General features: G+C 34.0%; 64 protein-coding genes and 1 tRNA gene (2 of these 65 cut by a window edge). 36 read left to right on the top strand and 29 right to left on the bottom strand.

Translation table 11 applies throughout. The features are described 5' to 3' along the window. Positions 1–666 carry the 3' portion of an A24 family peptidase C-terminal domain-containing protein gene (locus AC3OCB_RS11465; protein WP_498342720.1) on the top strand. The gene continues 6 nt to the left of window position 1, outside the view, so only the last 666 of its 672 coding nucleotides appear in the window; the start codon falls outside the window, past its left edge; its stop codon occupies positions 664–666. On the opposite strand, the gene AC3OCB_RS11460 is transcribed toward AC3OCB_RS11465, so the two are convergent. Next, a complete protein-coding gene (locus AC3OCB_RS11460) occupies positions 661–945 on the bottom strand; it encodes a hypothetical protein (RefSeq protein WP_498342679.1) in 285 nt (94 codons plus the stop codon). The genes AC3OCB_RS11465 and AC3OCB_RS11460 overlap by 6 nt on opposite strands. 229 nt (positions 946–1,174) lie before the next feature. Between AC3OCB_RS11460 and AC3OCB_RS11455 the strand changes: the two genes are divergently transcribed. From AC3OCB_RS11455 to AC3OCB_RS11445, 3 genes are all read left to right on the top strand, one after another. Then, positions 1,175–1,269, top strand: a tRNA-Arg gene (locus tag AC3OCB_RS11455). Between the two features lie 446 nt (positions 1,270–1,715). Continuing rightward, positions 1,716–1,988 carry a hypothetical protein gene (locus AC3OCB_RS11450; RefSeq protein ID WP_498342678.1) on the top strand — a complete coding sequence of 91 codons (273 nt, stop codon included), beginning with the start codon at positions 1,716–1,718 and terminating at the stop codon, positions 1,986–1,988. A gap of 217 nt (positions 1,989–2,205) precedes the next feature. Then, positions 2,206–2,910 (top strand): hypothetical protein, encoded by a 705-nt coding sequence (locus AC3OCB_RS11445; RefSeq protein ID WP_498342677.1) that lies wholly within the window; start codon positions 2,206–2,208, stop codon positions 2,908–2,910. A gap of 399 nt (positions 2,911–3,309) precedes the next feature. Here AC3OCB_RS11445 and AC3OCB_RS11440 read toward each other — a convergent pair whose 3' ends face one another. Genes AC3OCB_RS11440 through AC3OCB_RS11395 form a run of 10 tightly spaced genes read right to left on the bottom strand, consistent with a single transcriptional unit; the run spans position 3,310 to position 9,366 of the window. Beyond that, on the bottom strand, positions 3,310–3,648 hold the full coding sequence (locus tag AC3OCB_RS11440) for a transcription factor S (RefSeq protein ID WP_498342675.1): 339 nt from the start codon (positions 3,646–3,648) through the stop codon (positions 3,310–3,312). Between the two features lie 15 nt (positions 3,649–3,663). Beyond that, complete coding sequence (locus AC3OCB_RS11435; protein WP_498342673.1) at positions 3,664–3,921, bottom strand: hypothetical protein; 258 nt, start codon at positions 3,919–3,921, stop codon at positions 3,664–3,666. Further along, the gene (locus AC3OCB_RS11430; protein ID WP_498342671.1) at positions 3,902–4,189 is read right to left on the bottom strand and encodes a DNA-directed RNA polymerase subunit L; all 288 of its coding nucleotides are present in this window, start codon (positions 4,187–4,189) and stop codon (positions 3,902–3,904) included. Before AC3OCB_RS11430 ends, AC3OCB_RS11435 begins: the two co-directional genes overlap by 20 nt. Next, positions 4,179–4,748: an exosome complex RNA-binding protein Csl4 gene (locus AC3OCB_RS11425; RefSeq protein ID WP_498342669.1), complete on the bottom strand. Its 570-nt coding sequence runs from the start codon at positions 4,746–4,748 to the stop codon at positions 4,179–4,181. The genes AC3OCB_RS11430 and AC3OCB_RS11425 overlap by 11 nt, the downstream gene beginning before the upstream one ends. A gap of 5 nt (positions 4,749–4,753) precedes the next feature. Beyond that, on the bottom strand, positions 4,754–5,752 hold the full coding sequence (gene dph2 / locus AC3OCB_RS11420) for a diphthamide biosynthesis enzyme Dph2 (protein ID WP_498342667.1): 999 nt from the start codon (positions 5,750–5,752) through the stop codon (positions 4,754–4,756). Beyond that, on the bottom strand, positions 5,749–6,279 hold the full coding sequence (locus tag AC3OCB_RS11415) for a 50S ribosomal protein L16 (protein WP_498342666.1): 531 nt from the start codon (positions 6,277–6,279) through the stop codon (positions 5,749–5,751). The genes dph2 and AC3OCB_RS11415 overlap by 4 nt, the downstream gene beginning before the upstream one ends. A gap of 54 nt (positions 6,280–6,333) precedes the next feature. Beyond that, the gene (locus tag AC3OCB_RS11410) at positions 6,334–6,594 is read right to left on the bottom strand and encodes a KEOPS complex subunit Pcc1 (protein ID WP_498342665.1); all 261 of its coding nucleotides are present in this window, start codon (positions 6,592–6,594) and stop codon (positions 6,334–6,336) included. Further along, positions 6,566–7,600, bottom strand: a complete 1,035-nt coding sequence (locus AC3OCB_RS11405) for an SSO0295 family DNA-binding domain-containing protein (RefSeq protein WP_498342664.1) — start codon at positions 7,598–7,600, stop codon at positions 6,566–6,568. Before AC3OCB_RS11405 ends, AC3OCB_RS11410 begins: the two co-directional genes overlap by 29 nt. Continuing rightward, the gene (locus tag AC3OCB_RS11400; RefSeq protein ID WP_498342663.1) at positions 7,585–8,493 is read right to left on the bottom strand and encodes a lysylphosphatidylglycerol synthase domain-containing protein; all 909 of its coding nucleotides are present in this window, start codon (positions 8,491–8,493) and stop codon (positions 7,585–7,587) included. Before AC3OCB_RS11400 ends, AC3OCB_RS11405 begins: the two co-directional genes overlap by 16 nt. A 6-nt stretch (positions 8,494–8,499) precedes the next feature. Next, positions 8,500–9,366 carry a HesA/MoeB/ThiF family protein gene (locus AC3OCB_RS11395; protein ID WP_498342662.1) on the bottom strand — a complete coding sequence of 289 codons (867 nt, stop codon included), beginning with the start codon at positions 9,364–9,366 and terminating at the stop codon, positions 8,500–8,502. 67 nt (positions 9,367–9,433) lie between these two features. On the opposite strand from AC3OCB_RS11395, the gene AC3OCB_RS11390 reads away from it, so the two are divergent. The 10 genes from AC3OCB_RS11390 to AC3OCB_RS11345 are packed head-to-tail and all read left to right on the top strand — an operon-like array spanning position 9,434 to position 18,786. Then, positions 9,434–10,255, top strand: coding sequence for a transketolase (locus tag AC3OCB_RS11390; protein WP_498342661.1), 822 nt, complete (start codon positions 9,434–9,436; stop codon positions 10,253–10,255). Then, complete coding sequence (locus tag AC3OCB_RS11385; protein WP_498342660.1) at positions 10,224–11,165, top strand: transketolase family protein; 942 nt, start codon at positions 10,224–10,226, stop codon at positions 11,163–11,165. The genes AC3OCB_RS11390 and AC3OCB_RS11385 overlap by 32 nt, the downstream gene beginning before the upstream one ends. After that, positions 11,166–12,191 carry a chorismate mutase gene (locus AC3OCB_RS11380; protein ID WP_498342659.1) on the top strand — a complete coding sequence of 342 codons (1,026 nt, stop codon included), beginning with the start codon at positions 11,166–11,168 and terminating at the stop codon, positions 12,189–12,191. It abuts the gene before it with no gap. A 3-nt stretch (positions 12,192–12,194) separates the two neighbouring features. Next, positions 12,195–13,187: a 3-deoxy-7-phosphoheptulonate synthase gene (gene aroF, locus AC3OCB_RS11375; protein ID WP_498342657.1), complete on the top strand. Its 993-nt coding sequence runs from the start codon at positions 12,195–12,197 to the stop codon at positions 13,185–13,187. Then, positions 13,184–14,242, top strand: a complete 1,059-nt coding sequence (gene aroB / locus AC3OCB_RS11370) for a 3-dehydroquinate synthase (RefSeq protein WP_498342656.1) — start codon at positions 13,184–13,186, stop codon at positions 14,240–14,242. The genes aroF and aroB overlap by 4 nt, the downstream gene beginning before the upstream one ends. Continuing rightward, positions 14,230–15,018: a shikimate dehydrogenase family protein gene (locus tag AC3OCB_RS11365; RefSeq protein ID WP_498342655.1), complete on the top strand. Its 789-nt coding sequence runs from the start codon at positions 14,230–14,232 to the stop codon at positions 15,016–15,018. The genes aroB and AC3OCB_RS11365 overlap by 13 nt, the downstream gene beginning before the upstream one ends. Further along, positions 14,996–16,168 (top strand): chorismate synthase, encoded by a 1,173-nt coding sequence (gene aroC / locus AC3OCB_RS11360; RefSeq protein ID WP_498342654.1) that lies wholly within the window; start codon positions 14,996–14,998, stop codon positions 16,166–16,168. Before AC3OCB_RS11365 ends, aroC begins: the two co-directional genes overlap by 23 nt. Then, positions 16,141–16,926: a shikimate kinase gene (locus AC3OCB_RS11355; protein ID WP_498342653.1), complete on the top strand. Its 786-nt coding sequence runs from the start codon at positions 16,141–16,143 to the stop codon at positions 16,924–16,926. Before aroC ends, AC3OCB_RS11355 begins: the two co-directional genes overlap by 28 nt. Beyond that, a complete protein-coding gene (gene aroA / locus AC3OCB_RS11350) occupies positions 16,910–18,139 on the top strand; it encodes a 3-phosphoshikimate 1-carboxyvinyltransferase (RefSeq protein WP_498342651.1) in 1,230 nt (409 codons plus the stop codon). Before AC3OCB_RS11355 ends, aroA begins: the two co-directional genes overlap by 17 nt. Next, positions 18,136–18,786, top strand: coding sequence for a type I 3-dehydroquinate dehydratase (locus AC3OCB_RS11345; protein ID WP_498342650.1), 651 nt, complete (start codon positions 18,136–18,138; stop codon positions 18,784–18,786). Before aroA ends, AC3OCB_RS11345 begins: the two co-directional genes overlap by 4 nt. Here the strand turns inward: AC3OCB_RS11345 and AC3OCB_RS11340 are convergent. Continuing rightward, positions 18,738–19,040, bottom strand: a complete 303-nt coding sequence (locus tag AC3OCB_RS11340) for a Rieske (2Fe-2S) protein (protein ID WP_498342648.1) — start codon at positions 19,038–19,040, stop codon at positions 18,738–18,740. The genes AC3OCB_RS11345 and AC3OCB_RS11340 overlap by 49 nt on opposite strands. 159 nt (positions 19,041–19,199) lie before the next feature. On the opposite strand from AC3OCB_RS11340, the gene AC3OCB_RS11335 reads away from it, so the two are divergent. The 4 genes from AC3OCB_RS11335 to AC3OCB_RS11320 are packed head-to-tail and all read left to right on the top strand — an operon-like array spanning position 19,200 to position 22,179. After that, a complete protein-coding gene (locus AC3OCB_RS11335) occupies positions 19,200–19,487 on the top strand; it encodes a hypothetical protein (RefSeq protein WP_498342647.1) in 288 nt (95 codons plus the stop codon). Positions 19,488–19,490: 3 nt separating this feature from the next. Beyond that, complete coding sequence (locus AC3OCB_RS11330) at positions 19,491–21,137, top strand: helicase C-terminal domain-containing protein (RefSeq protein WP_498342646.1); 1,647 nt, start codon at positions 19,491–19,493, stop codon at positions 21,135–21,137. Continuing rightward, the gene (locus AC3OCB_RS11325; protein WP_498342645.1) at positions 21,134–21,928 is read left to right on the top strand and encodes a thioredoxin family protein; all 795 of its coding nucleotides are present in this window, start codon (positions 21,134–21,136) and stop codon (positions 21,926–21,928) included. Before AC3OCB_RS11330 ends, AC3OCB_RS11325 begins: the two co-directional genes overlap by 4 nt. A 23-nt stretch (positions 21,929–21,951) precedes the next feature. After that, positions 21,952–22,179 (top strand): sulfurtransferase TusA family protein, encoded by a 228-nt coding sequence (locus AC3OCB_RS11320; RefSeq protein WP_498342644.1) that lies wholly within the window; start codon positions 21,952–21,954, stop codon positions 22,177–22,179. On the opposite strand, the gene AC3OCB_RS11315 is transcribed toward AC3OCB_RS11320, so the two are convergent. Continuing rightward, positions 22,171–24,006: a hypothetical protein gene (locus AC3OCB_RS11315; RefSeq protein ID WP_498342643.1), complete on the bottom strand. Its 1,836-nt coding sequence runs from the start codon at positions 24,004–24,006 to the stop codon at positions 22,171–22,173. The two genes, AC3OCB_RS11320 and AC3OCB_RS11315, sit on opposite strands and share 9 nt — an antisense overlap. Positions 24,007–24,129: 123 nt before the next feature. On the opposite strand from AC3OCB_RS11315, the gene AC3OCB_RS11310 reads away from it, so the two are divergent. The 8 genes from AC3OCB_RS11310 (at position 24,130) to AC3OCB_RS11275 (ending at position 31,792) form a co-directional block, all read left to right on the top strand. Beyond that, positions 24,130–24,765, top strand: a complete 636-nt coding sequence (locus AC3OCB_RS11310) for a superoxide dismutase (protein ID WP_498342642.1) — start codon at positions 24,130–24,132, stop codon at positions 24,763–24,765. A gap of 31 nt (positions 24,766–24,796) precedes the next feature. Further along, a complete protein-coding gene (locus AC3OCB_RS11305; RefSeq protein WP_498342641.1) occupies positions 24,797–25,870 on the top strand; it encodes a nucleotidyltransferase family protein in 1,074 nt (357 codons plus the stop codon). Between the two features lie 36 nt (positions 25,871–25,906). Further along, on the top strand, positions 25,907–26,539 hold the full coding sequence (locus AC3OCB_RS11300) for a hypothetical protein (protein ID WP_498342639.1): 633 nt from the start codon (positions 25,907–25,909) through the stop codon (positions 26,537–26,539). Positions 26,540–26,572: 33 nt separating this feature from the next. Next, a complete protein-coding gene (locus AC3OCB_RS11295) occupies positions 26,573–28,456 on the top strand; it encodes a thioredoxin domain-containing protein (protein ID WP_498342638.1) in 1,884 nt (627 codons plus the stop codon). Beyond that, positions 28,453–29,160 (top strand): SDR family NAD(P)-dependent oxidoreductase, encoded by a 708-nt coding sequence (locus tag AC3OCB_RS11290; protein WP_498342636.1) that lies wholly within the window; start codon positions 28,453–28,455, stop codon positions 29,158–29,160. Before AC3OCB_RS11295 ends, AC3OCB_RS11290 begins: the two co-directional genes overlap by 4 nt. A gap of 205 nt (positions 29,161–29,365) precedes the next feature. After that, entirely contained in the window at positions 29,366–29,998 is a 633-nt protein-coding gene (locus AC3OCB_RS11285) for a hypothetical protein (protein ID WP_498342635.1), read from the top strand. 373 nt (positions 29,999–30,371) lie between these two features. Beyond that, the gene (locus AC3OCB_RS11280; RefSeq protein ID WP_498342718.1) at positions 30,372–31,400 is read left to right on the top strand and encodes a glycosyltransferase family 2 protein; all 1,029 of its coding nucleotides are present in this window, start codon (positions 30,372–30,374) and stop codon (positions 31,398–31,400) included. Then, a complete protein-coding gene (locus AC3OCB_RS11275) occupies positions 31,397–31,792 on the top strand; it encodes a hypothetical protein (RefSeq protein ID WP_498342634.1) in 396 nt (131 codons plus the stop codon). The genes AC3OCB_RS11280 and AC3OCB_RS11275 overlap by 4 nt, the downstream gene beginning before the upstream one ends. A 59-nt stretch (positions 31,793–31,851) precedes the next feature. On the opposite strand, the gene AC3OCB_RS11270 is transcribed toward AC3OCB_RS11275, so the two are convergent. The 4 genes from AC3OCB_RS11270 to AC3OCB_RS11255 all read right to left on the bottom strand — a co-directional run bounded on the left by AC3OCB_RS11270 (position 31,852) and on the right by AC3OCB_RS11255 (position 35,391). Beyond that, a complete protein-coding gene (locus AC3OCB_RS11270) occupies positions 31,852–32,274 on the bottom strand; it encodes a hypothetical protein (RefSeq protein WP_498342633.1) in 423 nt (140 codons plus the stop codon). Beyond that, on the bottom strand, positions 32,271–32,936 hold the full coding sequence (locus AC3OCB_RS11265; RefSeq protein ID WP_498342632.1) for a ParA family protein: 666 nt from the start codon (positions 32,934–32,936) through the stop codon (positions 32,271–32,273). Before AC3OCB_RS11265 ends, AC3OCB_RS11270 begins: the two co-directional genes overlap by 4 nt. A gap of 110 nt (positions 32,937–33,046) precedes the next feature. Then, entirely contained in the window at positions 33,047–34,024 is a 978-nt protein-coding gene (locus AC3OCB_RS11260; protein WP_498342717.1) for a (Fe-S)-binding protein, read from the bottom strand. Further along, a complete protein-coding gene (locus tag AC3OCB_RS11255) occupies positions 34,015–35,391 on the bottom strand; it encodes an FAD-binding oxidoreductase (protein ID WP_498342631.1) in 1,377 nt (458 codons plus the stop codon). Before AC3OCB_RS11255 ends, AC3OCB_RS11260 begins: the two co-directional genes overlap by 10 nt. A gap of 28 nt (positions 35,392–35,419) precedes the next feature. Here AC3OCB_RS11255 and AC3OCB_RS11250 point away from each other — a divergent pair, with 28 nt between their 5' ends. Both AC3OCB_RS11250 and AC3OCB_RS11245 read left to right on the top strand, forming a co-directional pair. Beyond that, a complete protein-coding gene (locus AC3OCB_RS11250) occupies positions 35,420–36,412 on the top strand; it encodes an FAD-binding oxidoreductase (protein ID WP_498342630.1) in 993 nt (330 codons plus the stop codon). Beyond that, a complete protein-coding gene (locus AC3OCB_RS11245; RefSeq protein ID WP_498342629.1) occupies positions 36,413–36,895 on the top strand; it encodes a hypothetical protein in 483 nt (160 codons plus the stop codon). 7 nt (positions 36,896–36,902) lie between these two features. Here AC3OCB_RS11245 and AC3OCB_RS11240 read toward each other — a convergent pair whose 3' ends face one another. The 3 genes from AC3OCB_RS11240 to AC3OCB_RS11230 form a co-directional block, all read right to left on the bottom strand. Next, complete coding sequence (locus AC3OCB_RS11240; protein WP_498342628.1) at positions 36,903–37,820, bottom strand: 2-oxoacid:ferredoxin oxidoreductase subunit beta; 918 nt, start codon at positions 37,818–37,820, stop codon at positions 36,903–36,905. Further along, the gene (locus AC3OCB_RS11235) at positions 37,807–39,687 is read right to left on the bottom strand and encodes a 2-oxoacid:ferredoxin oxidoreductase subunit alpha (RefSeq protein WP_498342627.1); all 1,881 of its coding nucleotides are present in this window, start codon (positions 39,685–39,687) and stop codon (positions 37,807–37,809) included. Before AC3OCB_RS11235 ends, AC3OCB_RS11240 begins: the two co-directional genes overlap by 14 nt. A gap of 125 nt (positions 39,688–39,812) precedes the next feature. Then, positions 39,813–40,616 carry a hypothetical protein gene (locus tag AC3OCB_RS11230; RefSeq protein WP_498342626.1) on the bottom strand — a complete coding sequence of 268 codons (804 nt, stop codon included), beginning with the start codon at positions 40,614–40,616 and terminating at the stop codon, positions 39,813–39,815. A 158-nt stretch (positions 40,617–40,774) separates the two neighbouring features. On the opposite strand from AC3OCB_RS11230, the gene AC3OCB_RS11225 reads away from it, so the two are divergent. After that, positions 40,775–41,269, top strand: coding sequence for a hypothetical protein (locus tag AC3OCB_RS11225; RefSeq protein WP_498342625.1), 495 nt, complete (start codon positions 40,775–40,777; stop codon positions 41,267–41,269). A gap of 77 nt (positions 41,270–41,346) precedes the next feature. On the opposite strand, the gene AC3OCB_RS11220 is transcribed toward AC3OCB_RS11225, so the two are convergent. Next, positions 41,347–42,063: a carbon-nitrogen hydrolase family protein gene (locus AC3OCB_RS11220; RefSeq protein ID WP_498342624.1), complete on the bottom strand. Its 717-nt coding sequence runs from the start codon at positions 42,061–42,063 to the stop codon at positions 41,347–41,349. Then, positions 42,060–43,187 (bottom strand): CBS domain-containing protein, encoded by a 1,128-nt coding sequence (locus AC3OCB_RS11215; RefSeq protein ID WP_498342623.1) that lies wholly within the window; start codon positions 43,185–43,187, stop codon positions 42,060–42,062. Before AC3OCB_RS11215 ends, AC3OCB_RS11220 begins: the two co-directional genes overlap by 4 nt. A 54-nt stretch (positions 43,188–43,241) precedes the next feature. Here AC3OCB_RS11215 and AC3OCB_RS11210 point away from each other — a divergent pair, with 54 nt between their 5' ends. After that, positions 43,242–44,300: an acetoin utilization protein AcuC gene (locus AC3OCB_RS11210; RefSeq protein ID WP_498342621.1), complete on the top strand. Its 1,059-nt coding sequence runs from the start codon at positions 43,242–43,244 to the stop codon at positions 44,298–44,300. Here AC3OCB_RS11210 and purT read toward each other — a convergent pair. Together purT and AC3OCB_RS11200 are read right to left on the bottom strand one after the other, a co-directional pair. Beyond that, on the bottom strand, positions 44,289–45,482 hold the full coding sequence (gene purT / locus AC3OCB_RS11205; RefSeq protein ID WP_498342619.1) for a formate-dependent phosphoribosylglycinamide formyltransferase: 1,194 nt from the start codon (positions 45,480–45,482) through the stop codon (positions 44,289–44,291). The genes AC3OCB_RS11210 and purT overlap by 12 nt on opposite strands. A 53-nt stretch (positions 45,483–45,535) precedes the next feature. Then, positions 45,536–46,144, bottom strand: coding sequence for a hypothetical protein (locus AC3OCB_RS11200; protein ID WP_498342618.1), 609 nt, complete (start codon positions 46,142–46,144; stop codon positions 45,536–45,538). A 47-nt stretch (positions 46,145–46,191) separates the two neighbouring features. Between AC3OCB_RS11200 and AC3OCB_RS11195 the strand changes: the two genes are divergently transcribed. Then, entirely contained in the window at positions 46,192–46,842 is a 651-nt protein-coding gene (locus AC3OCB_RS11195; protein ID WP_498342617.1) for a phosphatidate cytidylyltransferase, read from the top strand. Here the strand turns inward: AC3OCB_RS11195 and AC3OCB_RS11190 are convergent. Beyond that, on the bottom strand, positions 46,810–47,445 hold the full coding sequence (locus tag AC3OCB_RS11190) for a hypothetical protein (protein WP_498342616.1): 636 nt from the start codon (positions 47,443–47,445) through the stop codon (positions 46,810–46,812). The genes AC3OCB_RS11195 and AC3OCB_RS11190 overlap by 33 nt on opposite strands. Positions 47,446–47,549: 104 nt before the next feature. On the opposite strand from AC3OCB_RS11190, the gene AC3OCB_RS11185 reads away from it, so the two are divergent. Then, positions 47,550–47,990: a hypothetical protein gene (locus AC3OCB_RS11185; protein ID WP_498342615.1), complete on the top strand. Its 441-nt coding sequence runs from the start codon at positions 47,550–47,552 to the stop codon at positions 47,988–47,990. Here AC3OCB_RS11185 and AC3OCB_RS11180 read toward each other — a convergent pair. Next, the gene (locus tag AC3OCB_RS11180) at positions 47,978–48,958 is read right to left on the bottom strand and encodes an NAD(P)/FAD-dependent oxidoreductase (protein WP_498342614.1); all 981 of its coding nucleotides are present in this window, start codon (positions 48,956–48,958) and stop codon (positions 47,978–47,980) included. The genes AC3OCB_RS11185 and AC3OCB_RS11180 overlap by 13 nt on opposite strands. A gap of 34 nt (positions 48,959–48,992) precedes the next feature. On the opposite strand from AC3OCB_RS11180, the gene AC3OCB_RS11175 reads away from it, so the two are divergent. Together AC3OCB_RS11175 and AC3OCB_RS11170 are read left to right on the top strand one after the other, a co-directional pair. After that, complete coding sequence (locus AC3OCB_RS11175; RefSeq protein WP_498342613.1) at positions 48,993–49,781, top strand: hypothetical protein; 789 nt, start codon at positions 48,993–48,995, stop codon at positions 49,779–49,781. Further along, complete coding sequence (locus AC3OCB_RS11170; RefSeq protein WP_498342612.1) at positions 49,778–50,320, top strand: MogA/MoaB family molybdenum cofactor biosynthesis protein; 543 nt, start codon at positions 49,778–49,780, stop codon at positions 50,318–50,320. Before AC3OCB_RS11175 ends, AC3OCB_RS11170 begins: the two co-directional genes overlap by 4 nt. Positions 50,321–50,323: 3 nt before the next feature. On the opposite strand, the gene AC3OCB_RS11165 is transcribed toward AC3OCB_RS11170, so the two are convergent. Beyond that, positions 50,324–52,201, bottom strand: a complete 1,878-nt coding sequence (locus tag AC3OCB_RS11165) for a 4Fe-4S dicluster domain-containing protein (RefSeq protein ID WP_498342611.1) — start codon at positions 52,199–52,201, stop codon at positions 50,324–50,326. Between the two features lie 43 nt (positions 52,202–52,244). Further along, positions 52,245–54,461: a DEAD/DEAH box helicase gene (locus tag AC3OCB_RS11160; protein ID WP_498342609.1), complete on the bottom strand. Its 2,217-nt coding sequence runs from the start codon at positions 54,459–54,461 to the stop codon at positions 52,245–52,247. A 54-nt stretch (positions 54,462–54,515) separates the two neighbouring features. Here AC3OCB_RS11160 and queC point away from each other — a divergent pair, with 54 nt between their 5' ends. Then, entirely contained in the window at positions 54,516–55,910 is a 1,395-nt protein-coding gene (gene queC / locus AC3OCB_RS11155) for a 7-cyano-7-deazaguanine synthase QueC (RefSeq protein ID WP_498342608.1), read from the top strand. Here queC and sul7s read toward each other — a convergent pair. Then, on the bottom strand, positions 55,898–56,083 hold the full coding sequence (gene sul7s, locus AC3OCB_RS11150) for a winged-helix single-stranded DNA-binding protein Sul7s (RefSeq protein WP_498342607.1): 186 nt from the start codon (positions 56,081–56,083) through the stop codon (positions 55,898–55,900). The two genes, queC and sul7s, sit on opposite strands and share 13 nt — an antisense overlap. 32 nt (positions 56,084–56,115) lie before the next feature. Between sul7s and AC3OCB_RS11145 the strand changes: the two genes are divergently transcribed. Continuing rightward, positions 56,116–56,515: the 5' portion of a hypothetical protein gene (locus tag AC3OCB_RS11145; protein WP_498342605.1), read on the top strand. Its footprint extends 26 nt past the window's final position; 400 of the gene's 426 nt are visible here — the first part of the coding sequence; the start codon lies at positions 56,116–56,118; the stop codon falls past the right edge of the window.

The raw sequence follows: 56,515 nt of genomic DNA, 5'->3' as shown, positions 1-56,515 counted from the left end.
ATCCATGTAACTTATTTAGATTTAAAGACGAGAGAGATAGACCTCAAAATATGGTTATTATATTCCCCCTTAGTACTTCTTTTCTTTTTTCAATACAAGACCTTGAATCTTTTCCTATATCTGTATTCAGTAATTACAGTTAATGTCTTGATACTCGTTTTTTATTATGTCTCTCTGATGGGAGGGGCAGATTTATTTCTTTCATTAATTTTGTCTTTTAGTAATGCATCTGTAAGACCTTTGTTCTTCTCAAGGTTCTCTTTGATAGGGCTTGAACCATTAACGATTTTACTTTATTCATCTTTTTTAATTCTTTTAACAACTATTGGAAACTTCTTGAGAAATTATTCCTATACAAAGGAGTATCCTTTGAAACTAAGACTGATACTAGCTTTTTCGGGGCGAAGGATCAGGGTAAAAGATTTTCTTAGTTCAAAATTCCTTTTCCCACTGACTCAAATTGATGAGTCAACTCGGCAAGTTACATTAAGGACTACTTTCTTAGTTGATGAAGATGACGCAGAATGGAGAAAGAAGTTTTCAGAATATGTACAAAAAGGATTGATAAAGGAAGAAGACTATATATGGGTTACATGGGGAGTTCCAGTAATTCCATTTATAGCTCTAGGATATTTTATTAGTCTGATTGTTGGTTTACCACTATAATCTAATTATGTAATATATTATTATTAAGCCAAGTAAACTTAGAGATGCAATGACCATGGAGGGATAAGCATACATTGGATTATCATAAGAGGACCACATCATAAATGAGGATAATAACATTACTTCTTCTCCTACTAGAATTCCTCCTAAAAGTGTTAAAGCTACGGTAAGCTTTGTCTTACTTATCTTTCTTACTTGAAACAATTCAAAAGCTACTAGGCCAGCTATTAATATAGAAACTGCTGCAATAGCAATGTTTATTGTCCATACGTGTATCATATATTTTGTAACCTTATCCGGACCTTTTAAATTTTTGCCGAAATCAGTTAATAAACTGAAAAGTAAGTATCATAAACCTGAAATAATAACAAAAAACGTGGAAATAGATATATTTCAATTTAATGTCTCATCCTATAAGAGAAGAAGTCAACATGTCGAGCTAATATCTTATTTTAGCACTTTGCTTAAAGCGAAAAATCTTTAAGTTAGAAATGAAGAAGGATAGTATGGACCCGTAGCTCAGCCAGGATAGAGCGCCGGCCTTCTAACCCAGAAGGCCGTGAAGTAAGCCGGTGGTCCCGGGTTCGAATCCCGGCGGGTCCGCTATCCCCGTAAGATAGTGAGATAAAAATTAGAAATTATAGGTTTAGATCGAGAGCTGTCGTAAAAATACTACCTTTAAGGTCTTTATATATCCCATGAAACCATTCAAATTTAGCTCTTCTAATAAGATAGACATAAAGAAGAATGAGTAAAATACTTGGGATCATTGCCTGTTCATTAGGAAAGAGGACGATAAAATACGAGGTTAAAAGAAAAATAAAGAGATATGAAATAAAGTAGAAGATTCCACGAAAGAACGTTTAGGACATTTAACGTTTAATTATTTCCTTTATCACATAAATGATTTCGTGCATTGCTTGAGATCAGTATGTGCTTTTTAAGGATAATTCTATGATCTATCACTCAAGTTACGTTAAAGTTATATGATGTATGAGATGTGTTAAGCTTAAATCTATTCAAGTCCGCTGTACCTTAGTGTTTTACTTATGCCATGGATTCCTATTAGATCTGCGGATAAGCTAGTTTATGGTCAAGTAGTTAAATTGGAAATAGGCAAAAAGATTAGGGTAGAAAGTTTTAAGGGGGATAGGTGGATTGAAATAACAAAAAAGGACAATAGCAGTTTTGAAATCCTAGAACATGGTTTTAGAAATAATACATTAACAGTAGATGAGAAAGGATTAAACAGAATGCTGAAGGAATTATTTGAAATAGAATTCCCTAGAAGTCATCAAGTAAGAGTTTCAACAACTTCTTAACTACTTATGCTCTCAATACTTTTCAGTATCTAATACTTATAGATTGTATAATTTGATATCGAACAATTCTGAATAAGTTTTTATGATACTTAAGTGTAGTGCAACAATAATAAGGCGATTTGAATGTTGTGTAGTAATAAGACATGGCAACATAGAGTGAGAAGTTCTAACTATAAGGTAAACATCATTCTATATATGAGCAGATTTGGTGATTATATTGACTTCTAACAAGCTTATTCTTATTACTGCAATTATCGTTATACTCATCATTTCCGCCAGTCTATTGTATATCTTAAATGAGAAATCTCCTACATCTAGGCATATAGCTGCCAATACTACTAGTAGTAACTTTCAAAATATCAGTACTATGCAATTTGTAAATAATACCAATACTACTATGTCTAAGAATTATAGTTTAGCAGTACAAAACTTTAAGAATATTCTAGGTCAGTCCAGAGAGATCTATTTAAATGCTATTAGAAATAATGAGACCTTGTCTATCTCAATTGATAATTTATCCAAGCTACTTATATTAAATAGTACTATTGTGAATGAAACTACATTATATATGAACAATACAGATTATACATATGTACTTCTACAAGTCTATAATGCAAACAATAATTTCACCTTTTGTCCTCAAAGAATCGAGATCAACACTATATCAGTTGAACTTATACCAAAGAATCCATCGGTGACCTATACTGGCGGAACAGCTTTCAACTATATGATAAACTACGAAAATCATTCATATAATGCAACATTTTATTTTATAGGTTTTATGTTTTCATCCTTCAATCTCATAACTTCTACAAATACAATAGGTAATAATATCTATGCAGTAACTATTGCAGTAAATAACGAATTAGGTAGTCCAGAACACATCAGTTATGCATATCTTATACTGATAGAAAATATGTAACTCAAGAAACAAAAAAGAATGTCCCGTCTTTTTTCTTTTCGTTATCGTCCTTCTCCATGATAACTAAGAATATAGTTATCTATTAAAGGGGGTTGAGTAAAGTAAGCGAAAAAATAGAAGGTCTGTTGCATTTAGTTATGACTATTATACATTAACGATGTACCTAATGGATGCGGTAAGAGAATACTTAGAGAGCTATTTGACTGTATAAAGGTTAACAAGCTATTTAACGGGGATATTATATATTACATATAATATTTTTAGTTAAAGGCACAGCCCTGGTCTCCGAAAAGGAATAGGGATAATGGATGGAAGATCAAACTCGGTATGGAATAAAAAGGATGTACCCCTAAACTTCTCTGCTCTTACAACACCAAGAAACCTTTAGGGCGGAGGATATTATTCATACTCTCTCCATACTTTTCCGCATTTAGTACATTTGTAAAATCTAGTAGGAGGTTCATCCGCAGCTCTTGTCTGTAGCATCCAGAAGTAGGCTTCATCGTTCCCACATTTAGGACAAACTACTCCTTTAATTATCTGTGCTCCTGCTGGTGGTTTTTCATCTTCTAAAACTAGGGTTTTCTCCTTTACTGAGTGTTTAACTACCGTTTTTACTTTCATCGAGCCAGAGGCTTCACTTCCCTCTTCATATCCGCATTTAGGACATTTGTAAACTGTTTTTCCGTTCACTTTTCTAGGTACCATTATTGAATTGCACTTCGGGCAGAACTTCATAAGAATCACCAATAACTATACCTTACGTTCCAATAGTTTATTTAGTTTTCGTTCAATTTTTTCTACCAGAGATTTACAATACTCCTCTTTTTCTCTATCCAAACTAATATCCTTAACTTCATCATATACACTAGAATTTTTAAATTGTTTTTCTATGAAATCCCTACTGCTGTCGAAAAATACTTTTTCTATGAAATCTCCTCTAAAAACGCAAAGAGCATATATTTTTTCTCCTTTTGTAATTACAGCTGTTCTACTTCCCTTCTTTTTCAATAGTTTTCACTTCTTCAATAAACTTATTAGTATCTGCCTTAGCTAGTTCAATAGCCTTTAGTAGTGCGTCTTTTGGCGATATACTTCCATCTGTCATTATTTTGATTACGATGTTATCAACTAATGGATGAGGCTTAGAATAAGAGGCGAATTTTACTCCTTGTACTTGTAATAAATAACCTTTTATTAAATTACCTAATGTGTGTTCCTCTCCTAGTACTTGGAACTCAATGTAATTTTCTCCAGACTTTAATACTTTAATTTCCACCTTTTCTCACCTGAAGTAAAGCTAATTTTCTACTTTCAACATTACCACAGTTTGGACACCTTAAATGTTCTTCGTCTTTCTTCACCATTTTTGTCCCACAAATGGAACATTTAGCATAAACAACTCCTAAATCTTTCTGCTTTAGAGTCAGTGGAAGAGGTAAAGCAAAATTTAATGGCTTTGCCCTAATTATGTCTGAGACTTTAATTGCTTCGTTTATAGTATTAAGGTACTTATTTGCGATTTGTGAAATGTGAAGATAGGCAGTTATTGGTACATTCAATGGTTTATCTTCAATAGAATAGACTGAAACTAAAGCTGAATCTTCTTTTATGCTAGTGACCATTCCTAGCACATATTTAGCTTTTTTTAAAGGTAAGAATCCAGGTTTTTTGAAACCTATTGAGTTGCTTCTTCTATTTATCATATCATAAAACGCTTTTCCTACAACACTAGCATAAACGACTCCTTGAAATTCATAAGTTCCTTCACCGGGAACGAACTCTTCTATAATGCTTAATTCATCACCGGGAAGGATTAATTCTCCTTGTTTTTTCATTCTTATCACCACGGGAATATATATTTATCAAAGCTGTTGGATATTATCATTTTCGCTTCTCCAGGTGTTAAAACTGGCCTATCAAAATCATATAAATCATCTATTGGTAATCTAGGGCATGAAGTCACAAGAAACACTTCAATACTTGGACTTAAATTCCTTAGTGTGTCCTTAGTTAAAACTCTATTAAGAAAGATAAACGTATTATATCCTTTTTCTTTGAGTTTCTTTTCAAAATACTTTACCATTAAAGGTCTATTTTGTCCTACCATTGCTCCTTGTATTAATCCCCAATTTTTCTTGTCAATAGCCTCCAGTATTTTTGCATATCTGATTTTTATTATTTTATAAACATCTCTTGTCAGGTCTTCAACTTTTTGTGTATAAGGATCTATCTTAATCAAAGGTTTGTTGGTAGATAGACCAACACCTAATGCATGAAAAACTCCGCCCGATACATTAATGTACACATCAGCCTCAACATCAGTAGCCGCTTTGTAATCGCACCCTAAGATTTGACCATCCAGCATAAAAGCAGATGACGGTTTACCTATTTTAACTTCGAAATCTTTTCCTATTTTTTCTGCTAATTTAGGTAAAAGTTTTGCATGTTGTATTGTTGCCGTCAATCCTATAGATTTTGCTTCATATTTTTTAGCTAAGTTAATTGCTTCGTCTATTTGTGCTTCTGTTATTTCAAGATTACTCTCTACTGGAATAAACAGAGTTGGAAACTTTGGGTAATACCATGTATAAGGTGTGTGACCAAAATGAACAATCAAGTCTGCGTTCAAGTTTTTTGCTTCGTCTTCTGCTATATCACATGCTCCCCAATTAGGATCAGAAGAAATTATGAAATCTACGTGAGGTAACATTGTTTGAAGTTTCTGAACAATTTGAGTAGAAAAAATTTTTAAACCTTCTGGGAATTGTAATAAAACTTTCTTAGCATTTCTCTTCTTTATTTCCTCAGCTATAAATTCCTCCTTGAAGTCATAACTCACTGTGCGACTGCCTCTTTGCTTAGGGGCACGATATCTATTCTAGTTCTTAAAGGTATTTTTGATGCTGCTGCTTCAAAAGCTTTCTTTGCTATTTCTAAATGTTCTTTCTTGACTCTTGCTATCATTATTGTATCTCCTAATCTCTCAACTCTTACTGCAGTGCCTATTGGTTTTCCGAATGCTAATCTCATTCCATCTTGAAGTCTATCTGCTCCTGCAAATGCCATCATTTTATTTTCTCTAATTACATGGTGAGGATATTTTAGTACTATAAGTGCAAAACCTTGGTCTGATCCAGTCTTATTAGTTAGTTGCTTAAGTGCAAGTACACGTGACGCTTCTAAAGCATTATGTCTAATTTGTCCTTTTTCTAGCGTAACTAGTCTTAACTCATAATCGTAACTTCCGTTAACATTCCCCATGGTGAATTTTGTTATCTTTGGCATTGGCACACCGGGTATATACTCTTTTCTAGTGTATGGTGGACCAGAGAAATGACGATAACATCTTCCAGGTCTTAATGGCATGATATACATTATATCCACATAGCTTTAAATGTTTTGCCATCTTGCTTATCTTCTTCACTGCTTCTGAGATAGCTTTGTTAGGGTTTTTTCTAGTGTTATAATATTTTGTATTATCTCATCTACTGTATTTCTTAATGTTAGAATATTTTTGGTATCTTCTATCTCCATCGAAACATCAATTAAGATTTTGTTTTCATTTTCAACGGACATGTAAATTGACATACCTTTTGGAATATTTACATTGTCTACTTTTATGCTCTCTATTATTTCTTTGGCAAAAGGAGTTTCATATGTTATTCTTACTGAGATTTTCAATCTTGTTCAGCCCTTCTTTTAAGTTATTAACTTGAAACCTACTTGTGTAAATACCATTTTCTGTTTTCAGAAAAACAGGTTTGTTTTTCTTTATTTTTCCAGATTGTAACAAAATTAATTGAACTAAAGTGGGAGACTTGAGATTCGTTTCTACTAGGTAGTAATTATTAGTCTCATTAATATTATTAATATAGAAACCCCTTCCTACTTCCTCTCTGAACTTGGAAATTAAAGTCTCGGCATAATTAGGTGTTATCACAAATTGGAAAATATCTCCTACTCCCTTTAAGTCAAGAAAGTATATCAATGTAAAAGCTAACTCTAATGAATCATATTCAAGGTAAAAAGCTCTATCAGTAATAATATCATCTCTAGTAATTTTGGGATTTATTTTTAAAAGACTAGATATTATTTTATAGACTAAGGAATTCAATTTAGTCTCTTCAATGTCGTCTAGTCTGTCAGTTTCTGTTATATTGATTTCTTTCAAGGCTTTTATTGAATTTTCTCTATTTCCAGAAATATCAGGTATATAAGGATCAAAAGACAGTAATAGTGAGAAGAAGAGGGGAAGGTTTTTATAATTAGGAATTTTTAGATTTCTTTCTAGCGTAACACCAAATTTTGTCAAATCATTTAATATTTCTGTTTCAACATCACTATACTTCCTTCTTTCTAATATTGTGCTACTTGTAATTCCAGCTAAAATAGGTAATGTATCATCTACCGATACTGGGATCATAGAAGTGAAAGAATTAGTCCCTATAAAGTTTTGTTTTCCCTCTATCTCAATAAATTTGCCAGAGGTATTGTTTATTAACTTAATTTCACATTCATCAGAAGTAAATGATACTGTGGTTTGCTTTCCTATTTTAAAAAGTAAAAATGCAAATATTAGATCATCAAGAGTGTACGAGATTTTGATACAAGCCTTATCCATACTTATGAGTTGAGATGCCAACTGTCTAAGCTCTTCCTTATTTAGTGGTTTCAAGAAGTTTTCCATATCTCTTTCACTTCTTTCTTTAATACTTCAAGCTTTATGTCTTTCAAGTAAATGAAACCGAGAGAATATGAAACTAACTCTAAAATTCTAACTTGTATTACAAACAATGGCGGCAATACAGCAGATAATGCGAGTTCAGCAATTCCTGTAGCAGACGGAATAGGGACTAAAGTTGCAACTAAGTATGTTTGATTTATCAAGTAATCAAAGAGCAGATTATCACGTATAAAGTAAAAAGGCAAGGATTGAATAAAATAACCTAAGGCTGTTAATAAGGTGGAAAAAATGAACACTCTTTTATTTTGCATCCTTTCTTTCATGACATTTTTTAGAACAAGGTAACTTTCATTTAATGGCTTAATATATTTTATATTAAATATTTTTTGTTCTAATTTATTTAATTTGCCAGACGTGAAATATGCATACCCAAGTCCACTACTCCATCCTAATATGTTTCCTAGGGATACAAGGATCATAATAGTTTCCAAAGGCGAAAGTTTGACCCAGAATAGTAGAAGATATAAGACTGCTCCTACATTGACATCAAAGAATGATTCATAAAGTGCTAAAGTAAATGCTTTATCTAATTTTACATTCTTGTGTACATAAGAAACTGCTCTACTTAGATCTGGTCCTGCTGCCCCGGGAATTATTAGACTTACTGCATTCCCAAACAATCTAGCTTTTATGCATGTATAATAATCTAGGTTAGTTATTAGTGAATCCCTATAGGAGATAACTAGGATTTGACCTAAATAAGCAAGGAAAAAAGATACAAGGAAGGCTGTGTTTATCTCTAGAATTGCATTGATCAAATTAACATGGAGAATCAATGAGTAGGCGACTATAACAATTAAAGGCAAGCTCAAAGTAGCTAGTAACTTCTTATCCACAATAAATTATCTAGATACTTTCTTAAAACACTTTCCATTTTTATAACAAATAACTAAACTGTTACTATTTTTTTCTATTATATACTCGTTGTTAATTTCTCTTTTTTGCTCTCTCATTAGTCCGCAATTAGGTCTTTTTTCTTCTCCTTTTAAAAACTTATACTCATGTAAACTACATGCTTGACATTTTTCATTTCTTTCAAGTTTTACTTTATCAAACTTCATTTTTCTAAAATCTAAATAATATAGAGAGTCATCAGTATCGCCTCTCAAGTGATTTAGCATTAATTGAACTTGTAAACTGGCTGTTATGGATACTGTTGTGTTCAAGGTACCTATAATTTCGCATATGTTTTCTTCTTCTCCTTCATAATTTAGAAAACAAGATAAACATGCGTTTTTTCCCGGTAATATCAACTTTACTGATGAATATTCACTCATAACTCCTCCATAAATCAATGGTATTGATCTTTTCACGCAAGCATCATTAAGTAATAACCTATAATACAAATTGTCTAAGGCATCGAATACGTAATCACTCCCTTTAATTAGATCCTCAACGTTATTCTCATCTATTATATCTGTTATAGCCTCAATTTTTACTTCACGATTTATTTCTTCTCCTCTTTCCTTACATACTAACGCTTTAGGTTTACCTAAATCTTTTTCTGTAAATAAATGAGTTCTATGTAAGTTACTTAGTTCAACGATGTCAGCATCTACAACTTTTATATTACCTACTCCTAATCTTACTAATAGTTCTACTAAGCTAGATCCTAGAGCTCCGCAACCAACTACTGTAACCTTTAATTCTTTTAATTTCTCTTGTAAGTCAAGTCCTAACACTAGTAATTGCCTTGAATATCTTTCCATATTTTATTCTTCAAAAAGCTTATAATTAAGAATTATTAATTATCCGCGGGGGCTTGGTTTTGTACCAATGGAAGGAGGAGGGCATGATGGAACTCCAATATCAGTAGAAGAACTAAACAAGTTAAAGAATATAGCGGAAAAAGCAAGGAAAAATGTTGTAAGAATGCTGTTCTATGACCAGACAATACATGTAGGCTCTTCACTAAGTAGCATAGAAATCCTAACTACTCTTCTATTTAAATATATAAGAGAAGGAAAAGACCCAATAAATAGAGACTGGTTAATACTAAGTAAAGGTCATGCAGCGCCAGGACTTTATGCCGTACTAGTTGAAAAAGGATACATAAGTGAAGATGAATTATGGAAAATCCAAGACATTTCTGGATTACTTCAGGGTCATCCAGAGACTTTTATACCCGGGATAGACATGTCAACAGGTAGCTTAGGGCAAGGACTAAGTTTTGGAATAGGTGTTGCTCAAGGAATTAAGATGAAAGGAGGAAACGGAAGAGTGTTTGTAATAATGGGCGATGGAGAGCAAGATGAAGGAGAGATATGGGAAGCAATGACACATGCAGTAACGAGGAAATTAGACAATTTAATAGCATTTATCGAAATGAATGGTTTTCAGTTAGATGCAGCTACATCAGAAGTGAAACCAAAAGAATTTCTACCGGATGTATGGAAAGCAGTAGGCTGGAAGGTATTAAGTTGTGATGGTCATGATTTTGTAAGTTTAATAAATACTATTGATGAAGCAATAAAGGCTAAAGCGCCAGTTGTTATATTCGCGAAGACAAGAAGAGGAATGGGATTCAAGGCAATAGAAAACACTGTAAATCAGAGGGCGAGTCCGGATGATGCAAAGAAGTACCTTACCAATGCGTGATACATTCGGAAGATTATTAGTGGAACTAGGGAAGACTAATAAAGATTTAGTAGTAATTACTGCAGATGTAGGAAACTCGACAAGAGCAATGTACTTTAGGGAAGCGTTTCCAGAGAGATACTTTAACGTAGGTATTTCAGAACAAGATATGGTTAACTATGCTGCTGGGCTTGCAGCTGTAGGCTTTAAGCCATTAGTTGTGAACTTTGCGATGTTCCTAATGAGGGCTTGGGAGCAGATTAGGAATTCAATAGCCAGAATGAACCTAGATGTAAAGTTAGCCGTTACACATTCTGGTTATAGTGATAGTGGTGACGGATCAAGTCATCAAACGTTGGAAGATATAGCATTAATGAGAGTATTACCTAATATGAAGATAATAGTGCCCGCTGATTCAGCTGATGTGAAAAGGACATTGCCAGTTGTAGTAAATGAGTTGAGAGGTCCTTTGTATTATAGAATGGGTAGAGACTATACACCGGTAATAACTGAAGGATTAGATTATGATTTTAAACTAGGAAAGGGGTATGTGCTAAAGGACGGGGAAGATTTAACAATAATGGGTGCAGGGGTAGTGTTATATGATGCGTTAAAAGCTGCCGAAGAATTAGAAAAAATGGGAATAAGTACAGCAGTAATAAACTTACTAAGTATAAAGCCGATTGACGAAGATCTAATTGAATATTATGCTAGAAAAACTGGAAGAATAGTAACAGTAGAAGAGCATTCAATATATGGTGGGATAGGTTCTGCTGTATCAGAGGTAGTAGTTAAAAGATATCCAGTTCCAATGAGGTTTATAGGCGCTACTACGTTTGGAAGATCGGCGAGAAGTGAAAGAGACCTACTTGACTTTTACGGTATTAACTCGAAGTCTATTATAAATGCAGCACTCGAGTTAGTGAAATAAATGGATTCAGAACTAGAAGAATACAGAAAAGAAATTGAAAATATAGATAAACAGATACTTCAGTTAATATCAAGAAGGCTGAAAGTAGCTGCAAAGATAGGAGAGATAAAAATAAAGATGGGCAAAGGTCTGACAGATGAGAAACGAGAAGAAAAGGTAAGACAATACTGGTATGAATATGCGAGAAGTTTTGGAATACCAGATTCTTTTGTTGATTCTGTACTACCTATCTTATTTTCTTATACTAAATTAACTGAAATCAATCCGGGTAAAAAGAAAAATATTACAATTGTAGGTTACGGAGGGATGGCCAGATCCCTTGTTTCATTATTCTCTTTGGTTGGCCATAATGTTGTAGTAACCGGAAGAAATAAAGAGAAAGCCGAAAAGTTAGCTTCAGCCTTTAGATCTGTTTATATGGATCTGGATTCTGCGTTAAGTTGGGGGGAATATATAATCTTAGCATTACCCCCTTCTTCTTTAGATTATATTTTTAGCATTTCACCTAAATTATCTGATAAAGTTGTTATGGATATTTTTTCCTCAAAGTTTCATGTTTTTGAGCAGTTGGAAAAAGTATCTGAGTTATATTCTTTTAATTATATTTCTACTCACCCACTTTTTGGCCCCATGGTTTACCCTGTTGGGGAAAGAATAGTAGTGATTCCGTCGAAAACGTCCAAAAATGTCGAAGAGATAGTCAATTTTTGGAGAGAGTCTGGACTAAACGTCTCTATATCGACAGTTGATGAACATGAAAAAGCCATGTCGATTGTACAAGTTTTGGTTCACTTTTACATTTTAGGTCTCTCAAAAGCAGTTGATGAATTAAAGAAGGAGTTGAACGTTGAGAATTTGCAAGATTTTTACACCACGAACTTTAAGGAAATAAGTAAAATCATAGATAAAGTAAATTCACTCCTTCCAGTTATTATGGAAATTCAGAAGTCAAACCCCTACGCTTTTAAAGTTAGAGATATAGGAATAAGAGAGTTGCAAAAGATAAAAGACGAACTGGGTGGTTAGTAGATGTTATTTATTCTAAGGGAAAAAGCTGATTATTCTACTTTAAGGGAAAAATTGCAAAGTTCATCAGCTTCATATAAAATTCTCGATTTGTATTCCAAGAAGGTTGTAGTAGCATGGCCAGATGAGTACGTTGCTAACATAACAGATCCTTCAATAGAGATTGCTGTAAAACCAAAAAAACCTTATCAGTTAGCTAGTAATGAATGGAAAAAAGATCCTACTAAAGTCAGAGTTAAGGATGCTGAGATTGGTAATAACAAGATAGTGGTTGCTGCGGGTCCATGTGCTGTGGAGGATGAAGAGCAAGTATTAACTGTAGCAAAAGCTGTTAAAAGAGCAGGTGCCTCGATCTTAAGAGGTGGTGCTTATAAACCGAGAACCAGTCCCTATTCTTTCCAAGGCTTAGAAGAAAAGGGTCTGCAAATTCTAAAGAGAGCGTCTGAAGAAACAGGATTACCTATAGTGTCTGAGATTATGGATACTAGAGATACAGAGATATTCAAAAAATATGTAGACATGTTACAAATAGGAGCTAGGAATTCTCAAAACTTTGATTTGCTAAAAGAAGCTGGAAAGACAGGTCTTCCAGTTTTGTTAAAGAGAGGAATGGCAAATACTGTTGAAGAATGGTTATTAGCGGCAGAATATGTTCTTCTTGAGGGCAATGGAAATGTAGTTTTATGCGAGAGAGGTATAAGGACTTTTGAAAAGGCCACTAGATTTACATTGGATGTAGGAGGAATGATAGCAGCAAAATTACAAACACATTTACCTATATGTGCAGATCCTAGTCATCCTGCAGGTAAAAGAGAGCTAGTACACTCTTTAGCTTTGGCTGCTGTAGCGGCTGGTGCTGATATGTTGCTTATAGAAGTTCATCCACATCCAGAAAAAGCGCTAAGTGATTCGGAACAGCAACTTACACCAGAATCATTTGAGTTGTTAATGAATAGGATAAAGGCATTGGCTAATGCGCTGGGTAGAACAGCATGAGGATTTTAAATGAATCGATTTGTGATTCCAATATTTCAGTTTATGTCGGTCAAGGTGTTCTTAGAGTTCTTGAAGATCTAGCAGATAAAAAAGTAGCCCTTTTTTATTCCCAAAAACTTGACCCATCTAAAGTAAGGGAGCACTTAAAGAACTATATAGAAGTCCCAATTATTGATGGAGAAGAGGCAAAAGATATAAACTATGCTCTAAAGCTTGTTAAGACCCTTTTTGAAAAAGACTTTGACAGAGGGGACTATGTTATTGCATTAGGTGGAGGGACTGTAACTGATGTTGTAGGCTTTGTAGCCTCAATTTATATGAGAGGGTTGAACCTCATAAATATTCCCACCACATTGCTAGGCATGGTCGATGCTTCAATAGGAGGAAAAACTGGTGTAAATTTTGAAAATGTAAAGAACATAATAGGTACTTTTTATCAACCTAGTATGATAATTTCAGACTTAAATTTTCTTTCAACTTTACCAATAGAAGAAATTAGGAAAGGATTAGCGGAAGTTATAAAATATGGGCTAGTACTAGACAAAGAATTATATGATTTTTTAGCTATGAACAAAGATAAAGTACTATCAAAGGACAATGATGCCCTAGAAGAAATTATTTATAAATCTTCTAAGGATAAGCTTTCAGTTGTAAAAGCAGATGAGAGGGAAACGAAGGCTATAAGGATCGTATTGAATTTTGGTCATACTATTGGTCATGCTATAGAAGCAGGTAGTAAGTTTGAAGTCCCTCACGGTTATGCTATTTCTGTGGGCATGGTATGTGAGGCTAAAATGGCAGAAGAAGTAGGCTATGCAGAAGAAGGAGTGGTAGAGGATGTTATCTGGATGCTCTCTCAGTATGGCTTACCCTTGTCTGTCGATGATTTAAAAGTTAAGGTTGATGTTGAAAAAGCACTTGAGGCTATAACTAAGGATAAAAAAGTTAGAGGAGGATATTTAATGATGCCTTTTCCAACAAGGATAGGTGATTGGAAGAAAGTTGATGTTCCATTGGAGACGTTAAAGGGGTTTGCTGAGCAATGCTTGAAATAAACTATGAAACAAAACTCTTAGGAGTTGTAGGAGAAAATATCTCTTATACACTTTCTCCCGCAATCCATAATTTCTCATTTGAAAAACTAGGAATAAACGCTGTTTACCTTGCATTTGATATAAAAAGAGAAGATTTTGATGTTATATTCAACGGATTACTTAAGTTGGCATATGGACTAAACGTTACAATTCCTTACAAAGAAGAGGCAATAAAGTATGTGAAACCGAATAAGGAAGTTGAAAGGATTGGAGCATTGAATACAATCTTCAAAGGACAAGGATACAATACTGATTATTTGGCAGTCAAGAGTTTAGTTAATGAAAAAGGGATAGAAAAGATAGAGAATTGTACCATCTTTGGAGCTGGCGGTGCCTCAAGGGCAACTGTATTTGCATTGGCAGATTTAGGTTGTTCGATTAATATAATTAACAGAAGTTTAGAAAGAGCAGAGAAATTGGCTTCTGAACTCAAAGAGAAGGGTATTTATGTAAAGATAAACTCCAGTTGTGATAATAGTGATGTTATAGCAAACTCGACTCCAAACTCTGACTTTATTCCGGACGAGTGTATAAAAGGAAAATTAGTGATCGAATTTGTCTATAAGCCAGTTTCAACTTCACTTATTAAAAGAGCAGAATCACGTGGTATTAAAACTATAAATGGGCTTGAGATACTTGTAAGGCAAGCCATGGAGGCAGAAAAAATTTGGTTTGGCAAATCATTAGATGATGGAGAAGTGGTGAAGTATCTTTATGCCAGGGAGCTCGTTTGGTGAATTATTTAGAATAACAACGTTTGGAGAAAGTCACGGACCAATGGTGGGCGTAGTTATTGATGGTGTTCCAGCAGGCTTACCTTTGAAGAAAGAAGATGTTGAGTTTGAACTATCATTCAGACGTCCCGGAAGACAGTTTGTCACTGGTAGAAGAGAAAAAGATGAGCCAGAAATAGTTAGCGGGATATATAACGGTCGCACAACTGGGGCACCTATTGCAATTATAGTAAAAAATACAGATGTAATATCATCCCTTTATGAAGAAGTTCATTTTAAGCCAAGGCCTGGACATGCAGATTTACCTTACATAATGAAATATGGTTTAGAGAATTGGGACTATAGGGGAGGAGGTAGATCTAGTGCCCGTGAGACTGTAAGTAGAGTGGCTGCATCAGCAATAGCTAAGAAATTGTTGATGTTAACTGATACATGGATAGCTGGTCATCTAAAGAGTTTAGGTTATGTAGAACTAAATGAGCCCGTAAGTTTTGAAGAAATCCTTTGCTCAAAATACAGTCCAGTAAGAGCAAGTAAGAAATTATTAGAAGAAAAATATGAGGAACTCGTAAAACAAGCTACTGTAGAAGGGGATAGCTGGGGAGGCATAGCTGAGATAGTAGTCAGAAACCCTCCAATTGGTTTAGGAGAGCCGGTTTTTGATAAATTAAAGGCTGATTTGGCAAAAGCTATTCTCTCAATCCCCGCGGTGATGGGTTTCGAATACGGATTAGGATTCACATCAGCAAAGATGAGAGGAAGTGAAGCAAATGATGAAATAATAAAAAAAGGAAATAAACTTGGCTGGAGGTATAATAACTCTGGAGGTATTTTAGGTGGTTTATCTAACGGTGAAGATATTATTCTTAGATGCGCGTTTAAACCGACAAGTTCTATTAGAAAACCACAAAAGACTGTCGATTTAAGAACTAATGAAGAAACAACTATATCAGTTATAGGTAGACATGATCCAGCAGTTGCGATTAGAGGAGTTTCTGTTGCAGAGGCAATGGTTTCCCTTGTTGTAGTAGACCATGCTATGAGATCAGGTTACATACCTACAGTAAGGCTATCTGATGAACAAATAAAAATAATAGAGGAAAGATGGAATAAATATCTCAGCTCATGCAAACCTTCTCGGGAGTCTCAGTAGTTAACGCACTACCCAGCTGGTATGGCTCATCAATAGCTGTTGATTTAAAAGTTGAAGTTGAAATTGAAGAAATAAGTGAGTGTAGAAAATTCGAAAATGTATTGATAGACACGATACTAGATTTCTTTTATGCGAACTACAAGATACCATGTTTGAAAGTGAAAATTATCTCTCAAATCCCAGAAAAGAGCGGGTTAAAAAGTAGTAGTGCCGTTTCTACTGCGTTAATTGGTGAGATAGCTAAAAAGTATGATATTAAAATTGATGTACCTAAATATTCAGCCATTCTTTCATTAAAAGCTGGAGTTTCATATACCGGAGCTCTTGATGATGCTTCCTCCTCTTATTACGGTGGGGTTGCATTTACTTATAATAAAGACTTTAAGATTTTGGAAATTCAGCACCCACCAGAAGTTTCTGTTATCATACTTCCTAGAGGAAATAGGAAAATAAATGTAGACTTACTTACTATGAGAAAATACAGCCTAATTTTCGAAGAGATATTTAAAATTTCAAGGAAGGACGTTATTACCGGTATGAGATTAAACGGCATACTTGTTGCTCATATATTAGGCTATGATACTAAAGAAATTGAAGAAGCCTTGCAAAAAGGGGCTCTAGCTTCTGGTATTTCTGGTAACGGCCCCTCTGTTTTTGCAGTAACAAAACTCGGTGAAGAAGGTCCAATAGTTGATGTTTGGTCTAAATACGGAAACGTTGTTGTAACTAAGGTGGTAGATTATGTTAGTAGAGATTAAACCATCTAAAATTGAAGGCAAAATAAAAGCTCCGCAGTCAAAGAGTTATGGAATTAGACTTATCTTATATTCCATTTTAAAAGAGAGTAAATTAGATAACTTAATTTACTCAGATGACGTAAGTGTTGCTGTAAATGTTGTGAAGGCATTAGGTGTATCGGTCTCTGGTTCTCTATTTAAGAAAGAAAAAGAGTTAAAACTTCCGTCTTATTTGTATTTTGGTGGCTCTGCAACAACATTAAGGATGACAATTCCGATAATTTCGGTACTTGGAGGCGAAGTATTAATAGATGGTGATCAAAGTTTACGCAAAAGACCCTTAAATGCTATTATAAACGCTTTGAAAGGACAAGTGAATTTTTCGTCAAATTCGTTACCAACAAAGATGAGTGGAAGATTAAAAGAAAATTACGTAAGAATTGATGGTAACGAAAGTAGCCAATACATCTCTGGGTTTATCTATGCATTTTCAATGGTAGGTGGTGGAGAGATTGAAATTATCCCGCCAATTTCTTCGAAAAGTTATATCTATTTGACAGCAAACTTGATCAATAGCCTTGGTGGAGACGTTAAAATTAGAGATAATAAAATATATGTAAATAAGGGCTATTTTAGACCTTATGTTGGTAGAGTACCTGGCGATTATGCTTTAGCCTCATTTTATGCCTCATCTTCAATAGTTAGTGGTGGTAACTTAGTAATTGAGGACGTATATGAAATACCCGATTTTTACGGTGATCATAGTATTGTGAAGTTCTATGAAGAAATGGGTGCAGAGTCTTATGTAAAAGAAGGTAAATGGTTTGTTAAAGCCTCTACCAAATTAAATGGTATTGATGTGGATGTAGATGACTATCCAGATCTGGCTCCTTCAATAGCTTCTATTGCTCCATTTGCAGAATCAAAAACTGTAATAAGAGGAGTTAAGAGGCTTAAAGTTAAAGAGAGCAATAGAATACTTACAATTTCTGATACTTTATCTCGTTTCAACGTTAAAGTAAATTATGATGATGAGAAAATTGTAATATTCCCTTCACCAGAACTAAAAGAGGCTAGTATATATTGTCCTAATGATCATAGAATAGCAATGATGGCTTCTGTGCTTTCCTCCAAGGTAGGTGGGGTAATAGATAATGCTGAGTGTGTAAATAAGAGTAATCCAGCTTTCTGGAAAGATTTAATTTCCTTAGGAGCGAATATAATAATAAAATGACATTGGTTGTAGCATCACTACCAATCAGAAAAGAAGACGATATTCAAAGAATTCCAAGCTTTTACGACGCTGATTTAATAGAAATAAGATTAGACTATTTAGGAAAATTAATTCCAATAGAAAGATTGGAGAAGTTCAAAGAGAAGATTATAATTACGATTAGAGATCCTAGTGAAGGTGGGGTTAATCTCATTAACCCAAAAGATAAGGCTGAATATTTAGGTAAACTTGACGAGAGAGGATTTCTATATGACGTAGAAGCGAGGTTTGCTAAAATGTACAAAGTTTCGACCAAGAATAAAATAGTTTCAGTCCATTACTTTGATAGAGTTCCTTCATTTGAGGAAGTATATGAAATAATTAGAGATTTTATTGAAACATCTTGGCTAGTCAAAGTCGCTGTTATTGGAAAACCCGGTTATAGGTCTCTTTTATCCAAAATTCTTGAACTTGGAAAAGTTACAGTTATGCCCATGGGTGTTGACCCATTAGAGAGAATTGCCTTTTCGATATTAGGCTCTCAATTAATTTATGGGCATACTGGGGAAGAAACTGCTAAGGGACAGATGCATTATAAAATTGCTAGACAAGTCCTTTCTTATTTAACTTCAATTTCTACTTCGTCTCCTTCAATTTTAACAGGGTAAAGAGTTATGGGCTTCTTTGAAGGACCTTTTCTCACTTTTCCATCTTTTAGAGAGAAATGAGAGAAGTGACATTGGCAAACTAACTCTTCTCTAATTACCACACCTACCTTGAATAGATCACAACCTAGATGTGGGCATTCATTATCTAAGGCATAAAAATTATTCCCACCTAGGTAAATAACTAAAATATCTTTCCCATTTATATTAAATTTCTTTTTTTCACCAACTTTGAATTCAGATTTTTTTATTCTCATAACTTCTAAATATAGTTTAAAACCTTTAACTCTAATTCTCTAAATCGTCATAATACCACCTTTAATAATCTGACTATTTATAATATTTCTTCAAGTTTCATATGCAAATAGTTTATAATGTCAAAATCATATAGTATACTAAGATAAGAGGTGAATAAGTTGAGTATAAATGAGGAGAAGCTGTTAAATAAGATTGACTACAGGATAGTAGAGATAAACAATATCTCACCATCTGCCGAAGTAAGAGCTTTAGTTATAACCCAGAAACAGCCTTCTAGTGAAATAGTTAACGATATTTCAACTTTGGCTAAAGTAGAGCTTGTAATGCCATTCCTTTCGACTGTCAAAGTAAAGGCCAAAGCCAAAGATCTACTGGCGCTCGCAGAAAAAGAATATGTAAAATTCATTATGTTAGAAGAAGTTTTAGCTAAGCTTGAAGAATTTTGAAGAGTGGAATTAAGAGATTGGCAAAAACAGCTAAAGGATAAAATAATACAGTCTGTTGAGGAAGGTTTTTTAATAGCTTTAAACTCTCCTACAGGGAGTGGAAAGACATTATTTTCTCTTTTAGTTGGTTTATCAGTTAAAGATAAAGTACTCTTTGTAGTACGCACTCATAATGAATATTTTCCAGTCTACAGAGATTTAAAGAAACTTGATCCTTCTATAAGGTTTTCTTTCGTAGTTGGAAAACCGTCAGCTTGCCCTTTCGCTTCCAAGGACGTTGATTCAGAAGATATCAATTGTAAATATTGTGAGATAAGAAATGCGATAGAAGTCCGTGTAGATAGATATCCGCTAGAGATGTTAGATGAGTTAAAGAGAGAAGCGTTACAAAAAGGTTTTTGTCCTTATTATTCTTTGTTAGAAACATCCAGAGAAGCTGACGTAGTTGCAATAACTTATCCATATTTCTTTGTTGAAAAATATCGAAGTTTGCTAAACATAGATTTCAGTGACTACTTTATAATCATTGATGAAGCCCATAACATAGATCGAGTAAGTGAAATAGAAGAGAGAATGTTAAGCGATTTTACTTTATCTATGGCTATTAAGCAGTCAAGGAGTCAAGAAGTGAAAAACATCTTGGAAAAATTAAGAGAGCAGTTAAAGGATCTTGTATACCCTGATGAAAAGTATATTAAATTAGAAAAAATTCCTAAATTGACTAGTGAAGAGATATCTATACTTGCTGATGAATATGAAGAATTAAAAAAAGAAAACATAAAATTAAAGAAAATCTCCAAAATTTATTTAGGTTCAATATTACGCTTTTACGCCACTTATTCAACCGGTTCCTTTATTCCTTTTTCGTTTTCAAAAAGAATAATCTTAAAAACATTGGATTTATCCCAATACTACTCAATGTTAAATGAGGAAAGTCTTCCTATTCTACTTATGTCAGGCACTTTACCACCTAAAGAGTACCTAGAAAAAGTTTTAGGAATCACAAGGAAGATTCTTTATATCGACGTTGAAAAGGAGATAAAGAAAAAAGTAACTGGAAGTTATCAATGTAGGATTGCAATTGATGTGACTTCTAAATATGATTTAAGGAGTGACCTCATGTGGAAGAAATACTCTTCTTATCTACTTAAGGTATATTATCAAGCAAAACAGCATGTCCTAGCAGTTTTCCCTTCCTATGAGATTATGAGAAAGGTGATGGAGCCTCTAAGTGTAAACAAAATTATTGAAGATGAGAGAACTTCAATAGATGAGATAATAAAAAAAGTTAAGGAAAACAAACAAAAAATAATAATAGCTGGCGTCGGCAGAGGGAAAATAACAGAAGGAGTAGAGCTGACCCATGACGAAAAAAGTCTTATCTCCGACGTAGTATTAGTTGGTGTACCATATCCACCAGAGGATGATTACATGAAAATGCTTTCACAAAGGATTGCAGATAAAATAGGAGGGAAATATAAGGAGTTTCTTATTACAATCCCTGCTCTGATAACAGTAAAACAAGCTATTGGAAGGGCAATAAGAAATGTGAACGATCATGCTGAGGTGTGGCTATTGGATAAAAGATACGATTCTTTATGGTGGAAGAAAAACCTAAATTGTTTTAATTCAACAAAAATTAGACTATGAAAGTAGAAATATTTACTCACAAAAATTGCATTGAGTGTAACTTTTTAATAGAATATCTCGAGAAAAATGGTTATCTAGGAAAAGTTATTATAATAGATACTGAGTTATATCCATTTTTAGCGTTTGAGAGAGGAGTAATTTCTACTCCCTCTATTTTCGTCGATGGCAAGTTAATTTTTGCTGGGGTCGTTGATTATGATGAGCTTTCAAAAATACTTTCTGGAGAAAATATAAACGTCAATATTAACAAAGATGAGCTAGCTGATAAATTAATGTTTGGTGTAATAAACTCATTTGCAGCTACTGCTTGGCTTTATGTCAATAAGGACTTCGATGCTTTAATGGCTCAAAAGGACTTCGTTTTTGCTGTTACTGGATTAGCATTAGCTGATGAAAAAGAAGCAGAGCAATTATATAATTATTTAAGAAATGTTATGATTAAAGAAGGAGAAACATACTTTGAGAAATGGAAAGATAGAATGAAAAGGTCAATTTCATCTAATTTTATCAGGGAACTTTATTGGCTTTATGAGAAGAAGCTTGATAAAGACTACGTAATGAATAAGTACCCATTAGAAGTCTTTGCGCACTGGGCAATGGTGAGAGGAGGCGCCGTTGGTAGAGTAGGTTTAAGAATTCATCCATTAAGTGAGAAAGATGTAATTCTACGTATAAATGAAGCCTATGTCTTTATGTTTGATAATTATGATAATTTGTGGGATAAAGTAATTAAGGAACAAGAAGAAATTCGCAAAATGAACAAAGAACAAATTAGATTTTTAAGTTTTTAAATGAGTGATACTAATATTAATTTATGTCTCAACAATTAAAACTCGATCTGAGAGGAAAAGACTGTAACGAGTTTATTTTAGAGATATCTAAAACGCTAATAGCCATGAAACCTGGTGACATACTTACTGTATTAGCAGACCAAGATAGAATACTTTGTACCCATCAGCTCTTAAGAAATTCGCCAAGATATCTCTTTAAAGGGGATGTAGTAGGAGATCATGCTGAAATTACTATAAGGAGACTAAGGTAATTTTTTAGAATTAGTTTTTACTAGTATTGTATCGCCATTTAATTCAGCTCTGAAACCCTTCTTTTGTATTAACGCTACAATGAAATTGGCATATTTCTCGCTTATGCCTATATCACTTAATTTAATTTCACCAGTTTCTAAAATTTGTGGCATTATTGTGTCTACTAACTCACTTAATTGTAATAATGAATCCTTATTACTAGCTATCTCGACTGCTTCTTTTAATTCCGACATGTAATTATATAACTTAGATATTTTCTCGCAGTAAGGCATCTCGGGGGTCTGCAATGTGTTTAATCCTATATCTACTATATTTAACAGATTTTCTGTTTCTGGTATTTCATAGACTTTTGCTATAGCGTTTATATTGTTATATAATCCGCTTAACTCAACTAGAAGTATACTGTTAATTTTTTCCAATATAGCTCTTGCATTATTTACTTTATTTATGGTTAATTGTTGTAACGTTAAATCTGATAAGTTCTTTACTATATCATATTCTTGTTGTTCTTTAAAGAACTGCAGTATATCAAGGGCTTTACTATTACAGGTATTAATCTTCTTATTTATGGTTTGTACATCCAACTCTCTAAGTCTATTGAGTATTACGTCCATTTTAATTAAGTTGATTTTATCTAATGACAATCCTAGGATCTTCGAGAGATTTTCAATAAGGTTGTTCATAAGATTAGAAGCTAAGATTAACTTAGAGTTTAACATTTCCTTTAATTTTCTATAGAATTCTAAGAAATCTTCTAATTTTATTTCTTCTTTTGGATATTCAATCTCGCCTAAGTTTATTCCAATGGTTTTTAGTTTTCCGGCAAAATCATTATAATTCCTTATTTCATCAAATATTAGATTGTTAATTTCAATTGATAAAATTCTTTTCTGGTTATTAATTTCATTTTCTAGTTCATTTAAACACTCTCGGTTTTTACATTCACTTATTTTATTCTGAATTGTAGTTACAGAATTTATATTTACGTTGATTAAACTCATAAGTTCTTTATTATTTTTATCAATCTCGCCCCTTAATGAATATAAGATAGTCGAAATTTGTTTTATTTCTTCCATTAATCTATTCTTTTCCGATTCATAAGCTTTTCTGTTCTCTCTTCTGTTTTTTATAGTTTCAACAACTCTGTCGATTGAGTTAATAGTTATACTTAACATAACTCCATAATAGATGTATTGAGACGCGAAATATATAGATAAGAAATATGAAGATATAACTATTGGAACGATTCCTGTTATACTATAGAATCCTTTATTATATGAATATATGATTGAGCCCACTATTACTAAAGCAACAGCTATTATCATGTTTTCTGCAAAGTGGTACTCAAATAATAAATACAAGAAAGGTAAAGCCGATAAAATTCCATTAATATAATTTTCATTAAATGATATCCCAGAATAATATAGTATTAAAGAACTAATTGGATTATATGATTGGATTACTAAGCTCCCAGCGGAAATTAATCCCCTCGAATTTCTTGTAACTCCTATTTGTATAAGTGGTATGATGAAAAGGAATACTAAAGGTAAAATTAAGTTTTCAATACTAGTAATATTAGTAAAGGATCCTTCTGTAATTATTTCCTTTAATGTGTTTAGATTCTGTAATAATAACGAAAATATGATTAATAAAGGAGACAATATTTCTCCCACTAAAAAGGAAATACCAAAAATTAAGCCTAAAATTAACTCAGCGAATGCTTGATTAGTAAAGTGTAAGGCTAAATAAAACGCAAGGATGCCATTTATAGACATTAGAAGCAACTTCTTTATAATTTCCTTTATGTCAGTAATCCTGATATCCATAAGTACTCTACTAATGAAATAGAATATCTGATAAATAAATTTTGAGCGGAATACCAATATAAGAGTTATTGTTTGAAAGCTATTCTAAATAAGATATTTAATCTCTTTTACATAATCTCTATTATGTCAAACCAAATACAGTTCAAAAAATACGAACTTCCACCACTACCATACAAAGTAGATGCGTTAGAACCATACATAAGTAAAGATATAATTGATGTACACTATAATGGACATCATAAAGGATATGTAACTGGTTCAAATACATTCTTAGAAAGGTTAGAGAAAGTAATAAGAGGAGAAGTAGGAAGTGGACAATATGATATACAAGGATTATTAAGAGGATTAGTTTTTAATATAAATGGGCATAAACTTCATGCTCTATATTGGCAAAATATGGCTCCTGCAGGAAAAGGTGGAGGAAAGCCTGGTGGAGCGTTAGCTGATCTTATAAACAAACAATACGGCAGTTTTGACAGATTCAAACAATTGTTCACAGAAGCAGCAAACAGTTTACCAGGGACTGGTTGGACAGTGTTATATTATGATACTGAATCTGGTAACTTAGAGATAATGACATTTGAGAACCACTTCCAGAACCATATAGCAGAACTACCAATTGTACTAATATTAGATGAATTTGAGCACGCATACTATTTGCAATATAAAAACAAAAGAGCCGATTATGTTAACAACTGGTGGAATGTAGTAAATTGGGATGATGCAGAAAAGAAGCTACAAAAGTATCTAAATAAGTAATCTTTTTTTATTCTTCATTCAAATTCTTTTTATGGTTTCAGCTATTATATTAGCTGGAGGATATGCTACACGATTAAGACCATTAAGCTTGACTAAACCTAAAGCTCTTTTACCAATTCTTGGAAAACCACTACTGGACTATATACTTGATTCTTTAGATGAAGCTGAGGTTAGTGACTCCTATATTTCATTACGTGTCATGGCAGATAAGATACTAACACACTTAGATGGTAAAACTAAGAAAATTATTCCCGTAATAGAAAAAGAAAGACTTGGTGACGCTGGTCCCCTCAAGCTTATTTCAAGCAGATATAATTTATCAGAAGACGTTCTTGTGGTTTATGGCGATATTTATAACGAGATTGACTATCGATCTTTAATCAATTTCCACGAAAGAAAAGGGTGTGATGCAACAATTGTTGGCAAAGCGGTCGAAGACCCAAGGAGATATGGTGTTTTGGTAACTGAAGGGGATAGACTTATTCAGATAGTTGAAAAACCCAAAAACCCAGTATCAAATTTGATAAATGCAGGAGTTTATATTTTCAAGAAGAAGCTCTTTGAAAAAATTGATGGACGAAGTATTGCAAAAGACTTCCTTCCAAAACTTTTGAAAGATAATGTCTGTATTTCCGTTTATAGATACGATGGTTTATGGATGGATATAGGAGTTCCAGCTGACTATATGAGAATAAATTTAGAGCTTCTTTCTTTAAAACATCCAAGAGGTTATATTTCTAATGACTCAAAGATTAGTGATAAAGCGAACTTAATTCCTCCTTACTACATAGGTAGTGGAGTAAAAGTAGATGAAGATGCTTACATATATAATAGCATTATTGGTAATTTATCTAATATAAATAAAGGGGTTTATATCGAGCAGAGCATATTAATGAACAATGTGAAAGTTAACAACTATAGCTTTATCAGAGATAGTATAGTCAGTGACTATGATGATCTAGGTAAGTGGGTAAGATTAGATTCAGTAATTCTAGGAGATGAAGTAGTTTTATATGATGGAGTCTTCATAAATAAAGATACAATAATTCTTCCGTATAAGGAAGTTAACGAATCGGTGTATGAGCGGGGAAAAATAATATTGTGAGTTTGGTCTCTCTATTAATTTTTACTTACTAAAGTCATGAAAAGGACTTACTTCCTATTTTTTGTGCTAATGGCTATATTATTTTCAATTCCCAGCAATGGGAACTCGTTAAAAGTGCTAATAGAAGGGCCGTCTCAAGTTCTGGTTAACTATCCTAATGGCTCTTTTCTGTTAATAGGTAATTCTTCTACTTTGCAATTCAATGGTAGCATAAGGGTTACTATTTTTTCTACAAATCCAAGCTATTATGTTTTAGTAAATGGAACTAAGTACTTCTCTTCTTATTCGTTTTCAATAAACAATAGCGAAACATTGTACGTAAAAGCCATACCAGAATACGTAAAAATGAGTTTAACCTTAAATGGAAGTGGAAATCTAAAAATAATGATCAATAATGGTTCATCTTTTACAATAAATAAGACTACTTCGTTCTTAGTTCTTAACAATTCTATAGTTTATATTACTTCTGGCAAAACTTTTGAAATTAATGGAGCAATTACTAATTTCTATATAATAGCTCCTTCTAGTAACGTTTCATTAGACATAAATTTTATCAAGAACACCTCTTCTACTTCGTCCCCCAAAATTACATCTCAAGATTTTTTAGGAATCGGTCTTGGTTTGATTGGACTTTCCCTTTATCTTTTCTTTAAGAGAAAGACTAACTAACAAATTTATTTTATGAATCATTAAAGTATGTTAATGAATAAATTAAAAGATAGTAAAAGTGCTTTCTTACTTCAAGCTTCGGATAGCCCTATCGATTGGTATCCGTGGAGCGAGGAAGCTTTTGAAAAAGCTAAGAAAGAGGACAAGCCAATCCTAGTAGATGTCGGTGCAGCTTGGTGTCACTGGTGTCATGTCATGGACGAAGAGACATACAATGACCCAGAAGTTATAAAAATCATAAACGAAAATTTTGTTGCAATAAAAGTTGATAGAGAGGAATTACCAGATCTAGACAGAGAATTACAAAACCTTGTAAGTGCTATTACTGGGGAATCCGGTTGGCCATTAACTGTTTTCATGACCAGTGACAAAAAAGTATTCTTTGGTGGTACATATTTTCCACCAGATGATGCATACGGAAGAATCGGATTTAAGAGGCTCCTTAAGGAAATCCTTAGGATTTGGAGGGAAGATCGAAAGAAAGTTAATGAGATAGCTAATGCGACATCTTCCATTTCTATTTCTTTAAACACTCTTTCACCAGAATGGACAGTTATAGATAATTCTATTTCAGCGATTGTAGCTAACTTTGACCTTGAGAACGGCGGTCTTCAAGGGCAAATGAAATTTCCTCATCCCACTGTAGATGAACTTTTGCTAGCTTATTCGTTCTTTACCGGAGATGACGTGGAGAAAAAGCTCTCTATGTTTACTTTGAAGAAAATGTACTACGGTGGAATTTTTGACCAGGTTGGAGGCGGTTTTCATAGATATACTGTTGATAATGAATGGTACGTGCCACATTTCGAAAAATTGCTTATTGACAACGCAGAACTTCTCTTAGATTATGCTCTTGGTTATGAATACTCTAGAGATGAAGAACTCTTAGATACAATTAGAATGCTTTATAACTTTCTTGTCAGAGATATGAAAATAGAAGGAGGATTTGCTAATAGTCTCGATGCTGATTCTGAGGGCAAAGAAGGCTATTATTATACGTGGACTGAGGAAGAATTCAAGGAGGCAATTAAAAATGAAGATTTTGATTACTGGTCAAAGTTTTTCGATTTAATTTATGGAAAAGAAGTAGAGGGAAGAAAAGTATTACGAAGGACAGTAGAGTATAGAGACTTTATAAAGAGATATTCTCTAGAGAAACTGAACGAAATAAGAATGAAGCTTCTAGAGTATAGAGAGAAGAATAGGGAGAAACCATTTAGAGATAACAATTTATATACTCATCCTAACGCTAGAATAGCGGAAGCATTATTCAACGTCTATCCGTTGCTGAACAAAGGAGTTAATGAAGCTCTTGAAATTGTAAACAAATTAGGAAAGACTATTACTAGAAGGCTTGATGGAGGCAAAGAAGGACTATTAGAGGATTATGCATCCTCAACTTTAGCCTTGATATCTGCTTATGAGGTAACTGGTGAAGATAAGTATAAAGATTTAGCTATAGAACTCTCCAACAATCTAAAAAATGTGGAGGGATATGCTATAGATTCTCCTTCTGAATCTTCAGAATCACTAAGACTTAAAGCTTTGTTAAAGATATCTCAGCTCACGGAGGAAAAAGTAGACGTTAAAGTCTATGATGCTTCTCCAGCCTTTACTGCAGGTGTTTTATATAGTGCAATGAGTTATATAAAAGGCATTGCTCATATAGTAGTCGTTGATGAAAAAGATGGAAAAGCGAATGATTTACATAATACAGCTTTAACAACTTATTATCCTTTCAAAGTTGTTGAAATAATCACTGAGGGCAAGAAAGACTATTTGCCATCTTATATGAGATCCATGATTAACTATAATAAAGGGAACAGTAGGGCGTTTGTTTGCATAGGAAATAAATGCAGTATGCCTATTCTTATACCCGAAAAATTAAAATTATACTTACTAGGGGGAACTAAATGAGGTTAAAAGGTAAACGCGTTTTAATAGTAGGAGTAAGTAAAGGTCTTGGATATGCTCTAGCATATTTTCTGCTTAAAGAAGGGGCTAGTGTTATAATTAATTCTAGAAATGAGGAGAAGTTAAAGGAGATAAAGAAGAGTCTAGAGTCTTTAGGAAATATAAGTTATGTAGTTGGTGATGTATCAAGTTTGGAAAAGGCTAAGGATGTAGTTAATAAAGCCGGAGATTTTACTGACTTAATAATTACTGTTGGAGGATATGTTGAAGATACGGTTGAAGATCTCTCTGGTCTTGAAGATATGATACTGAACCATATAAAAATCCCTCTCTATGTAGTCAATGCTTCTCTCAGTAAACTAAAAGAAGGCTCAACGATACTTTTAGTCTCAGCACTTAGAGGCATTTACACAGCTTACCCTAATCAATTGTCTTATGGTATAGGAAAAGCTGGAATTGCAAAAGAGGTCGAAATACTAGCCTCAGAACTTCTAGATAAGGGTATTAGGGTCGTTGGAATAGCTCCGAGTTGGATAGATGGTGATTTTGTCCCTAATAGGGACTGGAAAAAACTAAGAAAATTAGGTGATGTAAAAGCTCCACCAGAAGATTTTGCTAGAGTTGCAGTATGGCTTTTAACTGATGAAGCAGAATGGGTCGATGGAGTAGTCATACCAGTGGATGGTGGAACTAGATTAAAAATGTGAATTATTTTTTATTACCTAACAACAATAAAATATCTACTCTCTAGACTCTTTACTTATCCGGCTCCCTCTCTCACTCTTAGTTCTGACTTAACTCTGCTTTGAAAAGCTAGGCGTTCGGCTGTAAAATTTTAAATCCGCTTATCGTTTGTTAGAATTCAAAGTTTTAAAATAAAATAATATTAATGACAGTAAAAATCTATTTTTAATGAGCGAAATAAGCTTTCGTTTTAACTGTACTCAAGACTATATAGTCTTCCATTGCAACTACAAACTCCATAGTATAGAGTATTCTAACATAAACAATAACGTCATAATCAGGCTTAACTCTCCAAGTTTTAGGATTAGTTTCGAAAAAGGTAAATTCTTTGATATGCACAATCTTTTAGTAAAAAAAGGAATTGAGGGAGAAAATCTTGTAAGACCAGTACTAAAAGATTTCTCCGAAATAATGAAAGAAGGATTTTTACAACTCTCTTTCCAAAATAACATCCCTGTTACTTTGTTGATTAGGTTTGTAAATGACTTGGACAAGATATACTTAGATCCGAGGAGATATCTAGATTTCGAGGTTTCTGAAATTCTTATTGATATGAACAAGGAATTCCAAAAGGATAAGCCTGGGTTTTCAACAAATAGGAAAATAACTATAGAGTTAAAATCAAATAAAGGCTGTGTAAAGACTGTTATTCCAGAAGAAGGTCAACCCTCTCATCTATTCTCTCTAGACTGTAGTGAGTGGAGTGAGGACTTTTCAAGGTATAGGAGTATGATAACTTCTCTCCATCCCACTATAACAGAGATCAATGAAATAGTGGATTTCATGAAAAAGATTATTTAAATTATTTTTACTTATTGACGTTGTGTCACTGGTATTATTAAGCAAATCTAGAACGAGGAATTACAGCAATTTACTTTGGATTACATGAATTATGATATTTTTATAGGCTTTTTCCAACTCTTCGTACTGTAACTATTTGGATCTATCATAGATTCATATGAATCTTCAGATCAGAGTATAGAGTCTAAAAGTAAGAGACCTAAAGATAGACTCTAAATTATCAATTGAAGAGTCTGATATCCAACTTCTACTAAAGGAATAGTAGAGTCTTCAGTCTAAAGCACAGAGAGAAGATGAGCTCTTATCTTACACTAAATATCTAAGAAAGATTTAAATCTGGTTAACAAATAGGGGCTAGAGTACATTAATGCTAATAGAATATTTCTTGCTGGTACTTCCTATTCTGGCAGATCTATTCTTAATATATCAAATATTAAAGGAGGTTAAACTAAGAGGTATAAAAGGTAACTTTGAAGCATTTGCCTCGGTTATCATACCTATTAAGGGATTAGATGTAGGATTAGAAGAAAATGTTACCTCACTTCTATCCCAAGATTATCCGAGATATGAAGTGATTTATATTGTAGATGATTATAATGATCCATGTGTTCCTATTTTAAGTAAATACCACGTAAAGATAATTAAGACTGAGGAGACATGTGTAAAATGTAGCGGGAAAATAAGAGCACAACTAACTGGCTTAAAGTATGCTTCTGGAGATGTAATTGTTTTCGGCGATTCAGATACGTGGTATCCTAAATACTGGCTTAAAGAAATGATTAAACCTTTATCAGGTTTTGTCGCTACTACTACATTTTCATGGCCAAAGCCCTACAAATTATCGTTTAGTAACTTTATAAGGGCAGGTTTTTGGACTTTCGGATTTGAATCACAAGCTATTGGAGGCACATTTTTATGGGGAGGGAGTATGGCTTTTAAAAGAGACTTCTTTGACTCTTATGTAATCCAAGAGCTTAGTAAAAACTGGTGTGATGATTGTACTTTAACAAGAATAGCAAAAGAAAGAGGTAGAATAGGATTTATTATAAATGCAATTCCTTTGAATGTCTTTGACGAGAAAGACCTTATAAACTGGTCTAAAAGGCAAATGATAACTGTTTATATGTATTCTAGGAAAGGGTTTTATGCTTTCATTATCATTTCATTTTTCTTCTTACTTTTCTTAGTATTCTCTATTATTTTCTTTTCATATATATCCTTTCTATTTATTTCTCCCTTGATTCTGTGGATAATAAAGAATGTTATAAGGGGACATAAGGTAGGTTATTCTTTACTACCTGCTATTGCTTCTATTCCTTCAATGTTTTATACCTTGGTGCTGACTCCGTTTGTTTTGAAACAAAAGTATATAATTTGGAGAGGAAATAGATATAATATATGATTTTGAAAAAAATGCTGATTATTGGAATTTTGTTGCTTATCTTGTCTATAGGCTTGGGCGACTTTATACTTTCTAGTAATTATCAAACTCTAACATTAAAACCATCTCAGTCAACCACTATTTCTCAAGCTGAAGTTTTAGCGAAAGAGCCTATTATAGCTCAACCAGTACAAGGTGTTATAGTTGATGGCACAAACACATATACAGTGTATAGTCCTTCCACAATAGTAAATAATCAAAATAAGAGTATCACTTTGGTTATAGTTCACAATAGCATACTATTAGACATTGATTACTTTCTTATTCTAATAAGTTCTAGTCTAATAATTTTCTCAATTCTGGGTTTTCTTTACATTTATGCTCAAAGGAAAAATGGAAGGAAAAGTACTTGACGGTGGATGGACCATTACAAAAATTTTTATGTCAAAGTGGAATGGAGTGTAATACTAACTTACATTTTCTTTGACTCTTTTGCTACTTTTTCTGCTATTTCGAACAGATCAGGATACATTTCTCTTAGTCCTTTTTCTAGTGCATCTTTTGCAACTTTACTCATCTTGAAACCTGGGATCGTATTGTATAGGTATTGAAGTAAGAGATAAGATGGATAACTCCACACACCTATCTTAGGATCTTTTTCGAGAAATTTTTTCATGAGTTCCTCCACGTTCTGATTTATACGGGTTTTTTCAATAGCCTCAATCTCAGTCTGAGTGTCATTATTTTTATCTTCAACCTTTTGTTCAGCCTTATTCACTTCTTTATTCTTTTCCTCTTTAGGAACTTCTTTTTTCTCTTCTATTTCAGTCGCGCTTGACTTCTCTTCTTCTACCTTAGTTTTCTTTCTATTAAAGATAAGATCTAATTCACTCAACTTTCTAACACCAATTTACTTAATTCTTCAAATACTTGTGAAAACTTTGGTTTCTTCACTCTAAACTCTTCATATCTGACAGCTGGAACTCCGAGTCTAGAGGCTTCATAGAATAATTTAGAGGGTGGAACTGCTAACTCTACGCTCTTTACTGAAGAGAAGTCAACCTTTACTGCTTTTTTTGACATATTTGTTATTGCTATAGCACTCTTCTTTAGACTAGTGAGTCTAGAGTCAAGGTTCTTTGCTGCCTCTAATGCTAATGGCTGCGGAGTTACGGGAGAAATTATTTTATCTGCTGCAATCATGGCTGAAACTGACAGTGTACCCAAATTTGGAGGAGTATCGATAACTATTACATCGAAACTTTCCGAGACCTTCTTTATTCCTTCTACAATTCCTTCAACATCGCCGTTTAGTTCTAGCCTCAATAAACCTATATGAGCTGGAAATACTTCCACATTAAATATGTTTACGCTTTTCTCTCCTAATTTTAATTCCTTCTTTTCTCTTTTCATTCCAAATGATACTGTTGCTCCACCTTCAGGGTCTAGATCTATTAAACCTACACTATTTTTCATTTTGCTAAGCGTATAAGCTAAATTAACCGAAGTTGTGGTTTTCCCCACACCACCTTTTTGATTTATGACTGTAACTATCATGTCTAGACTCTTTAGTCAGTAGTCTTAATTTTAGATTCTTCACATAATACTCTCCTTTATTGACAAGAAAAAGAAGACTGGAGAGAGAAGTGTAGTAAAGGGGAAAAGACTTATAAAAGGTCTGCAATATGCAGAGGCTTTAGTCCCATTTTTAGAAATGCTAAAGAACATGATGGGTTAGTAGAGACTACAGTGTTCACTCCACTCTTTAGAGTCTTCTCTTTCTTCACTGCCATAACTTTTTCAGCAATTTCTTCATGGAAGATAAAGTAGTCTCCTCCAGCACCACATTCAAAAGAAGGTTCTTCAGATTCAGAGATTGTAACATTCATCCTATTGAGAACTTCTCTAGTGTACCTGTTTAGACCTAACAAATTCGCATGACAAGGCTCATGGACTGTCAGTTTTCTTTCTACTCTTGGTAAGGGTAAATTAAATTTTATTATAAACTCTGGAAAGTCAAAAACGTTTAACCCGTTCTCTTTCATATGCGCAGAACAATTTGATGAAAGTGAAACTACTATTTTTCCTTCAAACTCCTTTCTCAACTTTTCAATCAATTCTTTACTCCTATTTAAGTCACCGGAGTGTTTATGGGCCAAACCACAGCAACCATTGTAAACTCTTACTTTATACCCTAGATTTTTCAAGTATTTCAACGCTTTTTCTACACTATCTTTGAAGAACACTGAAGTGATACAACCGGGGAAGAGTATTAGCTCTTCATTCTTATCTCTATACTCTAGAGGCTTCTCAGCCTTAGCTGGGATTTTCTTAGCATATTCCCCTCTTATAAAGTAAGGTAAGAGTTGTGGTCTTTCAAGTAGGCTTAACATAGCTTTTTCTATTGTATTAGGTTTTCTTACCCTAGTTATTATCTCTGAATAAACTACACCACTAGGGCATGCTAATTCACATCTTCTACAGTACATACAAGTTTCAATACCTTCACTAGGTATCGCTAGTTTAACTGCCGTAATTCTCCCTCTTGGTGAATGAACTTCTGACCTTGTAACAACATATGTTGGACAAGCCTCTAGACAAAATCCACAATGGACACATTTTACTAATTCTTCCTCTAATCCCATTCCCATAACACCCTCTCCTCTCTAGACTCTCCTTTACACCCTCCAAACATTTTACACGGGTTGAATAAATTATAAGGATCAAAAGATGTCTTCACTCTTCTTAATACCTCTATCTCCTTTTCGTTATAGTAAATCCCTAAAAATTTAATTTTCTCGATCCCAATCCCGTGTTCACCAGAGGGTACTCCACCCCTTTCAATTACGAATCTCTCTATCTCGTCACTGGCCCTGACTGCTCTCATGAAACTATCAAAATCTTCTGGGTTATAAGAAATAAGTGGATGTAAATTTCCATCTCCAGCATGAAAGACATTGGCTATATATACGCTGTACTTTTTTGCTATTTCAGACGTTTTTTCCAATACATCTGGTAAGTCGCTTCTAAGTACATTGCAGTCCAAAGTAACATAAGCTGGTGCAATAGTGCCCATAGCTGGAAAAGCACCCCTTCTTGCATTCCAGAATCTAGAGTCGTCATTAGGGATAACGACTTCTCCGCCATTTTCAGTTATTGCTCTCTTCACTCTACTCTCTTCCTCCAAAACTTGTGTCTCTTCCCCATCTAGTTCTATTAAGAGAAAGGCTTCTACATCTGGTAAACCTGCTCTATATCTACTTTTTTCTATAGCTCTGATAGCATTTCTATCCATTAACTCTAAACCAGATGGAATAACACCATTTTGGAAGACATTGATTATGGCGTTTGCAGAGTCTCTTATGCTGTTAAAGATACCGATTACAGTCTTTTTCTTTTGCGGTTTAGGAAATAGTCTTAATCTAGCTCTTAATACTGCTCCTAGTGTACCTTCAGCTCCTATAAATAAACTGGTTAAATTAAAGTAAGGAGAAGGGTAAAATTCTTCTACCTCTCCGTTTGGTAAAAGTACCCTTACTGAAATTATGCTGTTAAAAGTAGGACCATATTTTACTACATGTATTCCTCCGGAATCATGGGAGATATTGCCTCCAATACTTGACACTTGATAACTTGCAGGATCGGGTGCATAAAATAAATGGGGAGGAGAGTTTTTCGTCACAATTGCATTTGCAATCCCCGGGCCAACCTCAATTTCTAGCCCTTGTTGCGAGTAAACATGATTAAGTCTCGTAAGAGAGACTATAATTTCGTCTCCCTCAACTGGTACTGTGGCACCGCTCAAACTAGTCCCAGAACCTCTGATAATCATTTTCTTTTTTTCAGATATAAGAAACCTAAGAACTTTAACTGCTTCTTCCTCGTTCCCAGGTAAAACTACTGCTTCCGGTTCTTTCTTTACTGCTGTTAACCCATCGAAACCATAGAGTCTTCTCTCTTCTCCTGTGATAACCCATTTGTCCCCAACAATCTCTTTTAACTTTTTTAACATTAGTAATGATTGATTCGTGTAGTTTAAAATGTTTATACCTTACGAATGTGAGGAGATTTATTTCCCTACATCTTACGAAGAGATCGAGGAGATTATAAAAAAAGCTACGGAGAAGAAACTCACTTTACATGTTATAGGTTCTGGAAAAAACCATATCGGAAAGAAGATAAATGCCGATATATGTGTTTCCATGCAAAAAATGAATAGAGTAATTGAGATTTCCAAATCAGATTTATACGTCACAGCTCAATCTGGGATTGAAATCGATAATCTTCAGCAGATTCTCTCTTCTCAAGGCCTTTTCTTACCTTTTACTTATTCTGGGACTTTAGGAGGTCTGGCTTCAACTAATAAGAATTCTCTCTTCTCTATTCTTTATCCATACCCAAAAGATTTTCTTTTAGGTGCAAAGATAATTTTAGGGGATGGAAGCATAATAAGAAGTGGAAGTAGAACGACTAAGTTTTCTAGTGGATATAAATTATGGAAAGTTTTATCTGGAGCTTTAGGGAGTCTTGGAATTTATCTAGACCTGACTTTCCGTTTAATTCCTAAGCCAGAGAGAATAGTCTATACCGAAGTGTCTTCTCCATTACAATTTTTATCTTTAAGACCGTGGGGAATCGTGTCTTTTATGAAAGATGGTGCTGTAAAAAACTATTTAATTTTGGCTGGTTTTTACAGTTATATTGATAAAATTTCAAAAGATAATTCGTTCTCTCCTATACAAGGTCTTCCTAGTGATAAATTGGAATGTGAAAGAATTTTTGGTGTTACAGTGCCTAGGGGCAAAGAATTAGAATTAATAAAGAGCTTTAATCAAGGTGTAGCTTATGTGGGAAGTGGCTATCTTAGGGTGTGTGATGAAAAAGCTTTGGAGTTGAGAACTCAAGGAGTTTCTGTGATCATAGAGAAGGGATGCAAAGATAATGAAGACTGTTTTGGTTTTAAATACTCAACATTTAATTATTTGAAAAACGCTTTAGATCCTAACAACATATTTCCTATGGTGTTACAATGAGTGAAGAATATTTTCTTCAATATAATGGCGAAAAAAATCTTTGTAGTTTTATTAGGATATTCTGGTAACAAATATTATTTATATTATCCTAAAGGAGACCTACTTGTTGTAGTTGACGAGAAAGGTAACATTGAAATGAAAGAAATTGTTGAAATAGTGGGAGAATTGCCTTCGGGGTTTAAGGTCTCGAATTTGACTGAACCATGGGAAGAAGTGAAGAACAGAAAGGTGGTGTGGAAAGTGTTAGATAAAGAGATTGAAAGTGATAATCTATATGTTGTTACTAAATCTCCTAAAGACTATAAACTGATAGAAAATGGATCTGCACCAGATAGACTCAAGTTGTTTGCTTTTCGTGATGCAAATCCAGAGGAATTTAAAGATTGGTGTTGTGTTCTGATAGTGCCTACTAAAGATGTAGAGGAGCTACCAAAATCGTTTAAAAAAGTTTATTTCGAGAACGGAAAAATCATTGAGAAATAAGAAAGGTTTAATCGACTTCTCTTTCTTTCAGTAAATGCTCAATAATAGTCGTTAGTTTTCCTTCTTTTTCTATTATTTGCTTTGCTGGAGGATTTTCTAAGTATGCTGATGAATTAGATTTAATACGTTCTTCGTAGCTTGGTACGCTTTCATTTATATAGAATATACCAATAGGTACCCTTTCTCCCCACTCTAAGCTTTTATCAATCGCTTTTTTCATTTTCTCATTTACTTCCTCTGGCTTCTTGACTACTGGATCCCAGTCTGGTAATGTTTCAAGTTTGTAAACCCTTTTATCATACCACTCCTTAGTATTTATGTCGTTATAAGTCGGACAAGGTTGCAAAACGTCTATAAGTGCAAGACCTTTGTGTTTTACAGCAGCTTTTATCAGTTCTTTCAAGTGCTTTACGTCGTATGCATAACCTCTAGCGACAAATGTGTAACCAGAAGATACTGCTAAGGCTATAGGATTTATTGCATCATTTATATTAGGTCTAGGTAAAGACTTAGTCTTCTCTCCTCTCTTTAAAGTAGGTGAAGCTTGTCCTTTAGTTAGTCCATAAACGCCATTATCGTGCAGGATCACCACCATATCTATGTTTCTTCTTCCCGCAGCTACAAAATGTCCAGCTCCAATTCCTAATAAATCACCATCTCCCCCATTTACTATTACTGTGAGTTCTGGGTTTGCTAGCTTAATTCCACTAGCAAAGGCTATTGCTCTTCCGTGTAGAGTATGGACTCCAGACACTGGAATCCTCATGAAGTGTGGAGTTTTACCAGAGCATCCTATTCCAGATACTAGGACAACCGATTTAGGGTCTAATCCAAGCTCCATAATAGCTTGTTGTTCTGCATTTAGAATCCCAAAATTACCGCAACCAGGGCACCAGTCATTCCATTGAGGTTTAACTGCCGCCATTTAATACCACCCTCCTCTCTCCTTCTCTCATAACTTTAATTAATGCGTTCTCTAGTTCGTCTCTTAAAAATGGTCTTCCATTCCACTTTAATATAGTGCTGTCTACATCTCTTCCAGTATACATTTTAATTAGGAGTGATGCCTGGCTTAAGTAGTTTCCTTCAACCGAAATCACTCTATCTCTTCCCTCCATAAGCTTGCTTATTAAGTTCTTCGGGAATGGAGAGAACATCCTTATCTGTACTAAGGTAAAATCTAAGTTTGTCTCTTCTAGGATATCTCTTAATACTCCAGTTGATGAAGCCCATGTTATTACTAAGTTTTTAGCATTCTTTTCACCATATATTTTAACTCTTTCTTCTTCTGGTATCTCTCTATCAGCCACCTCCAGTTTCTTCATTCTCTTTTCATACATTATCGTTCTATTGTTAACGTCCTCAGAAATGTGCCCTTCTTCGTTATGTTCATCGCCAGTATAAAACATCGTGGCTTTCCCAAGAAAAGCTCTAGGTGAAATGCCATCCTCTGTAACTTTGAATCTTTTATAAGTTGTATCTTCGCTTTCTATTATTTTACCTCTTTCAGCTTTAAGCTTATCCAACTCTAGCTCTTCTTCTGGTACTGTTGAATAAGAATTAGCTAATGTCTTTTCTATCAGATGAATAACTGGTGTTTGATATTTTTCAGCCAAGTTTAGAGCCCAAACAGAGTCCTTAAAAGCTTCTGAATGATCTCCAGATGCTATTACAAGTCTAGGGAATTCACCATGTCCGGCAAATATAGGGAATATCAAATCTGATTGTGCTGTTCTAGTAGGTAATCCTGTTGAGGGTCCACCCCTTATGTAATATGTAACCACGACAGGTACTTCATCCATTCCAGCCCATCCAAGACCCTCAACCATTAACGAGAAACCTGGACCAGAAGTGGCAGTCGCACTCCTTACACCAGTTAATGCTGCGCCAATTGCCATGTTTATTGCAGCTAGTTCATCTTCTGCTTGCACTACTACTATTGTCCCTTTCTTTTTATCTCCAGTAACAGGGTCTTCCATTAATGCATCTTGATGAGCTTCTATGTATGTGCTCTCATCAGATGCCGGTGTGATGGGATAATAAGATTGAAATCTAAGACCACCATAAATTTTTCCCATTGCAGCGGCAGTATTTCCATCTAACCAGAATCTCTTCTTACTTGGAAGTGGTCTAAGGTTAAACTTTGTATTAACTATTTCATAAGCATCCTTTACGGCTATCTCATTCATTTTTTTATACAGATCTTGCTTGAAAGTACTATTGATAGCCTTAATTAAGTAATTAACATCAAGTCCTAGAAGCTTATATGAAACAGCTATTCCAGCGATATTCTTTACTCTCTCAGATACAGATAAAGGTATTTTTAGTTGGTCAGCCACTTTCTTGGCTATTTCGTCGTAATTTACTTGAACTAGTTCAAGATTCTTTGCCTTTAGATAATCTAACGCTCCCTTGACTGTCTGCTCATAGCCGTTAGATGATAAAAATTCCTTAACCTTTTCTGCTATTTCTGGCTCCATTGACTGGACTGCATCTACTTTTGTATTTATTATTGCAGGATTATAAATTAGAATTCCTTTTACATCTTGAAAATGCTGAAAAATTGTTTCTGCGTCAAAAGAGACTAAAATATCTATACTTTGTGTATTGCTTCCAACTCTTTTATCGCTTATTGTAAGTGAAAAATAACTATGTCTTCCCTTTATATTTGAATAATATTCTCTGTTACCGAAAATATAATATCCTGCCGATGCAACTGCGTTTCCAAAAATGTTTGCTGCAGTGTCTATGCCAGTACCTTGGGCCCCACCTATAACCCAACTTATCCTCATAATATCTAATATTCATTATTCTTTTAGAAGTATATAAGTAAATTTGAAAATCAAATGATATTTTACTTCAAATGTTTAAAATATATATACAATAGAATTTATCTTAATATACTATTTTTATCTCATTATAAAATTGGTAACTTATAGATTAGACCATTTAGGAGTATTTTCTTATCTATTTTATCTTTCTTTAAGTCATAGTACAGTTCAGCTTTGCTCTCTGCAGTTAATGTCTCCCCGTTTTTGACATCTTCTTTAGTTGCTTTTCCTTCTAAAATCTTAAATGTGAAATTACCGTTATTATTAGTGATTTCTATTCTATTTTTGAAAGGATAAACATTGTTACTTAATATCGTAAGGGAGAGTATGGACTCTAGAGTGGTGAATAAATTTACTATGACTGGTTTTTTGGATTGCAAAACCTCTGTGACATTTCTAAAATCTGTAAAAATATTTCTTCTTCTATCATAACTTTTAACAATTCCATTTTCAAATTCCACAATAATATCATCATCATTTTGTGTCTTTATTTCTTTCTCCATATCTTCTATTGTAGGGTAAGGCATAAATGTAAATCTAACTTTTCCATTTAATATTAAAGCCTTTGGAGGAATCCAATTATTTTTTACTATCATTATTTCAGCTTTTTCACTTATTGGAGTAACATAATAAATATAATAAATGTAATCTTTTTTCTGTTCGCCTAATATCTTTATAGCCTCTCTTACGAACAAATCTCTACTATATTCATATTTTTTAAAAATATCTTTTAATTTTGGATCAAGTCTTTTTATTATATTTTTAGAAAGCTCCGGTTCTAAATAAAATGAAATAATTGGCTCTAGGTCATTAGAGGAAGAAAATTCTAGTGCTTTTTTAGCTAAATCCTTTGTTTCATTAGCATCCATGAAATAGTTTAGTGACTGCACAAATAGAGATTAGCAACATGATTTAAAACTCTATTTCTCATAAAGGTCTACTCAAGGAGAAGTTTAAAGAATTTATAATAGAATTTTATAGAATTTCAATAATGAAACAGAGTGAAACTAGGTCAAATATAAAAGGATGAAACGCGTAAGCTCTCATGATGAAAGCACTTCTAATAGGTCTAATAGCCATGATAACAATAGCAGGAGGAGTTTTTGCCGCAGGTATGGCTGGATACGGTCCTATAGCATATATATCATATCATGTACAGTCTAACAACTCATCTTCAGCACAGATTATTCCAGCATATATTAATTTAGGAAACTTAACCCCAGGCATGAAAGGAAATGCTACTGCGAATGCTTCAATTTCATTACATAATAATGGGACATACGAAATTCAATTACTTCATGAAGAAAAACTGAGTAAAGTATTTAGCGAGTTCAATGTGACAATAACAATTGGAAATAAAACTGTAATGCTAACTCTTTCAAACAACGACGCCTACTTAAATCTAACATCTGGAAACTATACTGTGTATATAAAGATATTCTATCAAGTGTCTGCTCATCCTCATGGAGATTTAGACGTGAAAAATGAGCCACTGCTTATAATACATCCATACGGAGATTCAAGCAATAATTCACAAGATTAATAAGTTAAAAGTTAATTTCTTTTTTCAATGATGACCGCGCCCTTGTCAGAAGAGGTGAAGATGTCTACCGGGACTGATCATTCTATCTCGTTAATATCGAATTTCTTGTACTCTTTAAGTCTCTCAATTCTATAGCTCATATAAGTAAGGGGATTAATGTCAACTACAACTTGTCCTTCTCGGTCGCCTAACTCAGCTAATGGTTTAGGTTCAATAAACCTTCCTCTCAATGAGGGAACATAAGCTATGCTCATGCCTAGGTATTCAGGTGGGTAAAAAACATTTGCATTTACAACAGCTATTCTATTTTCTAAAACTCTGACTTTCATATATTCTCTCCATAAGTCTATACCATCTACAGGAATTTTAGAAGGAACCAAAAGAATCTCAACTCCTCTAAGAAACATTTCTCTCACAATTTCAGGGAAATCTAGGTCATAACACACAGCAATTCCGAGCTTAACTCCTCGATATTTAAAGATTATAGCGGTATCTCCAGATAGTAACCTACTTCTTTCCTCCCCAAATAAATGTATCTTTTTTGCTATACCTTTAATATCGCCATTAGGATCTACAATCGGAGATACTATTGAAACCCCATCTTCTACTGCTCCGGGTATTACATAAGCTGTATATTTTTTCGCTAGTTGTTGAAACTCTTTTAATGGCAATTCATCAAGAGTTTTTATCCACTTTTCTGGTAGCAGTATAACTTCTGCTCCAGACTTTAGAGCATCTTCGCTAAGTTTTAATGCATCGGTAAGATTTGATGGCTGTACTATACCGATTTTCAACCTTCTTCTGCCTTTGGTTTTCTTCCTTTTGTCTCAATTTTCTTTAGCTCTTTTATAATCCTCTCCTCTAATTTCTCTACCGCTTTCCTTACAGCAGTTACTGGATCCCAATCGGTATCCTTACTTACAAAGTCACCTATTTTTGTAACTACTCTAGCCGTTACTTGATACATCTTTTTATCTTGGCTCTTTGCCTCTTCTTTAAATGCTACTTTAAAGTCCATAACATCTGTTAATTTCTGTAGTCTAGAGAGATATCTCTCGAGTATTCCGTCAATTAATGCCTTTGTATCCCCTTGTTTTAATTCTCCGCTAAGTTTAGCTTGAATTGGCATTTCTAGTTCAAATTTCTTTGCGATAAGATTAACAACATCAATTCCACTAAACATTCCTACAACTAGGTCTCCTTCTACTACTGGCATTCCAGATATCTTTCTCTTTAATAGTGTTTCTATTGCTTTTCTTACATCTTGATTTCCATCAGTTGTTTCTACCGGGTAATTCATTATTTCCCTTACTGGAAGGGCCATTAACCTCTCTTCCTCTGTCATTATAGATGATTTTTTCTTTCCTTTGTATGAATAGAGTCTATCTACAATGTCTCTTGTTGATATTATTCCTACTAACTTTTTCTCCTCCAGAACTGGGAGCTTTGATACATTATTATTTATCATCAGCCATCTCGCTCTTGCTACTGAATCATCAGCGTTAATTGTAATAACTGGAGAACTCATTATCTCTCTTACTTTAGCGCTTGGTATTTCCCCTTTATCTAGATAATATGAAAGGAACCTTTCTCTTGTGATTAAACCCACTAATGTTTTCTTTTCATCAACGACAACTAATGCTCTAGCTTTAGTAGTATAGAATTTTCCAACTACTTTCGCTTCATCATCTGATTCTAAAACGTTATTAGAGGGAGACATTAAATTAATAACCTTAGACTCTGGGCTAACTCTCTTTCTTAATAGTTCTTTATAACTTATAACTCCAACCACAGTCTTCTCTTTAACTACTGGAACTATCCATTGATTGTTTTCTTGCATCTTTGATATAATATCTCTAATTCTATCATTATATGTTGCAACTACTTTGGGCTCTTCCAAGAGTTCTTTTGGTATCATTAAGGAAAAATCCACGTCAACATTTATATAGTTTTTCGACGAATTATTATATGGATGCACAAGACAGCTTTCGTATGGGATGACAGATATTTAGAATACTCATTCCCTGGGGATCACCCTTTTAAGTCCTTAAGAGAATCAATGACAAAAAAACTCTTGGAAGAAAGGGGGGCTTTTCATTATATAGACGTGGTTCCTCCAAAAATAATTAGCGAAGATTTATTATATATTGTACATTCAAAAGAGTATATAGAATTTGTTAAAGAGAAAAGTAAAGAGGGCAAGGGATTATTGGATGAAGGAGACACCCCTGCTTTTAAGGGCATATATGAAGCTGCACTAGTGAGAGTAAGTGGCACTGTCACTGCATTAGAATTAGTGAAAGATGGAAAATATAATCATGCAATAAATATTGGTGGAGGTTTTCATCACGCCAAAAGATCAGCAGCAGCAGGGTTTTGTGTATTCAATGATGTTGCGTTGGCTATAAAAATAGCAGAAAAGTACTTTGACAGAATTGCATTAATAGATATTGATGGCCATCACGGAGATGGAACTCAGTATTTACTTTATGATGACCCCCATGTTTTGAAAGTCTCCTTACATATGTACCATCCTCGTTTCTTCCCCGGTACTGGGAGCGAAGAAGAAATAGGAGAAAATGAAGCAAAAGGCTATAGTATAAATATTCCTTTACCGCCAGGGACAGGAGATGATATGTATCTCTATGCTTTTAATGAGATTGTAGTACCTAAAGTGAAAGAATTCAGACCAGATATAATATTTCTCCTTAATGGTGGAGACTCATACTATGAAGATCCTTTAGTTGAGCTAAAGCTCTCTACTAAAGGTTATTTAGAGGTAGTAAAGATTGTTCATGAACTTGCACATCAGTTATCTAATGGAAGGCTAGTTATGACGGGTGGAGGAGGTTATAACTATGAGGCTACAGCTAGAATATGGACACTTTCTATAGCTGAAATAGCTTCACTTGATTTTACTGAATACGAAAGCTTAGAAGACTGTTGTATGATTGCATCTAGAGAATTTGTGAAAAATAAGGTAGTTGAGACTGTTCAGAAGCTAAAGAAAATACATGGATTAAGTAACTAGTATCAAGGAAGATGCTTTTCTAACCTTTTCTCTCGCTTCTTCTACTGTGTTACCGGTTGCAAGTACTACGCCCATTCTTCTTTTGTAATAAGTTGATGGCTTTCCAAATAGTCTTACTTGAACCCCTGGTATCTGTAGTGCTTTATCTACATTCAAGAACTTTGGAGCCCATCCCTCATTATTTGCTAGAATCACATGAGCTGCTGCTGGAGATACAATCTTAACATCTGGTGTAGGAAGGCCTAGAGCACTCCTTACATGAATTTGAAATTCATTTATGTCTAAGCTAGCCATGGTAACCAGTCCAGTATCATGAGGTCTGGGAGATACTTCGCTAAACAATACCCTATTACCGGATACAAGAATTTCCACACCAAAAATCCCAAAACCGCCTAACTCATTTACTACTCTTGTTGCATATTCTTGAGCTCTTCCAACTATTTCTTCATCTACTGTACCAGGGTGCCATGATTCTACATAATAATAGACGTCAGAAGGTCTCTCATGCTCTATAGGAGTGATTGTTTTAGTCACTACTCCATTATCAGTTAGATATCTATATGTCAAGACAGTTAGTTCTTTATCGATTTTTATGTACTCTTCAACTATTACCTTTGTACTTTTCCCTCTCGCATGCGCTAATGCCTCTTTAAACTTGTTTTCAACTTCTGTCTCATTGTTTACTACCTCATGCCCATGACCACTTGAGCTCATCTCTGGTTTTATCATACATGGATAACCAATATCTTTGCATAATTTTTTTACTTCCTCTGGGGTTTCAGCAAATCCATAAGCAGTCGTAGGCACTTTTACTTTTTCTGCAGCAACAGTTCTTAGCTCTAGTCTGTTCATACAAATTTTTACTGCCTTAGCATTAGGTATTACTCTGAATCCTTCGCTTTCCAGCTCAAGTAATGCATCTGTATTAATTGCTTCGATTTCAGTAATTATTGCATCAGGGTTCTCTCTTTTTATAATACTTTTAATAGCTCCTCCATCTAGCATGTTAACAACGTATTTCCGGTGTGAAACATGCATAGCTGGAGACATATCGTATCTGTCTACAACTACTGTCTCTATTCCTATTCTCTGAGCTTCTATTACCATTTCCTTTCCTAACTCTCCTCCTCCCAATAGGAGAAGCTTCTTTGAACCTTCGAAAAGAGGTGTTCCGATTTCCATAAACGTATTTACTTAAACAGTGTAATAAATCTTTCTATTTACTCGTGAAACTTTTACTTAGTCAAGTAAATAGAGATCCAGTCTATCACTCTCTTATAATCCTTCAAAAAATTGTAAAAACAGTTCCATCTAGTCCTTTTGCAATCCCCAGACCATGGAAAGACTATTGCACCAATCGGAAATTTTTTCTCATATTGAAGTATCTGATTTATTGAATAACTACCAGTTTTTGCTTCGATTGCAATTTTTCCTTCAATAATAAAATCAGGTTTATTGTGAGTCTCTACTCCGAACTTTGATAAAGATACAGTGATTTCTTTGTTCCTTTCTACGTTAAAATGTTTTGATAAAATGGAATACACAAAATCTTCAAATAAATTTCCTATCAGCTGGTTTAACTTCAATCTTCTAGCTTTTATATCGGGGTAGGCAAGAGCGTAGTCAACATTTACTTTTATCCCGGAGACCTCCTCCAAGTATCTTAATTTCTCTAACAACATCCTCTCGTCACCTAGGAAGGAAAATGAATAATCTGCTATTTCATTTCCGTTCTTATCATATACTCTCACGTTCATCTTATCTACCATTACTATAACGTTCCCTTCTTTTTCATCTGGTATTAGCTTTCTTTGATCATTTATTTTGTATAAAAAGACTTCCACAACATGAAATGGATGAACTTATAAATAAACAATAAGTTGTAATGTTAATGTCACAAATAATTACCGTTAGTGACATTATATGGGGAGTAATATTAACTGCTTGGGTCGCGATAGTTACCTTATATATCTCAAAAATTGTTAGTAAGTACACAAGTATATATGTTGCAAGAAAGGTAATTCATATGCTTGGTGGGGGAGTAGTTGCTATATTATCTCCTTTCGTATTCTCTTCCCCTTTAGTACCAATAATTGCTTCCTACACGCTAATGAGTTATCTAATAGTAAGGCGTTTAAAAGATGGAATAATGGGTTGGTTTCAAGAAAATGACAATTACGGAGAAATATTTTACGCTTTCTCATTTGGTACAGTTCTTTTACTTATGTGGCTATTAGATGGTAATTATTGGTACTCAAAAGACATGTTTATCCCACTACTTCCAATTTATTACATGTCTTTTGGGGACGGAGTTACTGGAATAATTAGAAATTATGTGTATAAAAGGAGAGTTAAAGGATTGTGGGGTAGCTTGGGAATGGCTATACTTTGCATACCATTAGGTTATTATTTCTTTGGTATATATGGTGCAATTTCTGGTGTTATTGCGACAATAGTAGAAGTATTACCTTTAGTTGATGATAATTTAAGTATATCTTTCGCTTCTTTCTTATTCCTTTATGCCACTATAAAACTGCTTTAAGGCATAAAAGTTCTTGTTGTCAATTATATTAATCTTCATATTTTTGGTGTTTATAGTTATCACTCCGTTTATTTTACTTGTCTTCACGTCATTAATAGTAATATCGGGGGTTTTGGAATATTTTCTTATTAACCTCATTATACTCCTAACTTCGTCTTCGCTTCTTTCGTTAGGATCTAAAAGTAATTCTTTAGGAATTGGGGGGAGGTAAAAGGATGGTACAGCTATGTAGAACTGACTTGCCATATTACTGTATCTTGCAGTTTTTAGCGAAAGCCTACCCATTAGGAACTCTTCAGCTTTTATTGCATTATTAGGAGGCACATAACCTGTCTCTACTTCTATACCTACGTCGTTTCCTTTAATTGCGTAAATGTCCATCACCCCACCTTGGACTTCTACTTCCACATACACTCTAAATCCGTTACTTAGAAGATATGCAGAGAGAATTAGTTGGAGTATACCATGATTTATATTAAGTATACCAATTTTACTTAATCCATAAAGTTTTCTGTATATTTCCTCTAAATTAGAGCTCTTGCCGTAACAATTGCTTACTTTTTCATAAATTAATTCCAAATCTTTTACGTGATCAACTCTCATAAAGCATCACTTCAGGCTGGGAAGCGGTCTTCATCATTCAGTAAACCGTCGTATCATCATTTAATTAAAAAATCATTTAACACAGTAACTTAAAAATACTACATATGATAAGTTGGCTTATAGGTTCTCCTGCTCCACCTTGGCAATACCTAAACGACATTTTTGAAGATTATAGAAATGTAGGGGTTTACGTAAATGCTTATGGTAATATTGAGATAGTAAAAGTGAGTGATATTGATGAATTTTACACAAATACTTCAGTACTAATAAGTGGCTATCATTTACTTACGCTAAAAACTCATTATTTAAAGTTAAAGAAATATGTAGCCTTTCCATCAAGAAGATTACGAGTTATAAAAAGATTTTTACAATACAAAAACTGGAGGGCTATGGAATATTACGATAAAGATGAATTCCTAGTAGGATGGATAATATATGATTGTGAAGACTGTTATGAAAAGCAAAAGCTCCACTTACAGATTGAAGAAGATAATATGACAGATGAAGAAATATTTGAAAAACATTTTCAAATCTATAACTCGTGAGGTTCTTTTCCTAGCTCAAAGTCATTGACAAAGCCAAATCTGTCAATCATATACTCCTTCTCTTCTCTTCCGTTTTTTATAAATTCAAACAATAACTTTGCCATCCCCGGACCCACTTCTGCTCCGTAGCCATCTAATCCAGCGACAATGTATGTGTTATCCATAATCCTACCGTACAATGGTCTCATATCTGGTGTTCCTTCACAGTATCCTTCTCCCCTAATAACTGGCTTCAATTCACCAAGTCTCTCCTTAGCTCTTTCAACTGGCTTTAAGTCCCCATTTTGCTTTACAAATGGACTACTAGGTAAAGTGTCACCGTCACCTACAATATTAAGGTTCATCCCTAATCCAAATAATGGTCTAGAGTAGTAATTTAGCTCATAATCATAAATCAATGTTTTATCTAATAATGAATTTCTGTTAGTTGTTACCCATGCCCAACAATAATAAGACTTTAGTGGAAGCTTTATGTCCACAGAATATGAGTTCCATGCACCAGAAGCGACTATAACTACATCTGCTTTCGCTTCTTTTTCGTTGTTTATTATTACCTTTCCTTTCTCGATTTTTGCAACTCCTTCAACAAACGGTACACTATCCACAAGTTTTTTAACATTAACTAAGCTATCAGTACCCTCTCCAACAATTGCGTGAGTGTTAAGCCAATCTACGAATTTCTCTTTTACGTTAAAATTGTAGGATAACCATTCATCCACTACTTTGGGGTTCACTTTCCCAAGAGTATAAGAAGGGTAATTGATCATTGGTACATTATACTCCTCATAAAACTTCTTACTTTCAATGGCCAACTCTATGTCTTTACCCTTCAAGAGAAGGGAATGAATTAATGTAGGATAAAACTTTCTAAACCTTGATTCAATTACAGTTACGGAGTGTCCGGCTCGTTTAAATAAGTGATATAAAACGCTACCAGTTATGCCTTTTCCAATGATTAAAACTTTCACAATTCTTAAAGCTTTGATAAAAAATTAAAAACTAATGATTGAGGGATATATGCTTAAATATCTTGATATCATATGGGCAGTAAAAGGTTGTTATCATCCTAAAGGATATGCAGTTGCTGTTCCAAGACTTTATAAGGGGAAAAAAATTAAAAAAATGGAAGATGCTTTTCAGCTAGCTCGCCAAGAATTCTCTTTTCTGTTTAGATATGTGGAAGAAATAGGTTTTGATGTTCCGCTAGTCCCTTTAAAAGACTCTGAAATTTTAGATCCCTTTAACAAGGCAGTTGAAGATGAAGTTGTGATAGAGTTTATGAAATACTTTAAGGGAAAGATTGGTATAACAGGTAGTTTACTTTATTCTAATTCATACAACGATATGGATTTTGTAAGCATTAATGAACACGATTATCAGACTTTGCTTGAGTTAAGAGAAAAAGGTATTACGTCTCCTTTAAATGCGGTGAATGAAAGCGAAGTAGAGGGTTTAAACAAAAAAGATTTCCTATACTTGAAACAGAATAGAGTGCTTGAGGGTATATTCAAAGGTGTACCATATACTTTTAAAATCGTTAGCTGTGAGGACTTTGGGATAGTCAAGGGAAAAGAAAAATTTGAAGGTATTGTTGAGATTGTAAGGGCAGAAAAACCGTACTCTCTCCCAGTAAAGTATTATACTGATAAAGGAGTCTACTTAACTTCTTTCAGAACCAGATATACTGAACTGAAAGAAGGGACGAAGTTATATGTCAATGGAATATTACTAAAAAGAAATAAATTCCTAGATTTAGATTTAGACCTAGCAAAGGAGGTAAAAATTATATGACTGAGGCACATAAAAAACATAGAGAACATGCACCAAAGACCCTAAACTTTTACGTGATTACAATAAGCACTTCAAGGTATGAAAAGTTTGTGAGTAGAGAACCTGTTGTGGACGAGTCTGGGGATTTGATGAAACAGTTAATCATTGAAAGTGGCCACAAAGTCGTTGGTTATTCACTTATTCCAGATAATAAAGTTAAGATCTTAAGAGCCTTTTCAGAAGCTCTAGATAGAGAAGACGTAGACGTTATTGTCTCTACTGGCGGTACTGGGTATACTCCTTCTGATGTGACAGTAGAAACGATCAGAGGGATTTTTGATAGAGAAATAGAGGGATTCTCAGATGTCTTCAGACTTGTAAGTTATAATGACCCAGAAGTTAAATCTGCTGCATATTTAACCAAAGCTTCTGCTGGAGTAATACAAAATAAAATAGTGTACTTGTTGCCGGGATCCCCAGATGCTGTTAAGCTAGCTTTAAAAGAGTTGATATTACTAGAAGTAGGACATTTAATTTATCTGGTTAGGAGTAAGTCGTAAAGGCTATTTGAGAAGAAGTTGTGCTATTTTTTCTCCTATTACTTTCTTTTCTTCTTCAGTGAAATCTTCTAGCGAGTCTAGGTAGAAATAAAGCATAATTAATTCTTCAGGCTGAAGAGTCCGAAGCCCTGCATCATACATTTTGTTGCTTAGTTCGTTATATACGGAATCAGCAACACCTATATACCACTTTGCATCATCTAATATCTTGCTTGAGTCTTCTAAGTTCTTCTTTATTTTGCTTGTAATTAACTTTACAGCTTCTTTATTGATTTGGGGTATTAAAAGATCAAGTGGCGTTATTATATTTAGTTTCTTAGCAGTAAAGGGACATAGCGTGACTTTAGCTTTTATGTCACTCTTAATATTTGTGTTGTTCAAAATATCCAAAAACGCATAACTACACTTACTAGGTTTTATTTTCTTTTCAAAATTTCTTAGGTAACAAGGTACATGTAATTCTTCTTTTTTGATTTCCTCATCTATGATTGTATATTCCTCTATGTAATTTATATCTAATATCGCATAATTCTTTAATGGTTGTAAATAATAATATTCTTCTGGCGTAATAGTAATTAGTTGAGAGACTCCATTAAACTGTTTCGCTAATTCTTTCCAATCTACCCTCCCACGAACGAGATCTTGAATATTTATATCTAGATATTTTATTCCCATTATAGACCCTTTAGAATGAAGATATAACAACGATTTTAAGATTCTATCCTCTAAACCAGAACTTATGGGTGTGATTATTATCTCTCTTTTATAATTAAGTTCCTTAACTCTCTTATTCTCTACTTGCTGAATATTATATGTTGCAGTCTTGGATATGTCTGATAAGATATCTAGTTTTGCTGGACACACTTCTACGCATTTCCCACACATATGACAATTTATCTGAACGGCTGAGTCTAGTGCCTGCAAAGCGTAAAAGCCCAAAGGCGAATAAACTGGAGAACCTCTATATTCAGAATAAGGACACACTTCTACGCATTTCCCACACATAATACAACCATTAAGCTTATTCTCTTCTATTGTATCAGAAGTAGGGAATAGTTCTGTTTCTGGGAAAGAGAGAAATGTATCTGAGTATATTGAAAAATAGACTCTATTGAAGTTCATTCTTAGAATTGCCTGTTTAGATTTCTTTATTCTTTCCTTTAACTCTAGTAATTTAGAAAAATCGACTAGACCGAAATATCTATATTTATGCGGAAAAGACGCATCCTCATAAATTATCTCTTCTTCATAGAAATTTTTTACAAAATCTGACAGTAGAATCTCTCTTAGCTTGGTATAACTCACGTTTAAAGTAAATTTGCCATCTTTCCATTGAACTGTTATATCTCTAAATGGAGGAAAAGTAACTGAAAACCAACTTTTTAACATGTAATATAATGCGTCAAAATCATTTGTTTCGTAACTTTTTGTAATTAGTTCCTTATTTTCTTTTCTTACCAAAACAGCATAAATTACTCCTCCCTTATATTTACCAACATATTTATTACCGTTTAAATAAGCCTCTACCTCTACTCTATCTTTAATAAATCTGAACTCATTAAAACCAAATCCTGCATCTCCATATTCAACAGACCCCCCCACAGAAAAATCTAAGTTGCCAAAAATTTCTGGTTTTTTATCTTTTACATCTCTCCAAGGAGTACCTGCAAGTACTCTTAGTTTATCATCAGTTTCTTCAACACCTCTTAGCTCGGTTAAATCGGCTATAACTCTTCCTTCAGAACCTCTGAAATATTCATATCTTGCGACACCTTCAGTAATATTCTTTAAATCTTCTTCAGATTTAACAGTAATAACTCTTTCGGGAATAATAGAGGATTTTCTAGTTAATGAAAGCTGTGAGTATAATAAATTAAGCATTAAAATGACTATTATTTAAGCCGTTTATTAACTTTTCTTCGAATTAAACAATTGGGTTACCGAATGGATCTTCTTTCTCAGATTCTTTGGTATTTCTATTTTCTTTTAGATAACTGATCAATCTAAAGGATTTCTTCCTAGATAGCATTTTGTTGTTATTTCCACAATATGGGCTATAAATGCATTTAGGGCAACCATCTTCACAATCGCATTTTCCAGTGATATCTAATGCTATATCATATGCATCTTCAAGTCGATCATAAAGTAATTTGCTTACACCACTACCTCCAACAATAGCGTCATATATTATAACATGACCGCTTGGATAGCTTATTCCAGCTAAATCAGTCATAGAAGCGCCTGCTGTAACTCTAGCAGCACTTATCAATACATGCTCTGTAGCATGAAAAGCTTCAATAGCATCGAACTCATTAAACTCTGATAGTATGGGGTGCTTAATTATTATCCCTTTTGTGACATAAGAAAAAGTGACGGGGTCTTGGTAATACTTCTCTTCTTTAGGTCTGTTCTTGTTGCCAAATAAATTATGTATCGCATAGCCATCTACCGAAACAAGAATTTCTGCTTCCCCATAACTTACCGGAATTCCTAGTACTTCTCTTTTCTCTATTTCTCTAAAGGAAAGTAGATGAGTACTATAAATAGGTTTTGTATAATAAGGGATATCATCAGAAGTTCTTTTAACTTTGGCAATAAGTGTGTTTAAATCAATTTTCTCTACTATATAAGTTCTCTTTGATATGAGGTATATGGCTTCTGGATAGAGATCATAAAGAGCTACCGGTAATTCTCTTTCCCCGATCTTCTTACCCCCTTCATAAATTTTTACTAAAGGTCCGGTAGATCTTAGTGTCTTAGACCTTGCAAATCTGATAAGATCTGGGGTTGAATATACGTATTCTCCTATGATTTTCACGGGTAGGGAGTCTAAAGTCTTAGCCCATGAACTTGGTAAATCTGAAATTTTCACCCTCCCTTTCTCAACAATATAAGAGGCAGTGTGGAGTTTGATGACTTCCTTGTTTGTTATATCAAAGGGCAATGATGTAAGTTTTCTGTTGAAGAATTCTTCTGGTTTTCTATTATAATAGGCATCTATTGGGTCTTCTCCCAGTAGTGTAAAAATGTATCCAACTTTATTCCTCCTTCCAGCTCTTCCAGCTCTTTGAAGGTATTTTGAAAAGCTAGGTGGATCTTCTGCCATAATAACAGCATCTAAGTCACCTATATCAATTCCAAGTTCAAGGGTTGGAGTTGCTACTACACCCATGATCTTCCCGCTCTTTAAATCTTCTTCTATCTTTATTCTTTCTTCAGGGTTTATTCCGGCTCTATGTACTGGTATATCAAAACCAAACCTTCTTATCAGTTTTCCTAAAACTTCTGCCATTTGCTGTGAATCTACAAAGATTAACGTCTTCAAACCATTTCTCATTAGGTAAGAAGATAGATAGGCTGAGATAGTCCATCTACTAGAAGAGCCTATATTTAAGAGAACGTGAAAAGCTACGCCTTTTCTCCTAGTAGTACCTTGTATTATCTCTCCTTCAACTCCAAATAACTCTTCAAATAAATACGGTGATGCACCTATTGTAGCACTAGACGCGATAACATGATAATCAGAGAACTCCCTTAATCTATCACTTATCATTCTTAGATGAGCTCCAAATACCCCTTCATAAACATGGACTTCATCAAATACAAAGTGATCAGCTCCTCTAACTAAACTTCTAAACCTATGGCTTAGTTGTAGTCCAATATGAATCATATCTGGGTTTGTGATCAAGATCGATGGAGGATTTTCATAAAGTCTTTCTCTTTCTTTTTCTGGAGTATCACCATCGAAGACGCCAACATCTATATCTATTTTTGATGCAAATCTCAAGACCCTGTCTAACTGGTCTCTAGCGAGAGCTTTTGTAGGATAAATAAGAACACTTCTTTCTCCTCGTAGTGAAAACTCTAATAAGGGGAGTAAAAACGCTTCTGTTTTACCTGTCCCAGTGCCCGATACTATCATGATATTTTTTCTATCAAGTATTTTTCTCAAAGCTTCCTCTTGGTATTTATATAATCGTGAAATTCCAACACTCTTCATTGCGTCTTTTAATTTATTCTGTATAGGTAAATCGTCCACGTAAGAACCAAAATCTGGGTCTAATGCAGTTTCAGTATATACATGTGTAATTTTGACATTAAAATAGTCTAAAGCATTCTTAACATCATTAATGATATCCATAAGTTAACGTATTTCATTGGTTAAATTTAATTTTTACTAACACGAGATCCAGTTGTGTGTAGTGTATCTGGAGTATTAATATTAAAGCCTGAGAATTATGAGAAGATAGAGAGAAAATTCATTGAGATATTGAAGAGAGCTGAAGATAGAGGAAGAGACAGCTTCGGTGTAATAGTAATTGAAAAAGACGGCTCAACTAAAAGAGTAAAGTCACTGGGTAAACCATCAACACAAGAAGAGAAACTGTACGGTATACTCAATGAAAACTCAAGAGTGATTATAGCTAATAATAGAGCTGAACCAACTACAGAATATGTCAATAAGAAAAGTGAGGATGACATTCAGCCCTTTGAAGGGGAGAGATTCATCCTTACCCATAATGGACTAATAGCTAACGATAAAGAGCTAGAAACTAGGTTTCATATTACTAGAAAGACTAAAATTGATAGTGCTGTTGTACCACTAATTCTCGATAAGTATTGGAAAGGAGATTTAGAGGGGCTAAGAGATTTACTTAATGAAATAAAGGGTAGCTTTGCGTTTGTGATAGGAGATAAGAAAAGACCCGACAGAATATATATTGCCCAAAATTTTAAACCCGTGTACATGATGTTTAATAAAGAGCTAGGAGCAATATTCTTTACTTCTCTTGATGAATACTTCAATGCATCAGCTTTTGATTCTGTAACAAAGTTAGACCCTTATTCTATTGTTGAAGTAACTAATAGCTTGGAAATTAACAAGATCGATCTGTTGAAAAGAGAAGAGAGAAAAAAGAAAGTTCTAGTTATAGCGAGTGGAGGATTGGACTCAACAGTCGCTGCCACATATTTGCTTAAAAAAGGTTATGAGATTACACTTCTTCACTTTAATTATCATCATAAGGCAGAGGAAAAGGAGAGAGAAGCTGTAAAAAAGATATCTGAATACTTACAAGTTCCTCTGGTAGAGATTAATACTGATTTATTCAAAATTATTGGTCATGCGACATTATTAAAAGGTGGTGGTAATATAGTTAAGGAAAGACAAGGAGAAGAGGGTGCTGAGTTCGCCCATGAGTGGGTACCTGCAAGGAATTTGATATTCTTCTCTGTAGCTTTGGCACTTGCTGAAGCTTATGGTTATGATGCTATTGCCTCTGGAATAAACCTTGAGGAAGCTGGTGCTTACCCAGATAATGAAATGGAATTTGTTAGACTGTTTCAAAAGCTCTCTCCTTATGCTACTGGGCCTAACAAAAGAGTTGACGTATTAATGCCAGTGGGCAATTTAGTTAAACATGAGATTGTCAAGTTGGGAGTTGAAATTGGGGCTCCTTTGCATTTAACATGGAGCTGTTATGAAGGTGGCGAAAAGCATTGTGGTAAATGCGGACCTTGTTATATGAGAAAGATGGCTTTCAGAATTAATGGATTAAAAGATCCAGTGGAATATGATTATCCTTGGTAATAGAAATAACGTCCTTTTCTAATTACTTTGTTTTCTTTCATTAACTGTACTAACGCAGAATTTACTTCTGATGCAGGATAATTAATATATTTTATTAGATCACTAAACGTTATCCATTCTCTTTCTTTCAATATCTTTTCAACCATACTTTTTACATCATTACTTCCATCCATGCTCTTTTACTCTCTTTCATTCCAAATAAATTTTGTGCATAATTGAAGAAGGAATAAGGATATATACTGAAATGTATAATTATTACTACAAGATGAAACTATATATTCCCTTGATAGGCTCTGCTATAAGCTTAGGAATTGGTGGTATTTTACTTCTTCATGTTGTACCTTTTTTTATTTCTTTAGGTACTCTGGTGGCAATATTGTTATTTCTGTTTTCTGCGTTTCTCGTAAGCAAAAATTATAAAGCTGGAGAATATTTAGGTTTACTCCTATCAGTTTTGGCAATATTGGCTTCAGCCACATCAGCTACACACGATAACTCCTTATTAAAATTTGGAACTTCTTTGTATATTTCAGTTTTGGATGTTTTAATGGTTTTAGGATTCTATATATTTCCAATTCTTTATATTGTACTTTTTGCAAAAAAGT

The organism is Sulfurisphaera sp. (assembly GCF_059755235.1).
This window is presented reverse-complemented; position numbering and strand designations above follow the sequence as displayed.

What these genes read in the sequence shown, in the direction of transcription:
- AC3OCB_RS11460 (WP_498342679.1), bottom strand. Translation starts at nt 945, where the DNA reads ATGATACACGTATGGACAATAAACATTGCTATTGCAGCAGTTTCTATA.
- AC3OCB_RS11450 (WP_498342678.1), top strand. Translation starts at nt 1,716, where the DNA reads ATGCCATGGATTCCTATTAGATCTGCGGATAAGCTAGTTTATGGTCAA.
- AC3OCB_RS11440 (WP_498342675.1), bottom strand. Translation starts at nt 3,648, where the DNA reads ATGAAGTTCTGCCCGAAGTGCAATTCAATAATGGTACCTAGAAAAGTG.
- AC3OCB_RS11425 (WP_498342669.1), bottom strand. Translation starts at nt 4,748, where the DNA reads ATGAAAAAACAAGGAGAATTAATCCTTCCCGGTGATGAATTAAGCATT.
- AC3OCB_RS11415 (WP_498342666.1), bottom strand. Translation starts at nt 6,279, where the DNA reads ATGCCATTAAGACCTGGAAGATGTTATCGTCATTTCTCTGGTCCACCA.
- AC3OCB_RS11405 (WP_498342664.1), bottom strand. Translation starts at nt 7,600, where the DNA reads ATGGAAAACTTCTTGAAACCACTAAATAAGGAAGAGCTTAGACAGTTG.
- AC3OCB_RS11395 (WP_498342662.1), bottom strand. Translation starts at nt 9,366, where the DNA reads ATGGAAAGATATTCAAGGCAATTACTAGTGTTAGGACTTGACTTACAA.
- AC3OCB_RS11390 (WP_498342661.1), top strand. Translation starts at nt 9,434, where the DNA reads ATGGAAGGAGGAGGGCATGATGGAACTCCAATATCAGTAGAAGAACTA.
- AC3OCB_RS11385 (WP_498342660.1), top strand. Translation starts at nt 10,224, where the DNA reads ATGATGCAAAGAAGTACCTTACCAATGCGTGATACATTCGGAAGATTA.
- AC3OCB_RS11380 (WP_498342659.1), top strand. Translation starts at nt 11,166, where the DNA reads ATGGATTCAGAACTAGAAGAATACAGAAAAGAAATTGAAAATATAGAT.
- aroF (WP_498342657.1), top strand. Translation starts at nt 12,195, where the DNA reads ATGTTATTTATTCTAAGGGAAAAAGCTGATTATTCTACTTTAAGGGAA.
- aroB (WP_498342656.1), top strand. Translation starts at nt 13,184, where the DNA reads ATGAGGATTTTAAATGAATCGATTTGTGATTCCAATATTTCAGTTTAT.
- AC3OCB_RS11365 (WP_498342655.1), top strand. Translation starts at nt 14,230, where the DNA reads ATGCTTGAAATAAACTATGAAACAAAACTCTTAGGAGTTGTAGGAGAA.
- aroC (WP_498342654.1), top strand. Translation starts at nt 14,996, where the DNA reads ATGCCAGGGAGCTCGTTTGGTGAATTATTTAGAATAACAACGTTTGGA.
- AC3OCB_RS11355 (WP_498342653.1), top strand. Translation starts at nt 16,141, where the DNA reads ATGCAAACCTTCTCGGGAGTCTCAGTAGTTAACGCACTACCCAGCTGG.
- aroA (WP_498342651.1), top strand. Translation starts at nt 16,910, where the DNA reads ATGTTAGTAGAGATTAAACCATCTAAAATTGAAGGCAAAATAAAAGCT.
- AC3OCB_RS11345 (WP_498342650.1), top strand. Translation starts at nt 18,136, where the DNA reads ATGACATTGGTTGTAGCATCACTACCAATCAGAAAAGAAGACGATATT.
- AC3OCB_RS11340 (WP_498342648.1), bottom strand. Translation starts at nt 19,040, where the DNA reads ATGAGAATAAAAAAATCTGAATTCAAAGTTGGTGAAAAAAAGAAATTT.
- AC3OCB_RS11325 (WP_498342645.1), top strand. Translation starts at nt 21,134, where the DNA reads ATGAAAGTAGAAATATTTACTCACAAAAATTGCATTGAGTGTAACTTT.
- AC3OCB_RS11320 (WP_498342644.1), top strand. Translation starts at nt 21,952, where the DNA reads ATGTCTCAACAATTAAAACTCGATCTGAGAGGAAAAGACTGTAACGAG.
- AC3OCB_RS11315 (WP_498342643.1), bottom strand. Translation starts at nt 24,006, where the DNA reads ATGGATATCAGGATTACTGACATAAAGGAAATTATAAAGAAGTTGCTT.
- AC3OCB_RS11310 (WP_498342642.1), top strand. Translation starts at nt 24,130, where the DNA reads ATGTCAAACCAAATACAGTTCAAAAAATACGAACTTCCACCACTACCA.
- AC3OCB_RS11305 (WP_498342641.1), top strand. Translation starts at nt 24,797, where the DNA reads ATGGTTTCAGCTATTATATTAGCTGGAGGATATGCTACACGATTAAGA.
- AC3OCB_RS11300 (WP_498342639.1), top strand. Translation starts at nt 25,907, where the DNA reads ATGAAAAGGACTTACTTCCTATTTTTTGTGCTAATGGCTATATTATTT.
- AC3OCB_RS11295 (WP_498342638.1), top strand. Translation starts at nt 26,573, where the DNA reads ATGAATAAATTAAAAGATAGTAAAAGTGCTTTCTTACTTCAAGCTTCG.
- AC3OCB_RS11290 (WP_498342636.1), top strand. Translation starts at nt 28,453, where the DNA reads ATGAGGTTAAAAGGTAAACGCGTTTTAATAGTAGGAGTAAGTAAAGGT.
- AC3OCB_RS11285 (WP_498342635.1), top strand. Translation starts at nt 29,366, where the DNA reads ATGAGCGAAATAAGCTTTCGTTTTAACTGTACTCAAGACTATATAGTC.
- AC3OCB_RS11275 (WP_498342634.1), top strand. Translation starts at nt 31,397, where the DNA reads ATGATTTTGAAAAAAATGCTGATTATTGGAATTTTGTTGCTTATCTTG.
- AC3OCB_RS11265 (WP_498342632.1), bottom strand. Translation starts at nt 32,936, where the DNA reads ATGATAGTTACAGTCATAAATCAAAAAGGTGGTGTGGGGAAAACCACA.
- AC3OCB_RS11260 (WP_498342717.1), bottom strand. Translation starts at nt 34,024, where the DNA reads ATGGGATTAGAGGAAGAATTAGTAAAATGTGTCCATTGTGGATTTTGT.
- AC3OCB_RS11255 (WP_498342631.1), bottom strand. Translation starts at nt 35,391, where the DNA reads ATGTTAAAAAAGTTAAAAGAGATTGTTGGGGACAAATGGGTTATCACA.
- AC3OCB_RS11250 (WP_498342630.1), top strand. Translation starts at nt 35,420, where the DNA reads ATGTTTATACCTTACGAATGTGAGGAGATTTATTTCCCTACATCTTAC.
- AC3OCB_RS11240 (WP_498342628.1), bottom strand. Translation starts at nt 37,820, where the DNA reads ATGGCGGCAGTTAAACCTCAATGGAATGACTGGTGCCCTGGTTGCGGT.
- AC3OCB_RS11235 (WP_498342627.1), bottom strand. Translation starts at nt 39,687, where the DNA reads ATGAGGATAAGTTGGGTTATAGGTGGGGCCCAAGGTACTGGCATAGAC.
- AC3OCB_RS11225 (WP_498342625.1), top strand. Translation starts at nt 40,775, where the DNA reads ATGAAAGCACTTCTAATAGGTCTAATAGCCATGATAACAATAGCAGGA.
- AC3OCB_RS11215 (WP_498342623.1), bottom strand. Translation starts at nt 43,187, where the DNA reads ATGATACCAAAAGAACTCTTGGAAGAGCCCAAAGTAGTTGCAACATAT.
- AC3OCB_RS11210 (WP_498342621.1), top strand. Translation starts at nt 43,242, where the DNA reads ATGCACAAGACAGCTTTCGTATGGGATGACAGATATTTAGAATACTCA.
- purT (WP_498342619.1), bottom strand. Translation starts at nt 45,482, where the DNA reads ATGGAAATCGGAACACCTCTTTTCGAAGGTTCAAAGAAGCTTCTCCTA.
- AC3OCB_RS11195 (WP_498342617.1), top strand. Translation starts at nt 46,192, where the DNA reads ATGTCACAAATAATTACCGTTAGTGACATTATATGGGGAGTAATATTA.
- AC3OCB_RS11190 (WP_498342616.1), bottom strand. Translation starts at nt 47,445, where the DNA reads ATGAGAGTTGATCACGTAAAAGATTTGGAATTAATTTATGAAAAAGTA.
- AC3OCB_RS11185 (WP_498342615.1), top strand. Translation starts at nt 47,550, where the DNA reads ATGATAAGTTGGCTTATAGGTTCTCCTGCTCCACCTTGGCAATACCTA.
- AC3OCB_RS11175 (WP_498342613.1), top strand. Translation starts at nt 48,993, where the DNA reads ATGATTGAGGGATATATGCTTAAATATCTTGATATCATATGGGCAGTA.
- AC3OCB_RS11170 (WP_498342612.1), top strand. Translation starts at nt 49,778, where the DNA reads ATGACTGAGGCACATAAAAAACATAGAGAACATGCACCAAAGACCCTA.
- AC3OCB_RS11165 (WP_498342611.1), bottom strand. Translation starts at nt 52,201, where the DNA reads ATGCTTAATTTATTATACTCACAGCTTTCATTAACTAGAAAATCCTCT.
- AC3OCB_RS11160 (WP_498342609.1), bottom strand. Translation starts at nt 54,461, where the DNA reads ATGGATATCATTAATGATGTTAAGAATGCTTTAGACTATTTTAATGTC.
- sul7s (WP_498342607.1), bottom strand. Translation starts at nt 56,083, where the DNA reads ATGGATGGAAGTAATGATGTAAAAAGTATGGTTGAAAAGATATTGAAA.